This window comes from Nonomuraea sp. NPDC049421, from assembly GCF_040677005.1.
Lineage (GTDB): Bacteria > Actinomycetota > Actinomycetes > Streptosporangiales > Streptosporangiaceae > Nonomuraea > Nonomuraea salmonea.
Window position 1 is genome coordinate 108,531 of sequence record NZ_JBFAQA010000004.1, and the last position, 55,074, is coordinate 163,604.

Below are 55,074 nucleotides of genomic sequence, written 5' to 3' on the forward strand. Positions count from 1 at the left end.
ACGACGGGGCGGAGGTGGACGCCGAGACGGTGTTCACCACGGGCCTGGAGTGGGTGCTCGACGCCGTGGCCGCCAAACTCACCCCGCCCTGAATTGTTGACCTATCGGTAAACAAATACGCTTTGCGGCATGGCCGCCGCCCGCGTCTCTTGCGCCTGCTACTGCCGGGTGAGGTCGCTGCCGGTGGCGGTCCGCCAGCGGCTCATCCGCGGCCCTGCCTGAGCTTGTCGAGACGTGTGGTGATGTACTCCCACTTCGCCCAGAACGTGGCCAGCTCGCGGCGGCCGGCGTCGTTGAGCGCGTAGAACTTGCGCGGCGGGCCGACCCCTGAGGGCCGTTTGGTGACCTGGACCAGGCCGTTCTTCTCCAGCCGCAGCAGGATGGTGTAGACGGTGCCCTCGACGACGTCGGTGAAGCCGAGGTCGTTCAGCCGGCGCGTGATGGCGTAGCCGTAGGTCTCCTCGGTGCCGATGATCTCCAGCACGCAGCCTTCGAGCGTGCCCTTCAGCATCTCCGTGAGGTTGTCCACGTCACCCCGCTCTCCACTACTCGGTGGCACCGAGTACCGCTCCACGGTACCACCGCGGAGCGGGATCACGGGAGCGCCGCCGCCCTCGGGCGGGGAACGGGCTAGCCGGTGGGCGCGGGCGTGGAGCGGGTGGCGAGCCGGTCGAGGGAGATGTCGAGCACGTCGGCCAGCGCCGCGATCGTGAAGAACGCGGGGGTGGCGATGCGCCCCGTCTCGATCTTCCGCAGCGTCTCGGCGGACATGCCCGCGGCGGCGGCGACCTCGACGATGCTGCGGTCACCGCGCGCCTGGCGCAGCACCTGTCCGAGTTGCTCGCCACGCAGCCGATCTTCGGGGGTCAGCGGAGGTCGCACCATGCCGTCCACTCTATACCCCCGGGATACAAATACCGGTCCGTGATCGCGGAGCGGTTCGGCCGGGTAATAAGCGGCCGTCGAGGACCGGGGCGGCGTGGTGGCCGTGCTCGGCCCGTCCCGGGGCGGGGCGGGTGGTGATGGGTTCTGTGCCGGGGCGGCGTGCGGGATCGCAGGGCGCCGGTGCCAGGGCCGTGGCGACGGCTCCCGCGCCTGAGCGGGCAGCCCCTGAGCGTGCGGCTGCTGAGCGTGCGGCTTCGTCCGGGCCGCCGGGGCGCGCTAATAAGGCCGGCGGGCGGTGGGCGGCGCGTCGTGGTCTCGGCCGTGCCGGTGCGAGGCCGGGCGGTGTACGCCGGCCGGGCGGGCGGCGTGCGTCGGCGCGCACCTGGCCGGCGGGCCGGCGACGCGCCCTGCGGCCGGCACCGGGCGTTGCTCGGGTGATGGGCATGCGGCGTAACTCCCGTCGATCGGTGCCCGTGGCGGCGCTGCCCACAGCGGGACGCCGGGCGGGCGGGATGATTCGTCGGGCCGGGCCGGTGGCGAGAGGCCCGGCATCAGGTGAAGGCTGCAAAGGCGTAGCGGGCGCGACCGGCCGGTGCGCTGACACGGTCTTGGCGGCGGGCGTCGACCGCCAGGAGCCCGACGCGGCGGGCGCCACCGGTTGGGGCGCGGGTGCACTCTGCGCGGCGGGCGTCGCCCGCCGCGGTGCGGGCACGGCGGGGATGGCGGGCCGGGGTGGTGCCGGCGCGGCGGGCCTCGCCGCAGGAGGCGATGCGGGCGCGGTCGTCGTGCGCCGGGGCCCGGCGGCCTCGTGCCGGTGCCCGGCGGGATCGGTCACCCGCGCGGACGCGCCGCCTGGGCGGTCGCGGAAGGTGTGGGTCGTCACCGCTGTCATGGTGTCTTGTGGGGTCGCAGGAGGCCGTCCTCCTGGCCGTCGCTCCCAGGCTAAGTCCCGTGGGACGGCCGGGGGCGGGCCCGGCGGCCGGGCGGGCGAAGATTTGACCATGTCATGGTGGTTCGGCGGCCCGTTCTTGACGTGCCGCCGTACCGGTGTCAGCAGGCCTCCACGGGCACGTCGAACCAGACGACCTTGCCGCTGCGCGTGCGGGCGCACCCCCACGCGCGGGCCAGCCCGGCCACCAGGGCCAGGCCGCGGCCCCCTTCGTCCTCGATGCCGACGGGCCGCAGCTTCGGCATGCCGTGCCCCCGGTCGCCCACCTCGCAGCGCAGCAGCAGCCGCTCGCCTGAGACGCGCAGCCTGATCTGCAGCCGTACGGGGCCGCGGCCGTGCCGTACGGCGTTGGTCACCAGCTCGTCGGCCAGCAGCTCGGCCTCGGCGCTGGCCGCGACGCCCCAGCCGGTGAGCGCGGCGCGCAGCAGGTGGCGAGCCTGGGGCACCGACGCCGGCAGGGCGGGCAATGTCCATACGGCCGACAGTGAACCGCCCGCCCCGGTGGAGCCGCCCCGCGTCAGCCGGCAGCCCGTCTCGGCGGGTCCCGCCTGTTGCTGCGGGGCCACCAGGTACGCGGCCTGCGCCGGCGCGCGAGGCGACCGATGATGATCCATGATCGCCGTCCTCGCTTTTTCTTCCCGCTGGCCGGGGAGCGTTTCCCCGCCACCCTCAGCCTGCCCCAAAACCGCCCATAAGCACCCATACAGGCATTTATTCCCTCGCGGGGTCGTCCAGCGGCACCAGCACCTCCGTCACCAGCTCCCCGGGCGCCGTCACCGCCGGATCCGACACGTACACCTCACGCACCGGCCCCCGCACCGCCTGTCCCCGCTCCGCGCACCACGCCAGCAGCCCGTGCACGGTCAGCGACATCTGCTCATACGCCCCCACGTGCGTCGCGCACGCGAACCGCCCGCCCGGCAGCACCACCGCCCCGCCCAGGGTCTCGTCGACGGCCAGGCCCACCGCCACCTCCATCGCCTCGGCCACGTCCAGCGGGAACAACCCGACCAGCCGCACCGGGCCGGCCACCGCGGGACCGGCCAGCAGCTTCGCGACCGCCGCCGACGTCGCCCGTCCCACGTCCTCCATGCCCGCCGCGCGCTCGCGTACCAGCAGCACCCGCAGCGGCTCCTCCGCCACCACCCGCACCGCGGTCTCCGGCAGCCCTTCGGCCATCACCCGCTCCAGCACGCCCAGCGTCCTGCGGCGCCGCGCCAGCTCCTCCTCCAGCGCCCCGCGCACCCCCTCAAGCGCGCCCGCCGAACCCGCCAGCACCTCGCCCACCACCGCCAGCGGCACGTCCAGCGAGCGCAGCAACCCGATCGACAGTGCCTGGCGCGCCTGCGCGGCCCGGTAGTAGCGGTAACCCGTCGCCTCGTCCACGTACGCCGGCCGCAGCAACCCCAGCTCGTCATAGCGCCGCAGCTGCTTCACGCTCAGCCGGGCCAGCCGGGCGAAGCGCCCGATCGGCAGCAACTCCTCATCCACGCCCACCAGCATGACCCGGTTTGACCACCACCCCGTCCCACGCGGCATCGTGGAGGACATGAGCTTCTCCGTGGGACAGGTCGCCCGGCTGGCCGGCATCACCGTACGCACCCTGCACCACTACGACGAGATCGGCCTGCTCACCCCGCGCGAGCGCACCCACGCCGGCTACCGCCGCTACACCGACGACGACATCACCCGCCTGCAGCAGATCCTGCTCTACCGCGAGCTCGGCTTCCCCCTCGACGAGATCGCCGCCATCCTCGACCGGCCCAGCACCGACCACCTCACCCACCTGCGCCGCCAGCACGAGCTGCTCACCCGCAAGGCCCAGCGCATCGGCCAGGTCATCGCCGCCGTCGAGCGCGCCATCAACGCCCGCACCACCGGCATCTCCCTGACCGCCGAGGAACGCCTGGAGGTGTTCGGCTCCTTCCGGCCCGAAGACCACGACGCCGAGGTCGAACGCCGCTGGGGCGGCACCCCGCAGTACGCCGAGAGCCAGGAGCGCATCGCCGCCTACATCAAGGAGGACTGGCTGCAGCTCGGCAAGGAGGCCGCCGCCATCAACGACGACCTGGCCGCCGCGCGCACCTCGGGCGTGCCCGCGGACCACCCCGACGTCATGGACCTGGCCGAACGCCACCGTGCCCACATCAACCGCTGGTTCTACACCTGCGACCACGACCTGCACCGCTGCCTGGGCGACCTCTACGTCGAAGACCCGCGCTTCACCGCCGTCTACGACGCCCTCGCCCCGGGTCTTGCGGCCTACTTCCGTACCGCGATCCACGCCAACGCCCAGCGCTTCCCCGCCCCCTGAACATGCCCTTGCAGGCATATAACTGATGGGGTATGTTCGCGGGCATGCCCTTCGACGTCGTCGCCGAACCCACCCGCCGGCGCATCCTCGACCTCCTCCTGCAACGCCCCCACCAGGTCGGCGAGCTCACCCGGCAGCTCGGCCTCACCCAGCCCGCCACCAGCAAGCACCTGGCCGCGCTGCGCCGCGCCGGCCTCGTCGCCGTCCGCAAGGACGCCCAGCGCCGCTGGTACGAGCTCAACCCCCGCCCCCTCGCCGAGATCGACGTCTGGCTCACCCCCTACCGGCGGCTGTGGAACGACACCCTCGACCGGCTCGAAGACCACCTCGACACCATGCCCAACCCCGCGCCCGACCCCGCGCGCGACACTGCAAGCGACACCGGAAGCGACACCCTGGAGGAGCCGAACCCGTGAACGAGACCCTGACCCTGCACCCCGACGGCCGCACCACCCTGCGCCTGCAGCGCCGCCTGCCCCACCCGCCGGAGAAGGTGTGGGCCGCCGTCACCCGCCCCGAGCACATGTCGGCCTGGTTCCCCGCCGAGGTCACCGTCGACGGCGACCGCATCGGCTACGGTTTCGGCCCCGACGGCCGCATCACCGACAACGACCCGCCCCGCCTGTTCGCCCACACCTGGGGCGACGACCACCTGCGCTGGGAGCTCACCCCCGACGGCGACGGCACCCTGCTCACCTTCACCCACACCTTCACCGACCACCACGGCTCGGCCAGCTTCGCCGCCGGCTGGCACACCTGCCTGACCGAGCTGCACGCCCACCTCGACGGACGCCCGCCCGTACCGCCCGGCGACACCGCCCGCCTGCACGAGGACTTCGTCGCCATCCTCGGCCTGCATCCGGCCGCCGTCACCGAGGACGGCGGTGTCCGCGCCGAGCGCCAGCTCACCCGCCCCGCCGACGACGTCTGGCGGCTGCTCGACGGGCCCGCCGCCACCGTCGGCGCGCCGCCGCCCGCGCCGTTCACCGTCCCCTCCGTCCCGGCCGGTCCGGTGACGCGGGCCGAGGCGGGCAAGCTGCTGGAGTACGAGACGGCGAGCGGACCGGTGCGCTGGGAGTTCGGCGAGGGCACCGGTCACGGCGCGCGCCTGGTCATCACCCACGCCGGGGATCCGTCCACGGTGGACGCCTGGCGCGTCCGCGTCGAAGACCTCGCGGTCTCCCTCCTCGCCTGAGGGGGTTTTGGGGCTTCATAGGGGGCGCGAACCAACCCGGCGCCTTTACAGCGTAGATCATGAAATATCGGACAGGTCGGATATGTGCGAGGGCTCGATCGACCACCGCACCCCGTACGCGCCGAGAAAGTCCAGGAACCCCTCCGGCGGCAGAGCCTGGCCGGGCGCCAGCACCCCCGCCCCCGCGTGCCCGGCCGCGAGCCGGCGGGCGCTCTCCACGGCGATCACCGCCGTCGTGCCGTAGGTGTCGCTCCCCCGCACGACGCCGCGGGCCCGCCGCCCGTCCGCAGCCGTGGCGTCCAGCACGTAGGTGAAGCGCTGGGCGCGGCGGCTCGCCGCGTCGGGCCCGTCCGGCAGGCCGTCGATCATCTCGGGGGTGAGCGGGCTGTTCAGCCGCTCCCCCAGCGCCGCCTCGGTCATCCCCGCCACGCGCCCGACGGGGACGTGCCGGGGTATGGTCACCACCTCCGGCACCGGGAACGCCGCCACCGCCGTCGCCTCCGCCCGCCCGGGCAGGCGGACCTCGCCGCGGGCGGGCCCGCCGGCGTGCCAGGCGCCGCCGGAGTAGATCAGGCCGCCGGCCCTGATGGCGTCGATCGTCTCGGCCACCGACCGCAGCGACCCGCGCGACATGCCGCCGCCGCCGGTGACGACGTGCACGGTGACGATGCCGGCGAGCGGCCCGAGACGGTCGGCCAGCAGGCGGGCCATCAGGTCGACCGGGACGCACCCGTCGGTGGCGGCGGGCAGCACGCTCACCCCGGCCTCGCGCGCCTGCGTCGCGAAGGTGTCGAAGACGTGCTTGACGTGCAGTTGCTCGCCGGAGGTGTCGGCGTAGTGGCAGCCCGCGGCGATCGCGGCGCGCACCACGGCCGCGCCCGTGACGGTGAACGGGCCCGCGCAGCTGACGACGGCGTCGCAGCCGGCGAACGCGCTCACCAGCCCTTCGTGGTCGCCTGCCGCGGCGACGCGCCAGGGCGCGCCGGTCTTCTCCAGGCGGGCGGCGTCCCGCCCGGCCGCGACGGGCTCGATGCCGCGCCGTGCCAGCTCGGCGAGCACGAGCCCGCCCTGGTAGCCGGTCGCGCCATAGACAGCGATCTTCATGTACGTCTCCTTCTCGGTGATCCGCTCAGCCACGCTAGGGCTCCACCACGAGACGCTGGAATAACTCAGCCGCGCCCCCATTTGCGTCATCGTCTCTAAGCTGGGGGTGTGGACGTACTGTCTGATGTGGTGAACGCGGCCCGCACCGGGCGGCCCCATTCACGGCGGGTGGCCAGGTCCGCCCCGTTCTGCGAGCATTTCGCGGCGGTCCCGGCCGCCGGGTTCCACGTCGTGCTGGAGGGGACGTGCCGGCTGATCCCGGCGCAGGGTGAGCCGGTGACGCTGGGGCCGGGCGATGTGGCGTTCCTGCCGCGCGGATCGGCGCACGCCCTGGCCGACTGCGACGGGGCGCCGGCGGTGGTGATGCTGTGCGGGGCGTACCTGCTCGACGGGTCGGCCGCGCACCCGCTCCTGGACGACCTGCCCGACGTCGTCCACCTGCCGGCCCGGGTGGGCCGGCACGGGCAGCTGCGCGCCGCGCTCGAGCTGCTCGGCGCGGAGCTGGACGACGACGACCGGCCGGGGTCGCAGGCCGTCCTGCTCACCCTGCTCGACCTGCTGCTGCTCTACATCCTGCGCGCCTGGTTCGAGGAACGCCACGCCGGCGGCCACTCCCCTTCCGGGTGGGCGGCGGCCCTGCACGACCCCGCCGTGGCCGCCGCCCTGCGGGCCGTGCACGCCGACCCGGCCCATCCGTGGACGGTCGAGGAGCTGGGGGCGCGGGCGAGCCTGTCGCGGGCCGCGTTCGCCCGCCGCTTCACCGCCCTGACCGGGCGGCCGCCGCTGGCGTACCTGACGTGGTGGCGGATGGCGACCGCCGCCCGGCTGCTGCGCGGCGGCGACGCGCCCGTCCACGTCATCGCCCGCCAGGTCGGCTACAGCTCGCAGTACACCTTCACCCACGCCTTCAAACGCCAGTACGGCCTCCCGCCCGCCACCTACCGCCGGCACGCCCCCGCACTGCATCCGGCCGCCGGGTAGCCGGCGCCGTGTCAGCCGGCGCCGTGTCAGTCGTCGCCGTGTCAGTCGTCGATGGCCTGGTAGAGGCTGGTCCAGAAGTCGCTCATGAGGTGGGCCGGGCTGGGCACGGTGTAGCCGAGCTGGCAGAGCAGGATGCCGGTGAGCTGGTTGGCGGGCACGTGGAAGGCGGTGTCGCGCATGCCGAGCGGCTCGAAGACGCGCTCGTGCAGGAAGTCGCCGAACGTCTGGCCGCTCACGCGGGAGGCGAGCACGCCGACCAGGTCGCTGCTGATCTGGTACTGCCACTGCGCGCCGGGCTGGTGCATGAGCGGCAGCTCCCCGAGGTCCGCGCGCCGGCCGGCATCATCCGCGACCTGGGCCCCTGCCCTGAGCTCCGGGTCAGTCCTGGGCGGTGGAACGGATCACCACCTCGCCGACGTCGATCCCGTCGGGCTGCTCGATGGCGAACCCGATCGCCGCCGCCACCGCCGAGGGCGGCATCGCGATCTCCTCGCTTCGGCGCACCAACGCCGCCGCCACCTCCGGGCTGCCGCCCTTGCCGACGCCCTCGGTGTCGGTGAAGCCCGGGGAGACGAGGGTGACGCGCAGATGCGGCCCCGCCTCCTGGCGCAGCGCCTCGGTCAGCACCTTCACCGCCGTCTTGGTGGCGGCGTAGACGCCCAGGGGCGGCTTGATGACGTAGGCGGCGGTGGAGGCGACGTTGACGAACTGGCCGGAGTGCTGGCGGCGGAAGACGGGCAACGCGGCGCCGATGCCGTTGAGCAGGCCGGTGATGTGGGTGGCGACCATGGCGTCCCAGTCGTCCTGGCGCAGCTCGTCGAACGGCGAGACGGCCATGGTGCCGGCGTTGGAGACCAGCACGTCGAGCCGGCCGTGCAGGTCGAGCGCGGTGTCGGTGAGCGTGCGCAGGTCGGCGCGGCGGGTCACGTCGGTCACGGCTCCGGTGGCGGTGCCGCCGGCCGCGGTGATGCGCTCGACGACGGCCTCCAGCCGCTCCTTCCTGCGGGCGCCGAGCACGAGCCTGGCGCCTCTCTCGGCCAGGTACATGGCCGTGGCCTCGCCGATCCCGCTGCTGGCTCCGGTGATCGCGACGACCTTCCCGGCGATTCCTGTCATGATCGGCTGTCCTTCCCGATGGGTGTGCGCAGGCCGCGGATGACCTACGATGAAGAAGTGGAGGCGCCACCACTTAGCTCGACCATAAGTGGGCGCGCCTCCGTTTAGCAAACGGAGAGGAGCCGGGCACCGCCATGAGCGACGACGCAGCACGCCCGTTGCGCGCCGACGCGCGCCGCAACCGCGACAAGATCATCCAGGCGGCGGCACGCGTCTTCGCCGGCGAGGGCCTGGACGCCCACCTCGAACGCATCGCCAAGGAGGCCGGCGTCGGCACCGCCACCCTCTACCGCAACTTCCCCACCCGCCAGGCCCTCATCGAGGCGGTCTACCGCAACGAGGTCGCCCAGCTGTGCGACGCCGTGCCCGGCCTGCTCGACGAACACCCGCCCCTGGCCGCGCTGCGCGCCTGGACCCGCCTGTTCCTCGACTACGTCACCACCAAATACGGCATGGCCGACGCCCTGCAGGCCATCGCCGCCACCGGCGACAACCCCTACGGCAACAGCCGCGCCATGATCCAGGCCGCCGTCACCACCCTCATGGAGGCCTGCGCGGCGGCCGGCGCGATCCGCGGCGACATCACCTCCGCCGACCTCACCGCGGCGCTGACCGGCATCGCCCACACCTGCCCCCGCGCCGACCAGCGCGCCCAGGCCGAACGCCTGCTCGACCTCACCCTCGACGGCCTGCGCATCCAGCCCGCCCGGTAGGCACCCCCTTACGCGGCGAGGCCCCGGGCGGCGCGGGCGAAGGAGCGGATCAGGTCGGTCTCCGCCGCCGTACGCCACAGCAGCGCCCACCGCGCCGGCGGCGCGTCCCGCACCGGCACATAGGCGATGTCGGGCCGGGCGTGGTAGCGGGCGGCGTGGGAGTGCACCAGCGCGACCGCCTCGCCGTTGGACAGGATGGGCAGCAGCTCGCTCTCGGCGGTCACGACCGGCCCGATCCGGATCGGCCGCCCGCTCGGAGTGCAGGCCGGCACCAGGGCCTGGCGCCAGTAGCCGGGCCTGGCCCCGCCGATCACGACCTCCTCCGCCAGATCCTCGTACGACACCGTCTCCCGTCCCGCCAGCCGGTGACCGGCCCCGACCGCGAGCACGACCGGCTCGACCCGCACCACCGGCCCCACCGTCAGGTCCGCCTCCCTGACCGGCAGCCACGCGATCTGCACGTCCACCTCGCCCTCGCGCAGCGGCCCGAACGGATCACCGAACCCGACGTACCGGATGCGCGCCTCGCAGACGGGATGCCGGGCGTGGAAGGCGTCCAGCAGCGGCCGGAAGTCCTGCACGTTGCTCGACAGCATGCCCAGCCGCAGCACCCCGCTCTTGCCGCCCGCCGCCCGGATCGCCCGCTCCATCCCCTCATGCAGCCCCCGGTAGGCGGGCGCGAGGTCGGCGAACAACTGGCGGCCGATGGGCGTCAGCGCCACCGCCCGGCTGCCGCGCTCGAACAACGCGGCCCCGATGCGCCGCTCCTGCTTCTTGATCACCTGGCTGACACGGGCCGGCGTCACGTGCAACCGCTCGGCGGTACGGCCGAAGTGCAGCTCCTCGGCCAGCGTCAGGAAGATCTCGATGTCCCGCAGCTCCACGCGCGCTCTTTCATCGTTAAGCGAGAGGTTAACGCACATTATCGGACCTGGCGTTGCCGCCCGCACCTGCCCGCGGCCAGGCTTGGGCCGTCCGCTCCGCGGACGCCATCCCCTCGTGAACGGAAAAGCGGTACGCGATATGACTCTGCACGTCACCGACTCACCGCGCCCCGAGCGCGCCAAGCCCCGCAAAGGCGGGGTGAAGGTCACCTTCAACGGCGTCCTGTGGGCGCTGCAGGCGGTGTTCGGCTTCTTCTTCGCCGGCAGCGGCTTCGGCAAGGTGCTCATGTGGGACGCCGCCCTGTACGCGGCCGCACCCGACGCCGTCGCCTGGTACGCCGCCGTCCCCCAGCCGTTGATCGTCTTCATCGGCGCCGCCGAGGTGCTCGGCGGGATCGGCCTGCTGCTGCCCGCGATGACCAGGGTCGCGCCCGCGCTGACCCCGCTGGCCGCCGCCGGCCTGACCCTGACCATGATCCTCGCCGCCGCCTTCCACATCGTGCGCGGCGAGCTCGCGCTGGTGCCCGCCAACCTCCTGCTCGGCGCCCCCCCCGCCGTCGTGGCGGCCGGCCGGTGGCGGTCGCGGCCCCTCACCCCCGCGAGCCTGACCAGGCCGCGCCTGCTCGGCGCGGTCGCGGTACTCGCCGCGGTGGTCGTGCTGACCTTCCTGCCCACCTGGTACACCATGACCACCACCCAGCTCTGACCCCTGCCGGTCGCGGGGGCCGGTTGCGGGGGCCGGTCGCGGGTCAGGTGGTCAGGCCGAGCGCCGCGGCCGTCACCGCGCGGGCGCGGTCCGGCCGGGTCAGCACGTCCACCGCGTCCGCCACCTGATCCACGCACCCGGCGACCGGCAGCCCCCGCACCACCGGGTCCGACACCGCCGCCATCAGCGCCTCGGCGAACCGGTCGCCGCCGATCACCCGGAACGGCCGGTCGTGAAAGCCGCGTACCCGCTCGTCCAGCCGTTCGGCCAGCGCCATGCGGTTCTGCAGCGCCGCCACCCGCCCGTACGCGGCGGCCAGTCCGTCCTCACGCTCCCGCCACGACCGCGCCGCCAGCGCCGCCCCCAGCGACTCGCCCAGCTCGGCCGAGCCGGGCAGCCGGGCCAGCGCGCTGCCCAGCCATTTCGCGTACGGGGGATAGCGCCGGCGCAGCAGCAGCGCCAGCCGCATCACCTCCCGCGCCAGCCGCGCCCCCACCACGGCCGAGCCCAGCTCGTCGCCCACCTCGCCGCACCGGCCGGGGAACGGCTCCTCCTGCGCGATGCGCCGCCACTGACAGGCCAGCACATACCGCCACACATCCGCCGGATACCAGCGCAACGCCTGCCTGACCGCCTCAAGGCCCGGCTCGGCCAGCCCGTCGTGGAACACCTCCCCGCCCGTCACCTCCGCCAGGCTCTGCCACGGCGACGACAGCCAGTCCACCAGCCCCACCCCCGAACGCGGGTCGAAGCCGAGCCGCTCCACCAGCCACCGCCCCAGCTCCGTCACCGTCACCCCGGGCCGCACCCGCCCGTGGTAGCCGAACACGGTGGGAAAGCCGCGAAACCGCTCCGGCAGCCCGGCCGCCACCCGCTCCTCCACCTCCGCCACCCGGCCAGCCGCCACGAACACCAGCACCCGGGGGCCCCAGTCGTGGTCGGCGGAGCGGGCCGTGTCGAACGCCAGCACCTCCGACCCCGGCCCGATCAACGCCGCCGCGTGCGGCACGCCCGACACCAGCGGAGCCACGACCTCACCATAGAAGGAACGCGACAATTCGATACCAGGTACGAAATCCGTCATCACGCCGTCAACTTTGCCCCAGCGCCCGCCGAACCTCACCCGGTTTTTCCACAGGCCCGAACACCCCGGAAGCCGCGCGCGAACCGGCACGGGTCAGCGCGGGGCGGCGGGGGGCGGCGGGGGGCGGCGGGGGGCGGTCGGGGGGCCGGGCGGTCGGGGGGCCGGGCGGTCGGGGGGCCGGGCGGTCGGGGGGCCGGCAAGGGACAACGCTGGCCGACGCGGGCCGAGGCAGCCCGGCAGGAGCCGACGCGGGCCGGTGAGAAACGGTGGGTCGCGGCGGGGCGTCGTGATTCAGGGGGTGACGCGTGCGGCCATGACCCGGCGGCGGCCGTAGCCGAGCCGTTCGTACACGGCGATCGCGGCGGCGTTGTCATCGTCCACCATGAGCGTGGCCCGCCCGTGGGCCGCCACCAGCTCCCGCGTCACCCACCCGCACACCAGCCGGGCCAGCCCCCGCCCGCGAAAGCGCGCCCTGGTCGCCACCCCGGCGAGGAAACCGACCGTGGGGGCGGGCCAGGCGTCGGCCGCGACCGCCGCCAGCTCGCCGTCCACCCGGATCCCGGCCCAGCGGCGAATCCCCGCCATACCGGGCACGGCGTAGGAGTGCGGCGCGTCGGCGGCCAGCAGCGCCCCCACCTCCGCCACCACCTCCGCCTCATCCTCCAGCCACACCACCGCGCCGCCTGCACCATCCTCGGCAGTGCGGGCGGCGGAAGGCCGGCTCACCCCATCGGCGGGACGGCTGACCGCGAAGGGCGGGTTCATCCCGTCGTCCGGACGGCTGACCGCGAAGGGCGGGTTCATCCCGTCGTCCGGACGACCCGCCGCGGAAGGCGGGGTCATCTCAGCGTCGGGCCGGCCGGGCGCAGCAGGTGCGCTCATCCGAGCGTCCGCGGGTGGCAGGCTCATCCAGGAGAAGCGGCCGCCCTCGCGCAGCACGTCGACCTTCGCCGTGACGTCGACCAGCAGCTCCAGCTCACCCCACGGCCGGTACGTCGGCCCCACCTCGGCCAGCGCATGCTCCACCAGCTCTGCAGCGGCGGACGTGTCGCCCCAGACGGCTAACCGGTCATGACGCGAGATGGCCGGGCAACTCGCCACCACCGCGTCCCCCAACGCCCAGGCCCGCGCGCCGCCGCGCAGGCCCTGCGCCGTCCACATCACCAGGTCGTCGTCACCGCAGGCGGCGGCCAGCTCCGCCTCCGACCGCAGCCGCCTGATCACAAGATCGCCCCTGGCCGGTACGCGGCCGCCTCCGGGTGCTCGGCCACGACCGCGCCGACGGCCTGCGCCACGGCCTGCACCTGGTCGGCCGCCGCGCCGGTGAACGACACCCGGTCGGCCAGCAGGCTCTCCAGCTCGGCCCGGCCGAGGGGGAAGCGTTCGTCGGCGGCGAGCCGGTCCAGCAGCTCGTTGGAGGCGCCGCGCGAGCGCATCGCCAGTGCCGAGGCCACCGCGTGCTCCTTGATCAGCTCGTGCGCCTGCTCGCGGCCCACCCCGGCCCGCACCGCCGCCATCAGCATCTTCGTGGTGGCCAGGAACGGCAGGTAGCGGCCCAGCTCAGCGGTGATGACCGCGGGGAACGCGCCGAACTCGTCCAGCACCGTCAGCATCGTCTCCACCAGCCCGTCGAAGGCGAAGAACGCGTCAGGCAGCGCCACCCTGCGCACCACCGAGCACGACACGTCGCCCTCGTTCCACTGGTCGCCCGCCAGCTCACCCACCATCGAGGCGTGGCCGCGCAGGATCACGGCCAGGCCGTTGACGCGCTCGCAGGAGCGGGTGTTCATCTTGTGCGGCATCGCCGAGGAGCCGACCTGCCCCTCCTTGAACCCCTCGGTGACCAGCTCGTGCCCGGCCATCAGCCGGATCGTCTTGGCCAGCGACGACGGCGCGGCGGCCAGCTGCACCAGCGCGGTGACCACCTCGAAGTCGAGCGAGCGGGGGTAGACCTGCCCGACGCTGGTGAAGCGGTGCTCGAACCCCAGGTGGGCGGCCACCCGCTCCTCCAGCGCGGCCAGCTTGCCCTGGTCGCCGCCCAGCAGGTCGAGCATGTCCTGGGCGGTGCCGACCGGCCCCTTGACGCCGCGCAGCGGGTAGCGGGCGATCAGCTCCTCCAGGCGACGGTAGCCGACCAGCAGCTCGTCGGCCGCCGTCGCGAACCGCTTGCCGAGCGTCGTGGCCTGCGCCGCCACATTGTGCGAGCGCCCGGCCATCACCGTCGCCTCGTGCTCCTGCGCCAGCTGCGCCAGGCGGGCCAGCAGCGCCACCACCCGGTCGCGGACCAGCAGCAGGCTGTCGCGCACCTGCAGCTGCTCGACGTTCTCGGTCAGGTCACGCGAGGTCATGCCCTTGTGCACCTGCTCGTGCCCGGCCAGCGCGTTGAACTCCTCGATGCGCGCCTTCACGTCGTGCCGCGTCACCCGCTCACGCGCCGCGATCGAGTCGAGATCGACCTGCTCGACCACCTTGTCGTAGTCGGCGATCGCGGTCTCGGGCACCGCCACGCCCAGCTCGGCCTGCGCCCGCAGCACCGCCAGCCACAACCGCCGCTCAGCGATGATCTTGTATTCGGGCGACCACAGACGGGCCAGCTCCGCCGAGGCGTAGCGGCCGGCCAGGACATTGGGGATACGCGGCTTGGAAGTCACGTTGGACAAGTCTATTCACACCGCCCCCGGCGGCGTGCAGGTCAGGGGTCCCCGCCCGCACTCCCCGCCCGCGCTCCCTGCCCGCGCTCCCTGCCCGCACCAAGACTTGAACCGGCCCCTGGTTAACCCGCACCCGCCCCGGACAGCTGACGTCCAGCCGACACCGGAGCAGAACGGGGACAGCCATCATGAACCGATCCCACCCCGCCCGCGGCCTCCTGGCGGCCACGGCGGTGACCGGCCTGCTGACCGCCACCTCCTGCGCCCCCTCCCACCAGCACGCCACCGGCGCCGCGGGCCGCGCCCCCGCCGTCGCCACCACGGCCGAGCCGCCCGAGGAGACCCTCGAACCGCTGCTGGAGCAGGCGCTGCCCGGCGTCAAGGGCAAGACGTTCACCTCGGCCCTGGTGACGTTCCCGCCCGGCGGCCGCGCGGCGCCGCACCGCCACGGCACCGCCTTCGTCTACGCCTACGTCCTGGAGGGCAGCTTCCGCAGCCGGCTCGCCGGGGAGCCCGTCCGCACCTACCGGCGAGGGGACAGCTGGACCGAGCAGCCCGGCGCCCACCACGTCCTCACCGAGAACACCAGCGGCACCCAGCCGGGCAGGCTGCTGGTCATCTTCATCAGCGACACCGGCTCCCAGCTGAAGACCGAGGATTAGCCGTGGGGGGCGGTCAGGGCCGCACCCGGCGCGCCTCGTCCTGCCCCCTTCGTGCGCCCGCGACGACGAGCAGCCCCGCCAGCATGAGACCGCCCGCGTGCAGGCAGAGCGTCGGGATGATGCCCATGCGCCCGCCCAGCACGCCCGCCAGCGCCGTCCCGATGAGCGACGTGCCGGCCTGGGCGCTGACGATCAGCCCGAACACCATGCCCGCCCGATCGGCGCCCGCCACCGTCTGCGCGAACGTCGTCAGCCCCGCCATCGACGCCGCCGCGGGGAACCCGGCCAGCGCGATCAGCACCATCGCCGGCCACACCTGCGGCGTCAGCAGCGGATAGGTGAACAGCGCCAGATCCGCCAGCCCGAACACCACCGTCCCCCACCCGAACAACGCCCGCGGCGTCAGACGGCCCGGCCTGGCGGCCAGGGCCAGCCCGCCCGCGATCCCGCCGACCGCCTGCGCCGACAGGAACAGCCCGTAGGCGTCGCCGTCCCCGCCCAGCACACCGGCCACGAACGGCGCCGCCAGCGTCGAGAAGATCCCCTCACCCAGCCCGGTGATCATCATGTACGCCAGCAGCAGCCGCACCCCGGGACTCGTCCTGGCCAGCCGCAGCCCCGCCAGCCACTGCCCGCCCACCCCCTCCCGCACCGTCACGGCCGCGCGGGCGGGCGGACGCAGCCCGGCCAGCAGCAGCGCCGATGCCAGGAACCCGGCCGTCCCGATCCCCACGACCGCGCCCAGCCCGCCCGCCCCGACCGCCACCCCACCGGCCAGCGCCCCCAGCAGCCGGGCCGCCTGACCGCTCTGCCCGGTCAGCGCGTTGGCCCTGACCAGCTGGGATCCGGGCACGATCTGCGGCACCAGCGCCTTCTGCGCGGGGAACAGCACCGTGCTCAGCACCCCCGTCCACAGCGCGACCGCGTACACGATCCACACCTGGCCCGGCTCGCGCACCACCACCAGCGGCAGCAACCCCAGCCCGAGCAGCACGTCCGCCACGACCAGCAGCCGCCGCCGGTCCCACCGGTCGGCCAGCACCCCGGCCACCGACCCCAGCAGCACGTCCGGCAGACGGGCGGCCAGCAGCATGGCGGCGCTCGACAGGGTCGAGCCGGTCAGCACGTACACGTGGTAGGCCAGCCCGGTGCTGATCACCCAGTCGCCGGTCTGCGAGATCAGCCCGGCCGACAGCAGCCGCCGATAGTCCCGGTTCGTCCCGAGCAACTCCCGCAGGCCACCGTCCTGCCGCGCCCTCGTCGCGCCGGCCTCAGTCACCGCTACCGGTCTCCGGCAGCGGCACCAGGAGCGTGGTCAGCTGAACGGGCCGCGCCCCCTCAGGCCGCTCGGACGCGCCGACGATGCGTGCCATCAACGGCTCCAGCAGCCGCCCGATCTCCGCGTCCAGCTCGGCCAGCTCCTCAGGAGTCACATACAGGTACGAGGTGCCGATCCCGCCCGCCTGCCGCCACTCCTCCGGCTCACCCCCGCGCCGCTCCTGCCACTCGGCCAGCCGCGCCAGCGCCCGCTCGGCCATCACCTGCTCCAGCAGCCCCCGCGCCGCCGACTTCTCGGGGCTGGTGTCGGCGCCGGACCACTCCTGCGTCAGCGACGTCACCTTCCACGGCCGCTCCCGATCGTCGCGCGCCTCGGCCTGCTCGACGAAGCCGTAGCGGGCCAGCTGCCGCAGATGGTAGGACGCCAGCGCCTGACTGACCCCGACCTCCCGCGCCGCGTCGGCCGCCGTCATGGCCCCCGACCGCATGAGCAGCTCGTGCAGCGCCAGCCGTACGGGATGGGCGAACGCCCGCATCGCGGCCGGATCGTCGAGCGTCTGCCGCGGCCGCTCCCTCCAAGATTCCAAAGACATGCTTGGAATCTTCACCGCACATCACCCACATGTCAAGGAAACCTTTGGAATACGGAGACGGCTCACCTCTCCTCATCCGCGGGCACCAAGCCTGAGCGGTAAGCATGGATCGCGGCCTGGACACGCGTCCGCACACCGATCTTGGACAGGACACGCGACACGTGGATCTTGACCGTGCCCGCGGCGATACGCAGCTCGGCGGCGATCTCGGCGTTGGACCGCCCCAGCGCGACCAGGCGGAGGACCTCTGTCTCCCGGAGCGTCAGCTCCGAGCCTTGACCTCGCACCGGTGGGGTGGCGAAACGCCGCACCAGCCTGCGGGTGACCTGCGGGTCGATCAGGCCCTGACCTCGGTGGGCCGCGCGTATCGCCGCCAGATACAGCTCAGGGTCGCCGTCCTTGAGCAGGAAGCCCACAGCGCCCGCTTCGAGCGCCCCGAAGAGGTATTCGTCGGTGTCGAACGTGGTCAGCGCGATGATCGGACAGTCCGGGGCCCGGGCGGTCAGCCGCCGGATCGCCGTGATCCCGTCCGTGCCCGGCATGCGCAGATCGGTGAGGATCACCTCCGGCCGGTGCTCGCCCGCCATGCTGATCAGCTCATCCCCGTCACGCGCGGCGCCGAGGAAGTCGATGCCGGGCTCGGGGCCGAGCAACTGCCGCAGGCCCTCGCGGGCGAGCCGCTGGTCGTCGGCGATCAGCAACCGGATCACGGGACCACCCGCCGATCCGGACTGGACGCGACGGACATCGTGGCGGAGCCGGGTTCCGCGCCGCCGGCCGTCACCGCCGGCCCGTGCCCGTCACGCGCCTTCGGGGCGAACACGGGCAGGCCGGCGCGCACCCGCCAGCCGGTCCTGCCATGCGGACCGGCGTGGCAGTGCCCTGCGAGCGCCGCCACCCGCTCACGCATGCCCGCCAGGCCCTGCCCTCCGCCGCTGAGGGCACCGCCGGCGACCGGCGGCCGGGACGGGCCCGGGTCGTCGATGGTGACGACGACCCGGCTGCTCACCGCACGGACCGTGACCGAGGCCCGCGCGGCCATGGAGTGCCGCGCCACGTTGGTCAGCGCCTCCTGCACGACCCGATAGACGCAGCCCGCGGTTTCCGGGTGCACAGCCCCCTCAAGACGGGGATCGACCTCCAGCGTGACGGCCAGTTCCGGCCCGCCGCCGCGCTCCACCAGAGCGGGCAGGTCGGCGAGGCCCTTGCCGTGCGCATGGTCCTCGCGGTCCGAGCGCACCAACGTCGCGAGCAGAGCCCGGATCTCGGCCAGCGCCTCGGCCGACAGGCCGGCGATCCCGGCCAGCGCACGGTCGGCCTCGCAGTCGTGACCGGCCAGCGCCCGCCGGGCACCCACCGCCTGCAGCCTGATCGCGCTGAGGTGATGCCCGACGACGTCATGAACCTCCCGGGCGATCCGCGCGGCCTCCTGCGAGCGGGCCTGCTCCTCCCGGGCGCGCCGCAGCCGCGCGGCCTGCACGGCGCGGTCGGCCCGCAACCGCAGCGCGTACCCGGCGGCGACCGGCGCCGCACCGGCCGCCGCGTAGACAGGCACGGTGGCGAGATCCGGCACGGACGCGCCCCCGAGCCCCGCCGCCACCGCCCAGGCGACCGAGCCGATCAGCAGGACCGAACGCAGCCGATGACGGTGATAAGCCGCCGAGGCGACGATCAGGCCCAGGACCCAGATCCCGGCATCGCGCTCCAGCGCGAGACCGAGCACGAGCATCACCGTCGCGGACGCGGCCACCGCCGTCAGCGGCAGCCGCCTGCGCAACGCCAGCGGCGCGCAGACGGCCAGAATCGGCGCCGCCCACGCCACCGCCGCGCCGACATCGGTGATCTCGGCAAGCGAGCCGCGCCGCCACTCGTCCAGCGCCGAGACCGTCAGCGCGAGGATCGCCACGGCGCAGCCGAGCAGGGCGTCACGGCCCATGAGCGGCATACGTCGCCGGACGCCGGCCAGAAAGGGGAGCAAAGCCGCTGGTCGTCTCACTTGATCAGTATCACGCCGGCCAGGCGGGGCACGCGGTGCCAGGAGAGGGCAGCACGCCGTCGATCAGGTACCGGTCCACGTGGCCGATCACGCAAGGGTCTCCGGCGTTGAGGTACCGTCCGTGGCCGACGCCGTCGTACTTGATGGTGACCGAGCCCGGGACCTGGTCGGTGACGGCGCGGACGGAGGGATACTCATAGACCGGGCCGATGCCGAGCAGCGGCGGAAGCGCGCGGGCCGGCAGCGGCGCCGGCGGGTTGGCGGCCTTGGCCGCCCACGGCGAGCAGGCGAGCCAGGCGTTCTCCCGCATGCCGGAAAAGTTCGGCGACAGCTTGGTCGAACGCCGCACCGCGGCACGATAGGCGCGGTAGCCGTCGTAGCGGAACCCGTCGGCGCAGTTGACCGCGAGCACGGCGGTGATCCGCGGGGGCAGGCCGCGGCCCTGGGGGTCGAAGCCGGACGCGTCGCCCTTGGCGGCGCCCGCGATCGCCTTGGCCAGCGCGGGCCACTCCATCGTGCTGTCGACCAGGCCGTAGGCCAGGAACTTCAGGTCGTCTCCGTCGTAGCGGCGCTCACCGGCGGCCGCCGCACCGGACAAGGGACGACGCTCGGCCCGCCGCACGACGGCCTGCCAGGTCTTCTCCACGTTCGTGCCGCGCAGCGCGCAGCCGGAGGAGCCGGCGCACCAGCGGACGAACCGCTGGAACCCGGCCTCCAGGCCCTCATATTGCAGCCGCTCCGACGTCGCGAACGGGTCCACGTGGTCGGGCACGCTGTCCACCGCCATCGCGCGCAGCCGCTTGGGGAACAGCCGCGCATAGGAGGCCCCGAGCACACCGCCGTAGGAGTTACCGAGGAAGGAGATCTTCTCCTCGCCCAGGGCGGCGCGAATGGCCTCCATGTCGCGGGCCTGGGTGGCGGAGTCCAGGTTGGCGAACAGCTCGGGCACAGCGTCCCGGCAGGCAGCGATCCCGGCGGTGTTCGCCCTGAGCACCTGCTCGTACTCGCGCCGGCTGTCCGGAGTGGCGAAGGCGGGACCGGCCGCGCACGAGGCCAGCGGGATGTGCTCACCGCTCACCCCGCCCCGCGGGTTCCAGGTGACGACGTCCATCCTGCTACGCAGGCCGGCGAAGTGGGACAGCCGCCGGGACAACTCCTGAACGCCGGCGCCACCCGGACCTCCGGGGCTGAACAGGACGGTGCCCGCGGCCGCCGCACCGGTCGCCGGCGCCCTGCCCACGGTGAGGGCGATCGTCTCACCGCCGGGTCTCGACCAGTCGACGGGCACACGCAACGTTGCGCACTGCAGCTCGGCCGAGATCTTCCCCTCGCAGGCGGACCAGGTCAGCGGCGGCGCCGACGTTCCGCCGGATGAGGCGGAGGCCGCCGGAGCGTACGCTCCCATCGTCATCACCAGGGGCAAGGCGAGCACGACCGATCGTGGCCAGGTCATCGAATCCTCCAGCAGGATGGTGCGGCGAGCGCCGCGGACGACCTCACACACTAGGCACGCCGAACTCCCGCCACATCTGCCACAAGACATACCGACGACCCGCCACGCACGCGGCATGCGTACAGGTCACTCCGCGCCCCCCGTGCAGACGATTCCCGAGGCCCGACATCCGCAGCCAGGACGACGGCAGATCGGTCAGCACTCTGGCGTGCGCCCGCCCGCGGATCAGCTCTCGTCCAGCACACGCGTCAACCGCACCGCCTCCTCACGGAACCCCAGCGCCGCATAGAAACCCCGCGCGGACGCATTACCCGCCGCCGTCTCCAAAGTCAGGTGACGCACCCCCTGGCCACGCGCCCACTCCTCGGCCGCCGCCACCAACCGGCGCCCCACCCCCACCCGCGCGGCGTGCGCCGCCACCGCCAGCTCCCCGACGTACGCCTCCGGCGTCCCCGTGAAATGGTCCTGCGTGCTGACCGACACCACCCCCACCACCTCAACCCCCGCCACCGCCACGAACACCGCGCCCCGCGCCGCATCACCCGCGCCCAGGAACGCGGCCAGCCACTCACGGGCCGCCGCCACCACCGCCTGAGCATCACGCCACTCGGCCACCCCCTCCGTCAGCCGGCCCGCCAGCGACAACACGGCGTCACGGTCCTCCGCACGCGCGGGCCGCACCCGCACCACGTCCTCGATCCTCATGCACACCAGCATGCACACACGCAAGCGCGCCCGGCGGGGAACGACCCCCACCGGGCGCGCGCGTACAGATCAGGCCGGGTGAGCGGCCAGATCCTCCTTCTTCGCCGCGGGCTCGCCCGCCGCGTGACGCGGGCCGTCGTCGCGGCGGCGCGACACCACCACATACAGCGTCGGCACCAGCACCAGCGTCAGCAGCGTCGACGACACCAGCCCGCCGATCACCACGATCGCCAGCGGCTGCGAGATGAACCCGCCCGACCCCGTCACACCCAGCGCCATCGGCGTCAGCGCACAGATCGTCGCCACCGCGGTCATCAGGATCGGCCGCAACCGCCGCCGGCCACCCTCGATCACCGCCTCCACCACGCCCATACCGCGCTCACGGTACTGATTGATCAGGTCGATCAGCACGATCGCGTTCGTCACCACGATGCCCACCAGCATCAGCATGCCGATCAACGCCGGCACGCCCAGCGCCGTGTCCGTCGCCACCAGCAGCCCGATCGCGCCCGTCGCCGCGAACGGAATCGACACCAGCAAGATCACCGGCTGCACGAAACTCCGGAACGTCGCCACCATGATCATGAACACGATCGCGATCGCCGCCAGAATCGCCATCCCCAGATCCGCGAACGCGTCCGCCTGATCAGCCGACACCCCACCGATCTCGTACGACGCCCCGGCCCCCAGATCCAGCCCGTCCAGCTTCTCCGTCAGCTCCTGCGTCACCGCACCCAGATTCCCCGCATCAGCCGCCCGCGCCGACACCGTCGCAGAACGCTCACCATCGATCCGCGTCACCTGCGTCGGCCCGTCCACCTGCCGCACCGACGCCACCGACGACAGCGACACCAGCCCACCGGCCGTCGGCAACCGCAGATCCTTGACCGCCTCGATGTCCTCAGGCGCATCCGCACCCCGCAGCACCAGGTCACTCGCCCGGCCCTCCAGCGTGATCTGCCCCAGCGGCGCACCACGGAACGCCTGCGCCACCGCCTGACCCACCGCGGCCTCCGACAGGCCACGCGCGGCCGCCTTCTCCCGGTTCACCACGACCTCGACCCGCGGCGCACTCGACTCCAGGTTCGACGACAGATCCTGCAGACCGCCCACACCCTCCATCGCGGTCTTCACCTGGTCCGTCGCCGCACGCAACGCCTCGACGTCCGCCGCGCGCACGATCACCTCGACCGTGTCCGTCGCGAACCCGCCGCCACCGGCGCCGCCGACCGTCACCTCACCCACACCCGACAGGCCGTCGATCTTCTCGCGCAGCTCACGCTCCACCACCGCGGCGTCGGCGTCCTCACCCAGCGTCACCGAGAACGACGCCCGATCCGCACCACCGCCCAGACCACCCGTCATGGCGTTCCCGCCACCGACGTTCACCTGGTACGTCTCCACACCCGCCTGATCGGCGAGCACCTCCTCGACCTTCGCCGCCGCCTTGTCCGTCGTCGCCAGATCCGTGCCCACCGGCATCCGCTGCGACAACGACAACGTGTTCTGCCCGGAGGCATCCAGGAAGTTCGTCCGCAGACCGCCCGCCAGGCCCATCGTCGCGACGAACACCGCCACCCCGATGAGGATCGTCACCAGCTTGAACCGCGTCGCGAACCGCAGCACCGGCAGATACGCCCGCTGCAACGGCGAGCGCAGCTCCTTCGCCTCGGCCTCCTCACGCTGCTTACGCGCCTCCTCAGGCGACAGGTCAGGAGCCCCCAGGAACCAGTACGCCAGCACCGGCACCACCGTCAGCGACACCACCAGCGACGCCAGCAACGCCACCGTCACCGTGATCGCGAACGGGCTGAACAGCTCACCCACCATGCCGCCCACCAGCGCGATCGGCGCGAACACCGCCACCGTCGTCAACGTCGAGGCCGTCACCGCCCCCGACACCTCACGCACCGCCGTCAAGATCGCCTGGAACTTCGCCTCGCCGTAGGCCAGATGCCGCTTGATGTTCTCCAGCACCACGATCGAGTCGTCCACCACCCGGCCCACCGCGATCGTCAGCGCGCCCAGCGTCAGCAGGTTCAGCGAATAGTCACCCGCCCACAGCACCAGCAGCGCGATCACCACCGACAACGGGATCGACACCGCCGTCACCAGCGTCGAGCGCACCGACAGCAGGAACACCAGGATCACCAGCACCGCGAACACCAGGCCCAGCAGGCCCTCCGTCGTCAGGCTCTCGATCGACTGCTCCACATACGGCGCCTGGTCGAACACCACCGACACCGCCGTGTCCGACGAATCCCCCAAAGCCTTCGTCAGCTCCGGCAGCTTCTCACGGATGTCGTGCGAGATCGCCACCGCGTTCCCGTCCGGCACCATCGTCACCGACAGGCCCAGGCTCTGCTTGCCGGCCGTCCTGGTGATCGTCGTCGCGTCCGCCAGGCCCCGCTTGATCTCCGCGACGTCACCCAGCTTCACCGGCTTGAGCGGCCTCGGCCGCGCCGCCTGCTGCTGCGCCTGCTGAGCCTGCTGCGCCTGGGAGGGCTGAGCCTGGCCCGGCTGCGGCCGCGCCTGCTGCGGCTGAGCCTGAGCAGGAGCCTGCGGCTGGGCCGGCGTCAGGTACAGGTTCTTCAGCTTCGTCACCGAGTCGACCCGCGAGCCCACCTGCACCGTCAGCGACTTGCCGTCCGTCGTCAGCGTGCCCGCCGGAATCGGCGTCCCGTTCGCCTTCAGCACCTCAGGGATCTGCGCCGCCGACACCCCCGCCAGCGCCATCTTCTTCGCGTCCGGCTCGATCGTGACGACCTCGTCACGGGTGCCCGTGACCGACGCCTCCCGTACGCCCTCAACGCCCTGCAACTCCGGCACCGCGATCCGCCGCAACTTGTCGGCCATCGCCCGCTCGTCGCCGCCGTCGCCCACCGCCAGCACCATCACCGGAATGTCATCAGTGTTGCCCGCGACCACCTGCGGATCCACCCCGTCAGGCAACGCCGCCCGGTTGATCGCCTGCTGCATCTTGTTCAGCGACGCCTCGACGTCGGTGCCGTACTCGAAGGCCACCTGGATCTGCGCCAGGCCCTCCTTCGACGTCGAGGTCATCTGCTCCATCCCGGCAAGCCCCTGGAAGGAGTCCTCGATCGGAGCCGTCACCTGATCCTCGACGATCTCCGGCGACGCCCCCGGATACGCCGCCACGACGAACGCACCAGGGAACGACAACGACGGCAGCAACTGCTGCTTCAACTGCGGGATCGTGAACACGCCGAAAGCGCTGAGCACGACCGCCATCAAGATCACCAAACTGCGGTTGACCAGGCTCAACCGGGCGAATGCGGTCACAAAGCTCCCCCTCCAAGAGTTCGCCCCAGACTAACACTTCGCCTTGAACGAATATTTAACCGCGTCAAGCTTTCCTGATAAACTTCTCAGGAAGCGAGAGGTGAGCGTGAACAACGAACGCGAAGAACTGATCCACCGGATCAACGAGACACAGCGGGCCCTCGCCCGCCTGTTCGCCCAGCAACACCAATCCCCCCTGTTCACCTCCAACCTCACCCTCAGACAACTCAAAGTCATCATGATCCTGTCCATCAACGGCTCAGCCTCAGGACAGGACCTCGCCCACGACCTCGGCGTCGGCCTCGGCACCGTCACCGGCATCGTCGACCGCCTCGTCGCCCACGGCCTCGTCAGCCGCCACGAAGACCCCCACGACCGCCGCGTACGCCGCGTCGAACTCACCCCCGCCGGCACCGACCTCATCGAAGAGATCAACAACGCCGGCGTCGAACACTACCGACGCCTCATGGCCCACCTCGACACCGAAACCCTCCGCGCCCTCGACCAGGTCACCCGCACCATCCGCGACGTCGCCCACAACCTCGGCCAGGCCACCCGCTAACGCACCTCACCCAGCAACCGCTCCACCACCGCCAACGCCTCAGCATCCGACGCCCCCGCCCGCCGCGCCGCCACCACGAACTCCCGCGCCGCATCCTCCAACCGCACCCGCAACCCATCAGCAGACCCCGAGATCACCGCCGTACGCCCCCGCCGCAACTCCACCAACCCCTCATCACGCAACTGCTGATACCCCCGCAACACCGTGTGCAGATTGATCCCCAGCGACGACGCCACCGTCCTCGCCGACGGCAACCGATCACCCGGCTTCGCCGTCCCATTCGCCACAGCGGCCCGCACCGCACCCGCCACCTGATCCGACAACGGCTGCCCCGCCGCGAAATCCACCGTGATCAGCACGACCGCGACCCCCTCAACCGCTCCACCCACCCATTCACCAACGCCGCCCCCGTCTCCGCCCCCGTCTCCGCCTCCGGCGTCGAGAACACCAACCGCCGCCCATCCGCCAGCCACACCACCAGCACCGGCCCCCTCCCGCCCACCGCACCCCACCCCCAACTACTGTCATCCTACTTATAGCGGCCCTGGGGCACCCGATCCCCCACCTCCGCATACCGAATCCACCCCCACGGCACCGACCTGCGCACCCGCAACCACGGCAACGCCACCGACACCCCACCCGCATCCACCTGCAACCGGCACCACGCCTGCGACGCCTCGAACACCCCCAGCCCCACCAGCACCAGCAACCCCACCGACGGCCAATCCAACCCCCGCGTCCCCAGCCACACCACCCCCGCCAGCATCAACCCACCCACCACCACCCGCCGCCACGACCACAACGACGTCACGAACATCACCCGCTCCGCCGCACCGATCGGCCGCACCCGCACCCACGGCGGCACCGGCCCATCCGCCTCCGGATGCCGCGGCAGCGCACCCGCCAGCCACCACCCCAGCCCGAACGCCGCCCCATACCCCGCCACCTTCACCACCAACGGCAGACCAGGCGCCGCCGCACCCCCGAACGTCGCCGTCAGCCCCAGCACCCACAAACCCCACGCCACCGGGATCACCGAACCCGTCACCACGCCCAGCGCCGCCACCACCCGCTGCCCCCACGGCACATGCCAGGACGACAGGAACGCCAGCACCGACAGCGCCTCCGCCCACACCAGCAGCCCCCACACCGGTTGCGCCGACCACGCCTGCCAGGTGAACTCCACCCGCGTCGCGAACGACCAGCCGTGCACCCGCACCCGCTCAGGCAGCTCATCACCCATGGTCGCGACCAGCAGAACCGGCACCAGGAACATCGGCAGCGGACCGAGCACCGCGATCGCCAGCCGCCGTAACCGGCCCTGGGCGGCGTAGTCCTTCATGAGGACTCCAACTGTTCGACTGTGGCTATAACACTATAAAAGGCGTCGAACGGCGGAGGCGCAAGCCCTCTGCCCCGTCGGTGCGGAATTCTTGAAGGCGCCGGGATGATCAGGACCAGCCCGGCGCCTTTACATTGTAGATTTCTAAGCTAGCCGGGACAGCACCGGCGGCAGCTCGCCCTCGTACACCACCGTCAGCCGCCGCGTCGCCCGCGTCACCGCCACGTACAGGTCCTGGCCGCCCATCGGCGACTGCCCCAGGATGGCCGCGGGGTCGACCACCACGACCGCGTCGAACTCCAGCCCCTTGGCCTGCCCCACCGTCAGCACCGCCACCGGCGCATCGAGCCCGCCCTCGGGGAACAGCGCCGACACCTCCGCGTGCCGCGCGTCAGGGGTCAGCACGCCCAGCCGGCCCTCCCCGACGGCCGCCAGCTCCTCGGCCACCACCCCGGGCAACCCGTCCACGGGCAGCTCCAGGGCACGCGGCTCGGCCTCACCCTCGCGTACGGACTCCGGCGGCTCCTGCTCGGGCGCGAACGCGCGCAGCACGTCGGCCGCCACCCGCATGATCTCCACCGGCGTCCGGTAGTTGACCTCCAGCCGCTCCACCCGCCACCGGCCCTCCAGGTACGGGTCCAGCACCTCGCCCCACGACCGCGCGCCCGCCGCCGAGCCGGTCTGCGCCAGGTCGCCCACCACGGTCAGCGACTTGGCCGGCACCCGCCGCATCACCATCCGCCACGCCATCGGCGACAGCTCCTGCGCCTCGTCCACGATCACATGCCCGTACGCCCACGAGCGGTCCGCCGCCGCCCGGTCCGCCGTCGTCAGCCCGATGCCGTCGTCGGCGTGCCGCTCGGCCAGCACGTCCGCCCGATCCAGGATGCCCTGCTCGGCCACGCCCGTGACCTGGAGCACCTCGGCCGCGTACCGCTCCTGCCCGGCCTGCTCCTCCCGCTCCAGCCGGCCCGCCGCCCGCCGCGCCGAGTCGTCCTCACCCAGCAGCTCGGCCGCCTCGTCCAGCAGCGGCACGTCGCCCGCCGTCCACGGCGACTCCAGCGGCCGCACCAGCGCGCGCCACGCCAGCCCCGCAGGAGCGGCCGCCTCAAGCTCGTCCGGGGACGACAGCAGCTCGGCGACGAACCGCCGCGGCGTCAGCTCAGGCCACAGCTCCTCCACCGCCGCCCGCACCTCCGGCTCGCCCCACAGGCGCTGCGAGGCCAGCTCGATGTCCAGCTCGTCCAGGTCGCCCTCCAGATCCAGCGGCTCGCTCAGCTCGGGCTCGCCCTCGATCTGCAGGTCCTCGATGTGCAGCGACTCCTCAAGCGCCCGCGCCTCGGCCCTGGCCAGCTCCTTCAGCAGCTCGGTGACGTACAGCTTGCGCGCCATGTTGTGCGGCAGCCGCACCGCGCGCGCCCGCTCGCGCAGCCGCAGGCACGTCTCGTGCGGCACCCGCAGCCGCAACCCGTCGAGCTCCACCACCAGCTCGCCGTCCGGCACCCGCTGCCGCCGCCGCAGCGCCTCGGCGACCAGCCCGGCCATCCGCAGGTCGCCCTTGACCACCGCCGGCGCCGGCGCGTCCACCGCCGCCGCCCGCACCCCGGGGAACATCTCCCCGACCGTGGTCATCACCACCTGCGTCTCCCCCAGCGCCGGCAGCACCTGGCTGATGTAGCGCAGGAACATCGGGTTGGGGCCCACCACCAGCACGCCGCGCCGCTCCAGCGTGTCGCGGTGCGTGTAGAGCAGGTACGCCGCCCGGTGCAGCGCCGCCACCGTCTTGCCGGTGCCAGGGCCGCCCTGCACGACCAGCGCCCCCTGCAGCCCGGCCCTGATCACCCGGTCCTGCTCGGTCTGGATGGTGGCCACCACGTCGCCCATCCGCCCCGTACGGCCCCGGCGCAGCGCCGCCAGCAGCGCCGCCTCGCCCACCAGCGTGCGGCGCTCGCCCTCGGCCATGCCCTCCAGGTCGAACACCTCGTCGTCGATGCCGACCACCACGCGGTCCTTCAGATGCAGGTGCCGCCGCCGCACCAGCCCGCCGGGATCGGTGGCGGTCGCGACGTAGAACGGCCGCGCCGCCGGCGCCCGCCAGTCGATGAGCACCGACTCGTGACTCTCGTCGCGCAGCCCGATCCTGCCGATGTACGTGCTGCGGCCCTCGCCGTCGTCGATGCGGCCGAAGCACAGGCCCCGTTCGACCGCGTCGAGCTGCGCCAGCCGCCGCGCCTGCTCCGCGGCCATCGTCTCGCGCTCCACCATCGCCTGGCGGGTGCCGACCGCGCCGCCCCTGGCGTACACCTCACGCAGCGTCGCCCGCGCCCGCTCCCTGGTGGCGTCGAGCCGGCCGTACAGCCACGACACGGTGCGCTGCTCGGTGTCAAGGGCTTCGGCGAGACCATCTTGACGATTAGTCATTCGCTGATATACTCCTAACAGGAGGGCTGTAACAGCTCCGTCTTGATGTGATGGACGTACGAGCTTAACGCCCGCGCCTGCCCGCGCGCAATCACCCCCCTCTCCTTCCTCCACATCGCAGGTGCTAGCTTCCCTGTCCATGTCGGACTATCTGCGGGAACTCTTCTCTCTCCACGGCCGGCGCGCCCTGGTCACCGGCGGCAGCTCCGGGATCGGGTACGCCATGGCCGAGGCCATCGGCCGCGCCGGAGCCGAAGTCGTCATCGTCGCCCGGACGCAGAGCGCGCTCGACCAGGCCGTCACCCGCATGCGCGAGCACGGCGTCACCGCCTCCGCCATCGCCGCCGACCTCGGCGAACGCGACGACGTCGAACGCGTCCTGGCCACCGCGGGCGACATCGACATCCTCGTCAACGACGCCGGCAACAACATCCGCAAGCCCATGGGCGACCTCACCCAGGACGACTACGAGCGCACCCTGGCCGTCAACTTCACCGCCCCCTACCTCTTCGGCCAGCACTACGGACCCAAGATGGCCGCCCGCGGCTGGGGCCGCATCATCAACGTCGGCTCCCAGCAGTCGGTCCGCGCCTTCGGCAACAGCGGCATCTACGGCGCCTTCAAGGCCGCGCTCGCCGGGCTCACCCGCTCCCAGGCCGAGGCGTGGTCCACCGACGGCGTGTGCGTCAACACGATCATCCCCGGCTTCGTCCTCACCCCGCTCACCGCCGAGGCCCAGGCCATCCCCGGCCGCGTCGAGGCCCTCGCCGCCCGCCACATGGTGGGCCGCAACGGGCTGCCGCAGGACTTCGGCGGCGCCGCGGTGTTCCTCGCGAGCGAGGCCTGCTCGTTCATCACCGGCCAGATGCTCTTCGTGGACGGCGGCTTCGCCGTCCACTGACGCCTCAAGCCGAGGAGGGGCTGATGCGGCTGGGCGAGAACGACGTACGCCACCGCTTCGTGCTGGAGCTGTCCGACCTAAGCCAGGTGGCGGGCGAAGAAGCGCGCCTCATCGTCCACCTCGAACGCCGGCACGTCGCCGTGCCCGCCGGGGTTGGCGTGCAGCGTCTTGTCAGGCGTGCCCAGGGCGTCGAACAGGGCCAGGCCCCGCTCGCGCGGCACCAGCCGGTCGTCCCACTGCAACAGGAAGCGCACCGGCACCTTGACCTGGGCGGCCTCCCCCGTCAGGCCGTCGGCGCCGAGCAGGCCCAGGACCGCCGCGCCGATCCTGGGCTCCGCCGCGATGAGCGGGATGCCCAGCCCGCACCCCATCGACAGGCCGCAGTAACCTGCCGGGCCGTCGCCGACCTCGTCGAGGTGTTGCACGGCGGTCAGCACCGCCCGCCACTCGGCGACGGCCTGACCGGCCAGGTGTGCGTGCATGGCGGCGACCAGCGCACCCGTGTCGCCGCCCCCGCGCAGCCCGGCCACGATCCGGCCGAACTCCGCGTCCTTGGGCCGGTCGCCGTGGTTCGGCGCGTCGATCGCGACCACCGCGAACCCCGCGGCGGCGTAACAGTGGGCGCGGGCGACGACGCCGGGCGCGATCTTGTGCTGACCGCCGCCGTGGCCCAGCAGGATCAGCGGGTGCGGTCCGGCGGCCTGCGGTGTCCACAGGACGCCGGGGACGTCGTCGAGGGTGAAGAACTGCTCGGTGACGCCGTCGGACGACGTCAGGGAGGTGAAGCGCATCAGCGTTCCACGCCTTTCGGGAGGACCTTACGCGGGCGCTCCCCAAGCCACGTGAACGAGGGAGCCCCGACCTGTCTCAGCGTTGATCGGTCTCACCTCCTCTGGCCACAGTGGCGTCCGGCGACCCTATCACGGTCAGCTGAGGAGCACCTGCCCGAGTACGTGCCCGCCGATGGCCGCCATGCCGGGATGGTCGGCCGAGTTCGCGGCCAGCGCCGTGCCCATGCACAGCGCCCAGCCGCGGGCGCGTTCCCACGTGACCGCGTCGGCGTCCACGTGCGCGCGGAACACCTCGCGCGCGTCCTCGTCGAACACCAGCCACGCCGCGGCCAGGTCGGTGGCGGGGTCGCCGCTGGTGAGGTCGCCGAAGTCCAGCACGGCCGCCAGCCCGCCCTCGTCGGCCAGGAGGTTCGCGGGGTGCGGGTCGCCGTGCAGCCACAGGGCGGGGCCCTGCCAGTGCGGCAGCGCGACCAGCTTCTCCCACAGCGCGAGCAGCTCGGCCGAGCGGGGGATCGACGGCAGCCGCCGCCGTACGGCGTCGTCGCGGGCGGCCAGCGGCACGCCGCGCACGGGGTTGGGGGGCGCCTCCGGCGGCGCCGGCCGGTGCAGGCCCGTCATGAACGCGGCCAGCGGCACGGCCAGCCCGGCGCGATCGGGCGGCGGGACGGTGGCGACCGTACGGCCCTCGAACCAGGGCACGATCGTCCACGGCCACGGATACCCCTCGCCCGGCACCCCGGCCCTGACCGGCACGGGCAGCGCGACCTCGACGTACGCGGCCAGGACCGGCAGCCAGCGCTGCTCGTTGACGATGAGATCGACGGCCACCTGGCGGCGCGGCAGGCGTACTGACAGGTCACGGCCGAGGCGGTAGATGACGTTGTCCCAGCCGCTGGCGACGAGGGTGAGCGGGCCCGCCAGGTCCGGGTGCTGCGTTCTGACGAGGCGGTCGACGAGGGTCTCGTCGATGTCGAACTCGGCAGCGGGGGTGTTCATGGGTTGCGCCTTTACATTGTAGATCCGGGCAGGTCGATGACGCCGAGGACGGAGAGCAGGGCCACCACGGCGATGACGGCCACGATCGCCCATGCGACCGGGTTGCCGAGGTTGAGGGTCCAGCGGCCGCCCACGCGCTGGTGGACGAGGATCGCCGGGTCCATGCGGTTGGCGTACAGCATGCCCGCGAGGTGCCAGTGGCGGTCGTCGTCGCGCTGGACGTAGCCGGACTCCTGCTCCTCCCCTGGCAGCGGGGGCAGGCGGTGGCCGGCCTCGCCGACGCGGACCGCGAAGACCAGGCCGGCGAGCGCCACCGCGGCCACCGGCAGCCACGTGAGCACCGTCACGAGCGTGCCGGACGGCACAGTCTCCCACAACTGCAGGGCGAGGAGCAGCAAGGTCAGGTTCGCGCAGGCCACGCCGGCCAGCAGGAGGCGGGACAGGCCGCGCAGGTAGACGCGGTAGCGGCGGGCCGACCCTTGGGGGCGGGCCGCGTCGAGGTCGGGGCGGGCCCGCAGCAGGGCGGCGACCAGGAGCGGGGTGAGGAGGGTGAGGGCGAGCTGCGACAGGACGGGGGCGAAGGCGGTGGCGAGGGTCGTGGGCACGCGGGTCACCGCGTCGACGCCCCAGCCGCGCAGCGTGGCCAGCGTCTCCGGCAGGGCGGCATAGCGCGTCGACCCGACGGCCGCGGTGATGAGCAGCAGCAGGACGGACGGGATGAGCAGCCGCAACGGTACGCGCTCCGGGTCGGTGCGCAGCGTGGTGTCGGCGGCCGTCGCCTGCCGCGCCCCCTCGTACCACTTGCCGCGTCGTTTGGCCCCCGTCACCGCGCGGTGAGCGGCGTAGAAGAGACCGATCTGGGCGGCGCCCAGGACCACGACGACGGCCTGCAGCACGTCCGCCGTGCCGAGGAGGACCGCCGCGGACGGCGCGAGCAGCGCCGCGACACCGCCGAGGAGCAGGACGGAACGGGTGTAGCGGCGGCGCTGGGCGGTGACGGCCGGGTCGGCCGCGTGGGAGCCGGGCACCCGCACGCCGAACGGCAGCGTCGGGCGGCCCAGCACCGGCACCGCCCACGCCACCGCCGTCAGCAGCGCGACCAGGGACAGACAGGTCAAGGCGATCATCATCATGCCGGTGTTCTCCCTTTCCTGGCTCCGAACGAGTCGAGCACCTCACCGCACCGCCGCAACGCCTCCTGCTCGCCGAGGCCGTGCACCACCGCCTCGGCGAGCAGCGTCCGCAGCCGGGTCTCCCACTCCTCGGCGAAGCCCGCCTCGGCGGGCCCCGAGCCGGCGTCGCGGCGCACCACCGCACCGCTCTTGCGGTTGATCCGGATGACTCCCTGCCTGCGCAGCAGGTCGTAGGCCTTGTTCACGGTGTGGAAGTTGATCGCCAGGTCGGCGGCCAACTGCCGGGTGGACGGCAGCGCCGATCCCTCCGCCAGATCGGCGTCGGCGATGGCCTCCACCACCCGGTCGCGGATCTGCTGGTAAATCGGAACCTCGCTGTCGAGGTCGATCGTCAGAAGCACACTTGCAGTCTATCTGATATATCTGAACTATAACAGATAGAGAAGGCGCGCTTCTAGAGCGGGGGCGCCGGGCAAGCGAGAGGAACGATCTCCATGACCATCCAGCGATCCGCATCGAGCGCACCGTCAGTCGCGTTCGCGCAGGCAGGCGACGCGTCCGTCGGCTCACCCGGAAAGGGATCCCCCTATGCGATCGACCGCTGAACTCCACCTCGTCAGCCCACCAGGTGGCCCCGTCGGTGGGCGGGGGCGCGAGCTGGCCGTCTTCGTGCTCATCGGCTTCGGCGTCCCGTGGCTGCTCTGGCTGCTGCGGGTGCGTACCGGCATCGACGTGGTCGCGCCGGGAGGGATGGTCGCGGTAGGGCTGGCCACGTTCGCGGCCCTGCGCGTGGGCGGGCGGACGGGCGGGCGGACGGGCGGGCGGACGGGCACCGTCGCGCGCGACACCGCGCTCGTCCCGATCCGCCCGGTCCGCCGGCTCGTCCGCTTCTGCGCGATCGCGCTCGGGGCCACGCTCGCCTTCGGCTTCCTCGCCGTCGCGATCGGCGCGTGGGCGGGACAGTATCCGACCGACCTGGAGAACCTCTCCGGGCTGCGCGCCGCGTACGGCATGGCGGGCGAGCCCCTCCAGCTGATCCTGTCCGCGCTGGCGGTCAACATCGGGCTGCTCGTGGTGGTGCTGCCGCTGGCGTTCTGCGAGGAGTGGGCCTGGCGGGGTTTCCTGCTCCCCCGGCTCCGGCCGCTCGGCCTGTGGCCGGCGCTGCTGGTCAGCGGGCTGGTCTGGGGGGTGTGGCACCTGCCCGGGTACGTCGGCGCGGGCGCTTCGCCGGGGTTCGTCCCCTTCCTGGTCTTCACGGTGTTCTTCGGCGTCCTGCTCGGATGGCTTCGCCTGACGTCCGGGCTGATCTGGCCCGGCGTGCTCGCCCACGCGGCCAACAACACGCTGGTGACGGCGTTCGTGAACGTCGTGTTCAGCGCCGATGACGAGCGGGCGCTGAGCAACCCGTGGACCGTCGGCCTCAGCGGCTGGCCCGGCTGGCTGGTCATGCTCGCCGTCGTCCTCGTGGGGGCGCGCGCGATCCGGCGGGCCGCCGATCGCGACCCCGCCTTCGGCGGCCTCCCCCGTCGGCGGCCGCGCCCCCTGCGGCGGATCCTGGCCGCCTCACTCGGCCTGGTCATCGTGGCCGCGCTCGCCGGGACGGCCGTCGAGCAGTCCATGGCCCGCACGGACGCGCGGCGCTTCCCCGCGCCCGGCCGGCTCGTCAGCGTCGGCACGCACCAGCTGCACCTGCGCTGCCTGGGCAGCGGGAGCCCGGCGGTCGTGTTCGAGTCGGGATGGGGTGACTCGTCCACGACCTGGGACGGTCTGCAGCGGCAGCTGGCCGCTGCCGGGCAACGGTCCTGCGCCTATGACCGGGCGGGTTACGCCTGGAGCGAGCCGGGCGCCGGCGTGCGGGACGCCTCCGCCGAGGCGGCGGAACTCGTGACGTTGCTGGCGAACGCGGGCGAGCGGGGGCCGTTCGTGTTCGTCGGGCACTCCTGGGGCGGGCACGTCCTGCGGCTGCTGCGCGCGCAGCGGCCCGAGCAGGTCGCCGGGCTGGTGCTGCTCGACATCGCGGACGAGCGGAACACCGGCCTGGCGACCCCGGCCACGATCCAGGCGCACGTGTGGTCCTTGGCGGCCGGCGCGGGGCTGCTGCGTACCGGATCCTGGATGGTCGATTCCCGTGAACCGCGTCTCACCCGCGACAACGCGCCCGTCGTCTTCGGCCCGGCCACCTGGGCCGCCGCCGCTGCCGAGATGCGCGCGTACGACGCCACCGTCCGCGCCGTCCGCAGCCTGCCCCGCGAGCCGCGGTCATGGGGCGGCCTGCCTGTCACGGTCATCAGCGCCCAGGACACCGGCGAACAAATAGCGCGGCTCTCCACGCGCGGACGGCACGTCGTCGCCGACACGCGGGACCACTACGTGCACCTCGCCGAGCCCGCGCTCGTCCTGCGGGAGATCCACCGGGTGGTCGAGCAGGCCGCCTTTACAAAGTAGATCACTTGCGGCGGAACTCCCGTTCCCCCACCCCTTCATGCCAGGACCGGATGATCAGCTCATCGTCCTCGACCCGGGTCCACACCACCTCGCCCACATCGACGCGGAACAGATGGGAGCCGGGCTCGGTCTGCCCGGCCGCCGCGAGCTCGTCAGGGTCGGTGATCTCCACCGCCCGGCCGGCCAGCTTCACATCGCCCTCCCACGCGGCGGGATCGTCGTTGAACGCGGACGTGACGTGAACCGCCATCCGCGGATCCCGCCGCAGGTCGTGCGCCTTGACCGCGCCGCCCATCGAGCCCAGCCACAGCTCGCCGTCCTTGCGCTCGACCTCGGTGCCGCTGACCCGCGGCGACCCGTCCTTGCGCAGGGTGGCGAGAACCTTGTGCTTGTACCCGTCCATGACCCGCTGAGCCGCCTCGGCCAGCTCGGGCGCCTGACGCTGGAACTCCTGCCAAGAAGCCATGCCCCCCATCATGGACCGCCGCGCCCCGCCATTGCCTGGTAAATACTGGTGCGGGCGCTGGACGAGCGCGGGGCCAAGAGCGTCTATGTGGACGGCGGGCAGGTCATCCGTACGTTCCTGCGGGCCGGGCTGATCGACGAGCTGACGATCACCACGGTACCGGTGCTGATCGGGACGGGGGTGCCGCTGTTCGGGCCACTCGGGCGGGACGTGCCGCTGCGGCACCTGTCGACACACGTGCTCGGGGCGGGGGTGGTGCAGTCCGCGTACGCCGTCGAAGGGGGGAGGGTTACGCTGAGGCCGCCATGCGCTGAGCGAGGAGGAACCATGCCGCGTACCTGGCTGACCGAGCGGTTCGAGTTGCAGGTGCCCCTGGTAGGGGCGCCGATGGCGGGGGTGAGCGACGGGCGGCTCGCGGGGGCCGTGTCGGCGGCGGGGGCGCTCGGCATGTTCGGGGTGCCGCCGTCGGTGCCGGTGTCGTGGATCGAGGAGCAGGCCGGGATCGCCGCCGCGAGCGGGCGGCCGTACGGCATCGGGCTGCTGGCCTGGGGACTGTCCGACGAGCACCTGAAGGCGGTGCTGCGGGTGCGGCCCGCCCTGGTGTCGGTGAGTTTCGGCGACTACGCCCCGTACGTCGAGCCGCTGCGCGCGGCCGGCATCACCGTGGCCGTCCAGGCGGGCACCACCGAGGAGGCCGTGCAGGCCGAGCGGGCCGGCGTGGACGTCGTGGTGGCCAGGGGCGGCGAGGGCGGCGGGCACGGCCGCGACGACGTGGCCACGCTGCCGCTGCTGCAGACCGTGCTCGACGCGGTCCAGGTCCCGGTGCTGGCCGCCGGCGGCATCGCCACCGCGCGCGGGCTGGCCGCCGTGCTGGCCGCGGGCGCCGAGGGCGGCTGGGCCGGCACCGCGTTCCTCGGCTGCACCGAGACGACGCTCCCGCCCGAGGGGCTGCGGCGGGTGCTCGACGCCGGGGAGACCGGCACCGCGTACGGGCGGGTCTTCGACGTCGCCCAGGGGCTGCCGTGGCCGCCCGAGTACGGCGGCCGGGCGCTGCGCAACACGTTCTACGACCGGTGGCGGGGCCGCGAGGACGAGCTGGCCCGCGACGAGCAGGCCCGCGCCGGGCTTGAGGCGGCACGGCAGGGCCGCGACTTCGACACCGCCTACGTCTACGCGGGCCAGGCCGTGGGGACGGTGACGCGCGAGCGTGACGCCGCCGACGTCGTCGCCGGCTTCGCCGCCGCGGACAAGCTGCTGTCCCGCTTCGCCGCCCCCTGATCGAGCGCGGCCCGCGCGGGTAGGGGCCCGGGGGAAAGGACCGCGTGGAGGGGGACGGCGTTGCGGAGCGAGGGTGAGCGGGCGCTGCACGACGTGCCGAGCGAGGGCGAGCGGACACTCGACGGCCTCCTGGACGCCATGCACCTGGCCGGCATGGAGGAGATGCCCGCACTGGTCTGCGAGCACGCGCGGCTCGAGGGTTTCTCCGACGTCTCGATCTACGTGACCGACCTGCAGCAGCTGATCCTCGTCCCGCTACCGAACCAGCGGGACGCGGCGGGCGGCCCGCTGCCCACGATCAGGATCGACGGGACGCTGGCGGGGCGGGCGTTCCGGTCGGTGTCGCTGGTGCGGTCCCAGGCGGGCGGCGAGGGGCCGTACCGGGTGTGGGCGCCGCTGCTCGACGGCACCGAGCGGATCGGCCTGCTCGGCGTGACCGTGCCGCACGGCGGCGAGGTGGTGGAGCGGCGGATCAAGACGCTCGCGTCGCTGGTGGCGCTCCTGGTGATAAGCAAGCGCCCGCAGAGCGACTCGTGCGCCCGGCTGGTACGCGCCCGCCCCATGGCGCTGTCGGCCGAGGTGCTGTGGAACCTGCTGCCGCCCGGCACGTTCGCCAACGACGACGTGGTGGTCAGCGCGGCGCTGGAGCCCGCGTACGAGATGGGCGGCGACACCTACGACTACGCGCTCGACGGCCACACCCTGCACCTGTCGATGTACGACGCGATGGGCCACGACACCTCCGCCGGGCTGACCGCCACGCTCGCCATGGGGGCCGGCCGCAACCGCCGCAGGCAGGGCATGAGCCTGGCCGAGACCGCGCAGGCGGTGGACGAGGCGATCATGAGCGAGTTCGAGGGCCGCTTCGCCACCGGGGTGCTGGCCTCGCTCGACCTGCGTACCGGGCTGCTGACCTGGGTCAACCGCGGCCATCACCCGCCGCTGGTGCTGCGCGACGGACGGCTGGTGGCGACGCTGTCGGGCATCCCCGACCCACCGATGGGGTTCGGGCTGAGCGTCTCGACCGGGGAGCTGCACTTCCAGCTGCAGCCCGGCGACCGGCTGCTGTTCTACACCGACGGCGTCATCGAGGCGCAGAGCCCGGACGGTGAGCGGTTCGGGCTTGAGCGGTTCATCGGGTTCGTCACCAAGCGGGAGGCCGACGGGCTCCCGATCCCGGAGACGCTGCGGCGCCTCATCCAGGCGATCCTGGCCCATCAGCGGGGGCGGCTGCAGGACGACGCGACCGTGATGAGCGTGGAGTGGAAGCCCCGCCATCCCCGCCACCAGCTCGTCCTCTGACCTCACGCCCCCGTCGCCACGTACACCGCCCAGCCGATGTATCCCGCGTTCACCACCAGCCTCGCCGCGACCGTCCCCGGGCGGAGCAGGACGCTCGTGTGGCGGGGCCTGGCGTGCCGTACGGCGTCGAGGTGGGAGAGCAGGTACGCCCCGATGAGCGCGGAGGCGGCCCAGGCACCGGCCGCGCGCGTGGCCGGCACCGCGATGAACACGCCCACCACCACCTCCGCCACCCCGCTCACCACCACCAGCAGCCCTGCCGGGCCGAGCCACGACGGCACCAGCGACCGGAAATATCCGGGGAACACGAAATGCGCCACCCCCGTCACGCCCAGGAAGACCGCCAGGGCGGCCGCGATAACATCCATGCCGCGATGCTCCCTCCCCTCCGTACGCCGGCGCTTGAACGAAACGATCGCGCTCCCGACGGCGGGGTGACGGTCTTCGGCGAGCCGGCCCCGTTCCAGGTCGGCCGCCACCGCCACCCGGTCTGGAAGGTGGTGCTCCCCCTCGGCGGACATGCCTGGCTACGCCCGGACGCCGGCGCCTGCGTCACGGCGGCGGGTCTCGTCGTGCCGCCGGAATTCGCCCATACGTGCGGAGTGACGTCCGGCTACGTCGCCCTGTTCATCGACCCGACACTCATCCGGCCCGGCCTGGGCCCGGTGGCTCTGGACACCGCGACCGTCCGCAGCCTGCACGCAGCCCTGTCCTCGGCCCTGTCCTCGGCCCCGTCCTCGGCCGACGACCGCGCCGAGCGGGCCACCACCGGCCTGCCGGCCGGGCCGGTCGCGCTTGGCGACGCCGGCTCAGACTTCCTCGCCGAACTGGCCGCGCGCGCCGGCGCCAGCGTCCCCACCCTCGACTCACGGGTCGCGCATGCCGTGCGGCGAGGGCTGCTGGGCGAGGCGCCGGCCGCCATCGCGGCCGACGTCGGGTTGTCGATGCCGCGGCTGCGGGCCCTGGTCCGGGCGGCGGTGGGGGTGCCGCTCGTCCGGCTGCGGCGGTGGGGGCGGTTGCGGGCGGCGGTCTCCGCGCTGCCGGGCACGTCGGTGGCGTCGGCGGCCGCCGAGGCGGGTTTCGCCGATCAGGCCCACCTGGCCAGAACAGCGCGTGAGCTGCTGGGCCGTACGCCCGCCTCCTTGCGGAAATTCGGGTGCGGTGCGGGCTCCGGCGGTGTTTCATGCATCGGATGATCGACGATCCGCTGGAGCGCCTGCGCGCCGCCGTCCGCCGTACCCAGGAGACCTGTCGCACGAGCACCGGGCTCGGCCATGAGGACGCCGACGACGACGTCGGCACGATCGGCACCGACGGCGCGCTCGGCTTCGACCCGTTCCCGCTGCTCGAAGCCCTGCACCGGCACGGAGTCAGGGCCGTGGTGATCGGGCAGGTGGCGGGCATCATGCACGGGTCCGAGGAACTGACCGGCGACCTCGACCTGCTCTGGGACGGCGACCCCGCGAACGCCCCGGCCCTGGCGAAGGCGTTCGCCTCGGCCGGCGGGCCGCCCATGGAGCCGGAATCGTTCCTGCGACCGAAGGTGCCGTTCACCGCGCGGGGAGCGGGCGGCGACTGCTGCACGCCGGCGCTGCCGTGGGGCGACCTGCACGTGCCCGGTTTCCTCGACCGCGCGCTCACGGTCACCGGCCGGGACGGTCTCCAGGTGCATCACGCGTGCCTCGACGACCTGATCCTGATGCGCCGCGCGCTGGGCCGTCCCAAGGATCTGCGGCGCGCGGCCGAACTGGAACGCCTGCGCTGAGGCGGCGTCACCACCGCCCGCGCAGCCAGTCGAGCGACGCCCGCCCGAGCGCCGTCGCCATCTCCAAGAGAGCCCGGTCCGCACCGGGCCCCGCCGTCACGGCCAGCCTGAGCAGGAACCCGGCGTGCAGCACGAGCAGGTCGTCGATCTGCGCGGCGGCGAGGTGGCGGGTGAGCGGGTGGGCCTCGGCGAGCGGCTGGGGGTCGACGCCGCTCAGCCGGGCGCTGGACAGCAGCGTGACGAGGTCGGCGTACGGCGCCCCTGCCCAGGCGTGCGGCCAGTCCACCACGACGACCCGACCGGGGCAGATCAGCACGTTGAAGGGGTAGAGGTCGCCGTGCAGCAGCGTGTCCCCCTGGTACGGCGACGCCGCCCCCGCCTCGGCCCCGGCCAGGTCGTCGAGCCGGTCCGCGGCCCACGGCGCCAGCACGGCCAGCGCCTGGCGCGCCTCGGGTGAGGTCAGCGCCGCCCAGCCGCCCAGCCGGGGCCGGGCGAGCAGGCTTTCCTCGACCGGGGACGGCGTGAGCAGCACCGCCAGCTCGCCGGCCGTCTCCAGCACCCGCTCCAGCTCGTCCCGCCGCCACGGTTGGGCGGGCAGCCGGCCGTCGATCTCCTCGAAGGCCAGGGCGACCCAGTCGCCGTCGTCGTACGTGCCCAGCAGGCGAGGCACCGGCGCCAGTCCCGCGAGCCGTTCCGAGATCGCCGCCTCCCGCCGGTGGAACCCGGCCGCCGCGGGCGCCCGCGCGGTCTGCGCGGCCTTGACGAAGGCCCGCGTGCCGTCGGCCAGCCGGACCCGGGCGGCCACCCCTTCCGAGAAGCCGCCCGGCTGGTCGGCGGCGCCGGTCACCCGGGCGCCGAGCAGCCGCTCGATCCCTTCGACGACGGGCGCGGGCAGGGTCGTCCATGGTCGTCGCTGCCCGCCGGTGTGCTGGGGTATCGTCACCATGAGGCCATCCCGATCTTTCATTTCGTCGGCAATCCGAGTCCGGTGCGAGGGGTGACGGTCTACGATCGGCGAATGGCCGTACCCGAGCTCATCCGCATCACCACCCGATCGTCACCCATGGCGCTGGCCCAGGTCGAACGCGTCCGCGCCGAGCTCGCGGCGCTGCACCCCGGCATCCGCACCGAGGTCGTGCCGGTGACGACGTCAGGCGATCGGTGGCAGGGGGCGCTGTCGGCGCTGGGCGGCAAGGGCGCGTTCACCAAGGAGGTGGACGAGGCGCTGCTGACCGGCCGGGCGGACCTGGCGGTGCACTGCATGAAGGACATCCCGGCCGACCGGCCGCTCCCGGCGGGCACGGTGTTCGCCGCCCACCTCAAGCGCGACGACCTGCGCGACGCACTCGTCCACCCGGGCGGCCTCACCCTGGACGAGCTGCCCGACGGCACCCGCATCGGCACCTCGTCGGTACGCCGCGTCGCCCAGCTCGCCTCCTCCCACCCGCACCTGCGCTGCGTGCCGATCCGCGGCAACGCCAACAGCCGCCTGGCCAAGCTCGACGCGGGCGAGGCCGACGCCCTCATTCTCGCGGTGTCCGGTCTCGAGCGCATCGGCCTGAGCGAGCGCATCAGCGAGACGCTGTCGCTGGAGACGATGTGCCCGCCGATCGGCGCCGGCGTGCTCGCGCTGCAGTGCCGCGAGGACGACTCGGCGACCATCGACGCCGTCGCCGGCCTCAACCACCAGCCCACCTGGCGCGAGATCTCCGCCGAGCGCATGCTGCTCCATGTCCTGCAGGGCCACTGCAACAGCCCCATCGCCGGGTACGCCCGCGCCGAGCGCGACGGCCGCCTGTCGCTGCGGGCGCGGGTGTTCTCCCCCGACGGCAAGACGGTCCTCGACGCCCACGAGTGGGCCGGTCCGCTCGACCCGGCCACCCTCGGCACCTCGGTCGCCGTCGCCCTGCTCCGTCAGGGCGCGCGCGAGGTCATCGACAACATCCCGCACTGAGCGGGTATCTCTGCTCTCGGCCGGCCAGGAGGGGCCGCGCCGGGGGCCGCTCGGCCGTGGGCGGCGTCGCTGCGGCAGGGGCCGTGGGGCTGTCTCGGCCGTAGCGCTCGTAGAGCGCGCCGGCGATCAGGATGAGGTGGTCCCGCACGCCAGGTGGGCCGGTCACTTCGAGCCATTCGACGAATCCGGCGAGTTCGCCCGCGAGCGCGTACTCGTTGTGGCCGCGGATCACTACCTCGGTACGCCCGTCGAGCGTGGTACCTCCGACCTCGAGCCGGTCCCCCACGGTCATGCGGAGCTTGCTGATCCCTTCGGCGGCGCACACGGCCTGGACCTTGAGGGGGGTTCGCCGTCGGTCGACTTCGTCGGCGATCTCCCGCCAGCTCTCGGCGAGGTCGAACCCCTCGGGGCGGCGCGCGGGATCGCCGGTCGGCTCGACGGATGACACGCGGTCGATCCGGAACGTCCGCCGACCGGCGTCAGTGGTGGCGACGAGGTACCACGTCGGTCCTTTGGCGACGATGCCCAGCGGGTGGACGGTTCTCTCGGTTTCGGCGCCTTCGCGGTCGACGTAGCCGAGCCGCACCTGGACGCCGCGGATCACCGCGTCCTGGAGGTCGTCGAGGAGGCGAGGCGGGCGGCGCTCGACCCGGCTCGACCCCCATCGTTGCGGGTCGATGACCAGCGACGCCGCCGCCGCCTCGGCCTGCGCCCGGAAGGGCTCCGGCAGGGCGTGGACGAGCTTGCGCAGAGCCGCTCTCACGGCCGGCGTCGCAGCCGATGCCTGGCCGGCGACCAGGAACAGGGCGCGGGCCTCACCCGCGGTCAACCCGGACAGGTCGGTGCGGGCGCCACCCACGAGGCGCCAGCCGCCGCTTCGGCCTCGCATGGAGTACACGGGCACCCCGGCCATGGCCAGGGCGTCGAGGTCGCGGCGGGCGGTGCGCTCGGAGACCTCCAGCTCCCTGGCGACTTCTGCTGCCGTCACCTGCCCGCGCCGTTGCAGCAGAAGGAGGATGGCCACCAGCCGGTCGGTTCGCACGCCGACAACACTCGCACATGAAACCGGTCATGAGGTGACCGGTTTCGGTGGGCAGGATGACCGACATCACCTCACCTACGAGGCCGACCGGCCCATCAGGGCCCACGACTCTTTCGTCGCCCGATCACCCCGGAAATACGGAGAGAAACGCCATGCTCGACGCAGCCGATTTTCCCGAGCCCACCCTCATCCCGGTCAACGGTGTGGAACTCGAAGTGTTCGAAGCGGGCAGCGAGAATGCGGGGAAACCCATCGTGCTCTGCCACGGCTGGCCGGAGCACGCCTTCGCCTGGCGCCACCAGATGCCCGCCCTCGCCGCGGCCGGCTATCACGTCATCGCACCGAACCAGCGTGGTTACGGCAACTCGTCCCGCCCGGCGGAAGTGACGGACTACGACATCGAACACCTGTCAGGCGACCTCGTCGCGCTCCTCGACCACTATGGATACGAAGACGCCACCTTCGTCGGCCATGACTGGGGGGCGTTCGTCGTGTGGGGACTGGCCCTGTTGCACCCCGGCCGGGTGAACAAGGTGATCAACCTGAGCCTGCCCTACCAGGAGCGTGGCGAGCAGCCCTGGGTCGAGCTCATGGAAGACCTGCTCGGTGGCGACTTCTATGTCGTCCACTTCAATCGGCGGCCGGGCGTCGCGGACGCCGTCTTCGACGAGGACACCTTCCGGTTCCTCCGCAACCTGTACCGGAAGAACGTGCCGCCCAGGGAGCCCCGGCCAGGCATGGCGCTGATCGATCTCGCCCGAGCGGAAACACCCCTCGGTGAGCCCATCATGAGCGACGGCGAGCTGGCCGTCCTCGTCTCCGCCTTCGAGTCATCAGGGTTCACGGGCGGCATCAACTGGTACCGGAACCTCGACCGCAACTGGCACCTGCTGGCGGACGTGGACCCGGTCATCCGGCAGCCCGCACTCATGATCTACGGCGACAGGGATGTGATCGCACGGGCTGAGAACCTGGCAGAGTTCGTGCCCGACGTGGACGTGGTCAGCCTTGATTGCGGTCACTGGATCCAGCAGGAGAAGCCGGAGGAAACGAACCAGGCGATGGTGAAGTGGCTGGAACAGCAGGAGGCCGCCTCCGGCGGTCCGTTGTGATGGGGCAGACGCCCTGGCCGGCCGCCACGTGACCGGCCTGCCGGAGCGGCTTCACGCAGTGCTCAGCACGCGGAACTCGCCGGGGTTCGCCGGGTTCCGGTCGACGATCTGGATGGGGGGCCAGGTCCACTGCCAGACGCCGATGCCCGGCTCGCGGGAGAAGCGGATCAGGCCGCGCGTGCCTTCGGCCCGTACGTGCGGCCAGGATGCGGCGATGTGCTCGCGTTCGGTGCCGTGCCGGAGGATTTCGGCGAGGACCGTGATGGTGTCGTAGCCCTCGAAGGCGACGAAGGACGGCGTCTCGCCCAGCCGTTCGCGCAGGGCGTGCTCGACCCGGGCGCCCAGCGGGCTCAGGCGTTCCGGGAGGTAGCGCAGGAACGGGATCGCGGCGCCGGCTTCACCGAGCGCGGCCCATTCGGGAAGTTCGGGCTGGCCGGCGGGGGCGCCGAGCGTCAGGCCGGTGAGGCGTGGGTCGTCACGGACCGCTCGGACGATCGGCATCGCCGGCTCCGGGTGGCCGGTCAGGAGCAGCAGGGCGGTCGCGGAGTGCTGCACGAGGGCGTCGCACAGCGTCTCGGGCGGGAGCGGGTCGAGCTCGATGACGGTGCCGCCGTGCCGGGCCAGGTGGTCGCGCAGGATGCGGGTGCCCGTCGCCCAGTAGACGCTGGGCTGTGCCGCCACGGCGACGCGGCGGTGGCCCGCGCCGAGGAGGTGGTCGGCGTAGAGGCGCCAGCCGCGCGACTGGGCCGGGGCGATGCGGGCCACCCACGGCGTCGGTTCGTCGGTGAGCGCGTCGAGCACGGCGGACGAGCACAGGTACGGCACCGCGAGGGCGTCGGCCCTGGTGGCGACCGCGCGGGCGACGACGCTGTGGTACTCCCCCGCCAGCGCGGCCACGCCCAGCCCGGCCAGCTCGTCCACGGCCGCCGTGGCCCTGGCGGGGTCGGCGGCGGTGTCGCGTACGAGGAGTTCGAGGGGCAGCCCGGCGGCGTCGGCCTCGGCTGCGGCGAGTTCGAGGCCGGCGAGCAGGTGCCGGCCCGCCTCGGCCCAGCCGGGCGGGGTCAGCGGGGCCAGCGCGCCGATCCGGACGGGTGACGTGCTCATCGGGCCGGGCGGTGGGGGTCGGCGTGGATGTGGGTGCGCATGCCCTGCGGGTCGAACAGGATGAGCAGCTCCACCGCCTTGCCGTCGGCGCTGCCCAGCCAGTGGGGCGAGGACGTGTCGAACTCGGCGGCCTCGCCGGGCGGCAGCGTCAGGTCGCGCTCGCCGACGATGAGACGCAGGCGGCCGGTGAGGACGTACAGCCACTCGAAGCCGTCGTGCGTCTTCGGGGACGGGACGAGCGGCTCCTGCGGCGCGGGGATGATCATCTTGAACGCCTGGATGCCGCCGGGACGGCGGGACAGCGGCACGAACGTCATCCCGAACCGGTGGATCGGCGTCAGGTGGATGCGGGGGTCGCCGGTGCGCGGGGCGCCGACCAGGTCGTCGAGCGGGACGTTGTAGGTGCGGGCGAGCGGCAGCAGCAGCTCCAGGGTGGCCCGGCGCTGCCCGCTCTCCAGCCGGGACAGCGTGCTCTCGGACACGCCGGTGGTGGTGGCGAGGTCGGCGAGGGTGATGCCGCGGTGGCGGCGCAGCGCGCGCAGCCGCGGCCCGACGCCTTCGATCACCTCATCGGTTTCCAGGTCCATGCCGGCCATCTTGCCATAACCGCAACTTTTCGTGCCATGCCTGACATGTCCCATGAGACTGGGCGTCCCACGCGAAAGGAAAGCCATGATCACCCTGACCCGGCCGTCGCCGCGCCGCCTCCTCCGGCGGGCGCGGGTGGCGACGGCCCCCGTTCTCACCGGCCTGCTCACCGTCCTGCTCACCGCGTGCTCGTCCCCGGCCGCCGGCGACGTCCCGCCGCACGCCGCCGCCACCCATGATGATCCGGCGTTCGAGAGCACCTTCCGGCACGCGTTCGCCGACGTGGACGGCGTCCGGATGCACTACGTGACCGGCGGCAGCGGCTCGCCCGTCGTGCTGCTCCACGGCTGGCCCCAGACCTGGTACGGCTGGTGGCCCATCATGCCGGCGCTCGCGGAGCATCACACCGTCTACGCCGTGGACCTGCCGGGCCTGGGTGACAGCACCGGCACGCCGAAGGGGTACGACAAGGCGACGCTGGCCCGGTACGTGCACACGCTGATCGCCGACCGGCTGAAGATCAGGAACGCCGCCGTCGTCGGCCATGACCTCGGAGCGGCGGTGGCCTTCCAGTACGCCGCCCAGTTCCCCGGGCACACCACCCGCCTCGGCTACCTGGACCTGCCGCTGCCGGGGCCGGGCATCGACGCGGCCACGTACCGGTCGCTGAGCTGGCACATCGCCTTCCACTCCCAGCGGCGGGTGCCCGAGACGGTGGTGGACGACGACGTACGTGAGTATCTGGCGCTGTTCTACCCGCAGGTCGCCTACGGCGGGACGGCGTTCGGCGGCACCTCCGTGCGGTCCCCCTTCACCGACGCCGAGATCGACGAGTACGCCCGCACGTACCGCCGCCCCTCGGCCCTGTCAGGCGGTTTCGAGCTCTACCGCGCACTCGACCAGGACGTCCGCGACACCACGGCGGCGGCGCCGGTACGGGTGCCGGCTCTGCTCATGACCGCCCAGGGCCAGCTCGACGCGGTCCACGCCACGGTCGAGCCGCGCGTGCGCACGATCGTCAGGGCCGTGGACGTGCCGAAGGCCGGTCACTGGCTGGTCGAGGAGAACCCCCGGTTCGTCACGGCGGAGCTGCTGCGCTTCCTCGCCGGATGATTCACCCGGTCGCGTCGTCGCCGTCCTCCACCGGCGTGGGACGTGGCCAGGTGACGGCGGCGAAGACCACCGAGCAGGCCAGGAACCCGGCGCACATGGCGGCCAAGCCCGCCCAGAACGAGCTGTAGGACTGGCCGAGGTCGATGCCCAGGAGCAGGGCCACGACCAGGCCCGCCACGAGACCACCGGCCAGGGCGGGGACGTAGCGGGGCGGCCGGTGCGCCAGGGCGCCGGTGAGCGGGAGCACCAGCGGGAACAGCGCCACCGCCCAGCCCGCCGTCGGCTCACCGAACAGGGCCAGCCGCACGGCCGAGACGACGGCCGAGACGCCGATCGCCACCACCGTCCAGATGACGAGCTTGACGGGGTGGTAGCGGACGTTGTGCTCGGAGGCGTGGGCCTCGGGGCCGAACGTCCAGAAAGAGAGCAGCTCCCCGATCATGTCGCCGAGATCGGCCCTGCCGTCCCCGGGGCTCCTGTCAGAACTCATGGCGGCCATGATCCCACACGTCACGAGCCTGGCCGCTCGTCGATGAGGCCGAGGAAGGCGGCGGCGGCAGGGGACGGGCGGTCCTGCCAGATCAGGTGCTCGACGCGGGTGGGGGCGCCACGCAGGCGGATGACGCGCAGGTCGGGGAAGCGGGTGGCGTACGCGGCGGGGAGCATGCCGACGCCGAGTCCCTGGCGGACCAGGTCCACCATGAAGTCGGCGGACGACACCTCGAAGGGCACCTCGCGCCGCACCCCCGCCGCCGCGAACGCCTCGTCCGACTGCACGCGCCCGGCCACGCCCGCCCTGAAGTCGATGAACGGCTCGTCCGCCAGGCCCGCCAGGTCCGACTCCGGCTCCGTACGGGGATGGTCGGGGGCCACCACGGCGACCAGCTCGCCGCCGCCGAGCCTGCGGCTGCGCACGCCCTTGGGTTCGGCGCGCGGCGGCAGGCCGAGGAAGGCGACGTCGGCGCCGCCCTGGCGGACCCGTTCGATGAGGTGGTCGCTGCCCGCCGAGGTGAGCGTGATGCCGACCTTGGGATGGCGGCGGCGGTAGTCGCGCAGCAGGACCGGCAGGTCGAGCGCGGTCACGGTGGGGATGGCGCCGACGGCGAGCCGGCCGCGCAGCTCGCCGCCGGCCGCCGCCACGTCGGCCCGCGCCCGGTCGGCGGCCTCCAGGCAGGCGCGGGCCTCCGGCAGGAACGCCTCACCTGCCGGTGTCAGCCGGACCCTGCGGCTGGTGCGCTCGAACAGCCGGGCGCCGAGCTCGCGTTCGAGCGCGGCGATCTGGTGGCTGAGCGCCGACTGGACGACGCGGCAGCGCTCGGCGGCGCGGGTGAAGTTCAGCGTCTCGGCGACCGCGACGACGTACCTCAGCTGTTGCAGCTCCATCCATCCATCGTGCCCCACGATCGATCACGATGACAAAGATGTGTTGGACTCATTGATCCTCCCTCCACCACCCTGGAACACATGACATTGCAGCAAGAGGTGCGGCATGAGTCCGCTGTCCGGCCGTGGCTCGGGGTCGCGGCGATCACCGCCAGCCTGTTCGTCTTCCTCACCACCGAGCTGATGCCCGTCGGCCTGCTCACCCCCATCAGCGCCGGCCTGGACATCTCGGTCGGCGCCGCCGGGCTGATGGTGACGTTGATGGGGGTCTCGGCCGGATTGGGAGTGCCGTTCATCGTGGCGTGGACCAGGCGGGTCAACCGGCGCGTGCTGCTGGCGACGCTGCTCGCGGTGCTGACCCTGGGCAACCTGATCACCGCCGTGTCGCCCAGTTATCCGCTGCTGCTGGGCACCCGGCTGGTGATGGGGTTCGCCAGCGGCGTGTTCTGGGGGATCGGCGTGGCCATGGCGATGCGGCTGGTGCCCGAGCGGCACGCGAGCCGGGCGGCGTCGGTGGTCATGTCGGGCATCTCGATCGGCGCGGTGGCCGGCATCCCCTTGGGCACGACCTTGGAGAGCCTGACCGACTGGCGGACCACCTTTCTCATCTGGAGCGGGCTGAGCGCGCTGGTGTTCGTCGCGGTCGCCGTGCTCGTCCCCTCACTGCCGTCGGCGAACGCGGTGTCGGTGCGGGAGGTGTTCCTGCTGCCGCTGCGCAACGGGCCGCTGCGGCTGGTGCTGACGGCCGTGGTGCTGTTCGTGCTCGGGCACTTCGGGGCGTACACGTTCGTGCGTCCGTTCCTGGAGGAGCACGCCGGCGCGACGCCGCTGTTCGTGACGGTCACCCTGATGGCGTACGGGGTCGGCGGCGCGATCGGGAACCTCGTCGCCGGGCCCGTCGTGGCCAGGAACGCCAGGGGCGGCTTCCTCGCCGGGAGCGCCGGGCTGGTGGCGTCGCTGCTGGCGCTGCTCTTCCTCGGCCAGAGCGCGGCCGGGGCGGTCGTCACGCTGGTGGTGTGGGGGGTGGCGTTCGGCGTGGTGCAGCTGAGCCAGGTCACCATGACGCAGGCGGCCGCTCCCGAGACGTTCGAGGCCGCGATGTCGCTCAACACGATGGCGTACAACACCTCCATCGCGCTGGGGGCGCTGGTGGGCGGGGTGTTCGCCGACCGGCTGGGGGTGTCCAGCGTCGTCTGGTTCGGGATCGGGCTCACCGCGGCCGCGCTGCTGCTCGTCCTCGGCGCTCAGACGAGCAGGACGCGGCGGCCCCTCGTGTGACCCGCCTGGCTGTCGATGTGCGCCTGCGCGGCGTCGGCCAGCGCGTACGCCTTCTCGACCGGGATGTGCAGCCTGCCGAGGCCGATGAGGCGGACGGTCTCGGCGAGCGCGTCCGGCATGCTGCCCGCCACGCCGGAGAAGCGGACGCCGAACTCGGGGGCGTCCAGGCCGGCGATGGAGACCACCCGGCGCGGGTCACCGGTGAGCTCGACCAGCTCGCCGACGACGCCCGCGCCGGCCACGTCGATGGCGGCGTCCACCGGGCCGAGCTCGCGCACCCGGCCGGGCCAGCCCGCGTCGTAGGTGGTGGCGCGGGCGCCCAGGCCGCGTACGTAGTCCTGGTTCGCGGCCCCCGCGGTGCCGATCACCGCGATGCCGCGGTCGCGGGCCACCTGCAGCACCGCCGACCCCACTCCCCCGGCCGCGCCGCTGACCAGCAGCGTCTGCCCGGGCCGCACGCCGGTCTCGCGGATGACGCGCAGCGCGGTCTCCATCACCGACGGGTAGCCGGCCGCCTCCTCGAACGTCAGGCCGTCGGGCATGCGGGTCCATGCGTCCAGGACGGCGAACTCGGCGTAGGTCTCGTGGCCCTCGCCGAAGACCCGGTCGCCGATCTCCACGCCTTCGACGCCGGGGCCGATCTCGTCCACCACCCCGGCGGCGTCGAGGCCGATGCCGGCGGGCAACTCGACCTCGCCCATGCCTTCGCGGACCCGCCAGTCGTAGGGGTTGACGCCGGCCGCGCGTACCGCGATGCGGATCCGGCCGGGGCCCGGGTGGGGCTCCTCGGCGTCGATGAGGTGCAGGACGTCGGGGCCGCCGTACGCGGCGAAGCTCACTTTCTTCATGCCGCCGACCGTAACACTAACCGTTAGTGTTTCAAAACGGTTGTTGTTTCGTAGCTGGTAGCATCAGCGCATGACCATGCCCACCGGACGTCGCGAACGCAAGAAGGCGGCGACCCGTCAGAAGATCGCCGACGCCGCGCTGCGGCTCTTCATGGAGCGGGGTTACGACGCGGTGGGCATCCGCGACGTGGCCGCCGAGGCCGACGTGGCGGTCACCACGGTCTTCGCGCACTTCGCCGGGAAAGAGGCGCTGGTGTTCGACCAGGACGAGAACTTCGAGCAGCGCCTCGTCCAGGCCGTGCGCGGCCGGGCGCCACACGAGCCGCTCATGCCCGCACTCCGGCGGGAGATCCACGCCCTCGTACGCCACTGCACGAGCGAGGACGCCGCCCCGCTGTGGCGCATGATCGACGAGGTGCCTGCGCTGCGGGCGTACGAGGAGTCCATGCGGCTGCGCCACGCACGCGCGCTGGCCACGGCCCTCACCGCCCATTTCGGGCTGCCGCCGGAGACGACGGCCTGCCGGGCGATCGCCAGGTTCGCGATCGACGCCTTCTCCCTGGCCCGCGAGTCCACCGACCCGGAGGCGACCGTGGACGAGGTCTTCGAGATGATCGAGGCCGCCTGGGAAACGGCGGCCCCCGCGCTCGTGCGACCGGCGGCCGGTGGGCGACGAGGCTCGGCGCTTCAGACCCCCAGCCGTTGAGGTCAGGGCCGCTCGCGCAGGAGCCGGTCGTAGGGGACGGCGTAGCTGGTGTGGCCTTGACCTGTGGTGGTCGTCGCCTTGAAAAGGGAGTTGAGCAGGGCTTCCTCGACCGCGTCCATGACGGCCGTGAAGAGCGGGCTGAGCGTCTCGTCGGGCAGGAGCGGCGACGACGCAGGGGCGGTGCTGAAGGCGATGGCGTAGTCGCCGCTGCCGTTCGAGTACGACGCCCCGACCCGGCCCATCGCGAAGATCGCGCGGCGGGCGAGACGGCCCAGCCTGCGGGCGTCGAGCGGGGCGTCGGTGGCGACCACGATCATGCAGGAGTTGCCCGGCGGCTCCGCACCGTCGGCTCCCGGCACCAGCTCGGCCGCCGGCATCGGGACGCCCTGGACGGTCAGCACGCCGCCGAAGTTCGCCTGGACGAGCGCTCCCGCCGTGACCGGGACACCCTCGATCACCAGTCGCCTGGACGAGGTGCCGATGCCGGCCTTGAAGCCCAGCGCCGTCGTGCCGGTGCCCGCGCCCACGCAGCCCTCGCCGGGCAGGTCGGCGGTCGCGCCTTCGAGCGCGTCGAGCACGTGCCGCTCGGTGATCGGGCGGCGCCTGATGTCGGACAGGAACCCGTCGTTGGTCTCTCCCGCCACGCAGTTGAACGACAGGCCGTCGGGGCGAAGGCGCATCACGTACGACAGCAGCGCGTCGGCCGCCCGATAGACCGACAGCGTGCCGGTCAGCACGATCGGCGACTCGAGGACGCCGAGCTCGTCGATCTGGGTGGAGCCGACGAGCTTGCCGTAGCCGTTGCCGACCTCGACGGCCGCCGGGAGCCGCCAGGTGGCGAACAGCTGCTCGGGGACGATCGCGGTGACGCCGGTGTGCAGGCCGGCCCCGTCGTCGAGCGTGGTGTGGCCGACCAGGACCCCTTCGACGTCGGTGATCGCGTTGCGCGGCCCGGTCGGCAGTCCTCCGACCACCACCCCCAGTTCCCGCGCCCGCACCCGCCCGCTCGGAACGCCGTGATCGTCGTCTGGTCGTCTCACATCGAGCAGTATCGCCGGGCCGTCCCGCCCCCGCCGCGCCGGGGTGCCGTGAGGTCAGGGGCGGGTGCCGCGTCAGGGGGTGAAGTCGAGCTTGAAGACGAAGCCCGCGGCGCGGTGGCCGCCGCCGGCGCCGCACACTCCCTTGTCGGCCTCGCCGTTCCAGAACATCACCCGGCACTTGTCGCAGAAGCGCCACTCGGTCTGCCCGGGGCCGTTGTGGTCGTGCGGCAGGAAGAACATGTAGCCCTGCCTGTTGTGAGCGCCGCCCGCCGGGCAGCGCCCCTGGTTGGCGGGGTCGCCGCTCCAGAACATGGTGAAGCACCTGTCGCAGAACCGCCACTGGTCCTGCCCGCCCAGCGGCCCGGGCCGGTCGTGCGGCAGGAAGAAGATCCACCCGGCGGCGGCGTGACCGCCGCCCGCCGGGCAGACGCCCTTGGTGGGGTAGCCGTCGAAGAACAGGCCGCGGCAGCGCACGCAGAACCGCCAGGCGGCCTGACCGCGGTTGATCGCCTTGAACGTCACCGTGTAGTCGCCGCCGTCCCCCTGGACGCGCAGCGACTGCCGGGCCGGGTTGCCCGTCTCGGCCAGCGCGATGTCGCCGGAGGTGAAGCGCACCTCGCGGGGCGGGCCGACCTGGTCGTCGAAGTTCGGGGCTCCGGTGACGGTCTTGAGCGCGGAGTTGATGTCCTCGAGCAGCCGGCCGACGATGGTCGGGCGGGGCGTGCCCAGGGTGGCGCCGATGGTGCCGGAGACGGTGGCGGCGACGATGCCGCGCAGGTTCTCGGGGTCGCCGTTGTCGTTCTCCATGATGCCGACGATGAAGATGGCGTCGTCCGGGTCGGGCAGCGCCCGCTCCTCGCCCGCCAGGCCCCAGAACGACTGGAACGGCACCTGGTGCGTCTCCTGGCCGTCCACGTCGCCGAACGGGCCGTACCGGTAGACGCGCGACCTGGGCACGGCCGAGTTCGGCGGCCTGAGGTCGACCGCGGCGACGATCATGTACGGTTCGTCCGAGCCGACCTCGCTGGTCTCGCTGTGACAGCGGAAACTCTCCAGAGTGATGTAGATCACGGCCATCCCCTCCCGTTGTGCTCTGCGGAGCCGTTCTCATCAGGGTGGGTGCGGCCGCCCGGATCCACATGAGTAACGCCTACTCAAGCGCCGGTCTCGGCGGCGCTGCTCCTGCACGCCCAGCCCGGCATCCACTCGGCCCGTGCTCCGGCCGAGCTGAACGCCCGCCACGCGTCCCGCAGCAAGATCGACGATCCGTGACATCACCGTCTCCCGCGACGCCGGCCGGCTCTGAGCAGGCACAGCCAAGAGGTCTGATGGCCGCCAGCGGAGATCGTCCCGGTCGGCGATGCTGGCGCCATGACTACAGCGAATACGGCAAAAGACCAGGCCGGCGCCTGGACGGTGATGCAGAAGATCTACCAGGCCGAGGCCGCGTACGTGGCCGCGGGTGGATTCGGCAAGGCGAGCTACGACGACGTCGCCGCCTACCTCGATCCGGAGGTGACCCTGCATCAGGCTCCCGGGCTGCCCTTCACCGGTTCTGGAACCTGGCGCGGCCACGACGGCATGGAGCGGTTCCTGGCCCGGTTCAGTGCGGTCTGGGAGTCGATGGAGTTCCTGGAGCAGGAGCATTGGGGCGAGGGGGACACCGTGGTCGTGCGGAACCGGGTGCGCTTCCGCGCCCGTGCCACCGGCCGGGAGGTCGACACCTTGATCGTGCAGCTGATCACCGTCAGGGACGGCCGCATGCTCGAATGCCGCCCCTTCTATTGGGACCCGGGAGCGATCGCCGACGCCTGCCGACCGGACACGGCCGGCTGAGCAGGGGTTTCACGGCGGCGCGGGCTCGTGAAACCCGGTCGAGGGCGCGGTGAAACCCGGGCCGCCGAGAGTGCGGTCATGAGCATGACCGACATTCCACCCGGCGTGGCCGTCCGTGCCGAGGGGCTGGCGAAGACGTTCGGGACGCACCGCGCGGTCGACGGCGTCGACCTCGACGTGCGGACCGGCGAGATCTTCGGCATCCTCGGCCCGAACGGCGCCGGTAAGACCACCATGTTGCGGATGCTGGCCACGTTGCTGGCGATCGACGGGGGCCGGGCCGAGATCTTCGGGGTCGACGTGGCCCGCGACCCGCACGTCATCCGCCAGCTCGTCGGCGTCACCGGCCAGTACGCCTCCGTCGACGAGCACCTGACCGCCCGCGAGAACCTCTGGCTCTTCGGCCGCCTCCAGGGCCTGCCCGGCGCCCGCGCCCGCAGCGTCGGCGACGACCTGCTGGGCCGCTTCGGGCTGCTGGACGCCGCCGACAAGCCGATCGCGCAGTTCTCCGGCGGCATGCGGCGCCGCCTCGACCTGGCGGCCAGCCTCATCACCAGGCCGCCGCTGATCTTCCTGGACGAGCCGACCACCGGCCTCGACCCGCGCACCCGCGGCCAGATGTGGGAGACGATCCGCGGCCTGGTCGCCGACGGCTGCACGGTGCTGCTGACCACCCAGTATCTGGACGAGGCCGACCAGCTGTCCGACCGCGTCGCGGTCATCGACCACGGCCGCAAGGTCGCCGAGGGCACCCCCGACGAGCTGAAGACCACGGTCGGCGACTCCACGCTGCAGCTGCTGCTCGCCGACCCGGCCGACGTGCCCGCCGCCGTCGGGGTGGTGCGGCGCGTGCTCGGCACCGACCCGGTGCTGAGCCCCGAGCAGGGCCGGCTGAACGTCGCGCTCGACCAGGCCGACCTGGCCGGGGAGGTGCTGATCGCGCTGCGCACGGCCGGTCTGCCGATCGCGTCGGTCAGCGTCGCCAAGCCCAGCCTGGACGAGGTGTTCCTCGCCCTCACCGGCCACGAGACGGACGGCGACGACAACGAGGAGGACCGATGACCACCACGATCGCACCCGCCCGCGAGACGGTCGA

At 72.9% G+C, this 55,074-nt stretch carries 58 protein-coding genes and 1 pseudogene (2 of these 59 running past the window's edge); 23 read left to right on the forward strand and 36 right to left on the reverse strand.

Annotation, left to right across the window (positions count from 1 at the left end; genetic code table 11):
* Window positions 1-92 carry the 3' end of a TetR/AcrR family transcriptional regulator C-terminal domain-containing protein gene (locus tag AB0K18_RS08705; protein ID WP_364911887.1) on the forward strand. Its footprint begins 595 nt before the window's first position, so 92 of the gene's 687 nt are visible here — the last part of the coding sequence; its start codon lies beyond the left edge, outside the window; its stop codon occupies window positions 90-92.
* Window positions 93-202: 110 nt separating this feature from the next.
* On the opposite strand, the gene AB0K18_RS08710 is transcribed toward AB0K18_RS08705, so the two are convergent.
* The 4 genes from AB0K18_RS08710 to AB0K18_RS08725 all read right to left on the reverse strand — a co-directional run bounded on the left by AB0K18_RS08710 (window position 203) and on the right by AB0K18_RS08725 (window position 3,325).
* Entirely contained in the window at window positions 203-529 is a 327-nt protein-coding gene (locus AB0K18_RS08710) for a PadR family transcriptional regulator (RefSeq protein ID WP_364911889.1), read from the reverse strand.
* A gap of 101 nt (window positions 530-630) precedes the next feature.
* A complete protein-coding gene (locus tag AB0K18_RS08715; RefSeq protein ID WP_364373016.1) occupies window positions 631-885 on the reverse strand; it encodes a helix-turn-helix transcriptional regulator in 255 nt (84 codons plus the stop codon).
* Between the two features lie 1,050 nt (window positions 886-1,935).
* Window positions 1,936-2,448, reverse strand: coding sequence for an ATP-binding protein (locus tag AB0K18_RS08720; protein WP_364911893.1), 513 nt, complete (start codon window positions 2,446-2,448; stop codon window positions 1,936-1,938).
* 97 nt (window positions 2,449-2,545) lie between these two features.
* Window positions 2,546-3,325, reverse strand: a complete 780-nt coding sequence (locus tag AB0K18_RS08725) for a MerR family transcriptional regulator (protein WP_364911896.1) — start codon at window positions 3,323-3,325, stop codon at window positions 2,546-2,548.
* Window positions 3,326-3,335: 10 nt separating this feature from the next.
* Between AB0K18_RS08725 and AB0K18_RS08730 the strand changes: the two genes are divergently transcribed.
* The 3 genes from AB0K18_RS08730 to AB0K18_RS08740 are packed head-to-tail and all read left to right on the forward strand — an operon-like array spanning window position 3,336 to window position 5,343.
* The gene (locus AB0K18_RS08730; RefSeq protein ID WP_364911898.1) at window positions 3,336-4,148 is read left to right on the forward strand and encodes a MerR family transcriptional regulator; all 813 of its coding nucleotides are present in this window, start codon (window positions 3,336-3,338) and stop codon (window positions 4,146-4,148) included.
* Window positions 4,149-4,192: 44 nt separating this feature from the next.
* Entirely contained in the window at window positions 4,193-4,564 is a 372-nt protein-coding gene (locus AB0K18_RS08735; RefSeq protein ID WP_364911901.1) for a metalloregulator ArsR/SmtB family transcription factor, read from the forward strand.
* Window positions 4,561-5,343, forward strand: coding sequence for an SRPBCC domain-containing protein (locus tag AB0K18_RS08740; protein ID WP_364911904.1), 783 nt, complete (start codon window positions 4,561-4,563; stop codon window positions 5,341-5,343). The genes AB0K18_RS08735 and AB0K18_RS08740 overlap by 4 nt, the downstream gene beginning before the upstream one ends.
* A 57-nt stretch (window positions 5,344-5,400) precedes the next feature.
* Here the strand turns inward: AB0K18_RS08740 and AB0K18_RS08745 are convergent, their stop codons facing one another.
* The gene (locus AB0K18_RS08745; RefSeq protein ID WP_364911907.1) at window positions 5,401-6,480 is read right to left on the reverse strand and encodes a saccharopine dehydrogenase NADP-binding domain-containing protein; all 1,080 of its coding nucleotides are present in this window, start codon (window positions 6,478-6,480) and stop codon (window positions 5,401-5,403) included.
* Window positions 6,481-6,555: 75 nt separating this feature from the next.
* On the opposite strand from AB0K18_RS08745, the gene AB0K18_RS08750 reads away from it, so the two are divergent.
* Entirely contained in the window at window positions 6,556-7,428 is an 873-nt protein-coding gene (locus tag AB0K18_RS08750) for an AraC family transcriptional regulator (RefSeq protein ID WP_364911909.1), read from the forward strand.
* Between the two features lie 41 nt (window positions 7,429-7,469).
* On the opposite strand, the pseudogene AB0K18_RS08755 reads toward AB0K18_RS08750, so the two are convergent.
* Window positions 7,470-7,766 (reverse strand): annotated as a pseudogene (locus tag AB0K18_RS08755) (serine hydrolase domain-containing protein); the annotation flags it as partial.
* 40 nt (window positions 7,767-7,806) lie between these two features.
* Window positions 7,807-8,544 (reverse strand): SDR family oxidoreductase, encoded by a 738-nt coding sequence (locus AB0K18_RS08760; protein ID WP_364911912.1) that lies wholly within the window; start codon window positions 8,542-8,544, stop codon window positions 7,807-7,809.
* 134 nt (window positions 8,545-8,678) lie between these two features.
* On the opposite strand from AB0K18_RS08760, the gene AB0K18_RS08765 reads away from it, so the two are divergent.
* Window positions 8,679-9,257, forward strand: a complete 579-nt coding sequence (locus AB0K18_RS08765) for a TetR/AcrR family transcriptional regulator (protein WP_364911915.1) — start codon at window positions 8,679-8,681, stop codon at window positions 9,255-9,257.
* Between the two features lie 8 nt (window positions 9,258-9,265).
* Here AB0K18_RS08765 and AB0K18_RS08770 read toward each other — a convergent pair whose 3' ends face one another.
* On the reverse strand, window positions 9,266-10,141 hold the full coding sequence (locus AB0K18_RS08770; RefSeq protein WP_364911917.1) for a LysR family transcriptional regulator: 876 nt from the start codon (window positions 10,139-10,141) through the stop codon (window positions 9,266-9,268).
* 139 nt (window positions 10,142-10,280) lie between these two features.
* On the opposite strand from AB0K18_RS08770, the gene AB0K18_RS08775 reads away from it, so the two are divergent.
* A complete protein-coding gene (locus AB0K18_RS08775) occupies window positions 10,281-10,847 on the forward strand; it encodes a DoxX family protein (RefSeq protein WP_364911920.1) in 567 nt (188 codons plus the stop codon).
* A gap of 43 nt (window positions 10,848-10,890) precedes the next feature.
* Here the strand turns inward: AB0K18_RS08775 and AB0K18_RS08780 are convergent, their stop codons facing one another.
* The 3 genes from AB0K18_RS08780 to purB form a co-directional block, all read right to left on the reverse strand.
* Window positions 10,891-11,877, reverse strand: coding sequence for a DUF4037 domain-containing protein (locus tag AB0K18_RS08780; RefSeq protein WP_364911923.1), 987 nt, complete (start codon window positions 11,875-11,877; stop codon window positions 10,891-10,893).
* A gap of 345 nt (window positions 11,878-12,222) precedes the next feature.
* A complete protein-coding gene (locus AB0K18_RS08785) occupies window positions 12,223-13,155 on the reverse strand; it encodes a GNAT family N-acetyltransferase (protein ID WP_364911925.1) in 933 nt (310 codons plus the stop codon).
* On the reverse strand, window positions 13,152-14,582 hold the full coding sequence (gene purB / locus AB0K18_RS08790; RefSeq protein ID WP_364911927.1) for an adenylosuccinate lyase: 1,431 nt from the start codon (window positions 14,580-14,582) through the stop codon (window positions 13,152-13,154). The genes AB0K18_RS08785 and purB overlap by 4 nt, the downstream gene beginning before the upstream one ends.
* A 188-nt stretch (window positions 14,583-14,770) precedes the next feature.
* Here purB and AB0K18_RS08795 point away from each other — a divergent pair, with 188 nt between their 5' ends.
* Window positions 14,771-15,244 (forward strand): cupin domain-containing protein, encoded by a 474-nt coding sequence (locus AB0K18_RS08795; protein ID WP_364911930.1) that lies wholly within the window; start codon window positions 14,771-14,773, stop codon window positions 15,242-15,244.
* Between the two features lie 13 nt (window positions 15,245-15,257).
* Here the strand turns inward: AB0K18_RS08795 and AB0K18_RS08800 are convergent, their stop codons facing one another.
* The 7 genes from AB0K18_RS08800 to AB0K18_RS08830 all read right to left on the reverse strand — a co-directional run bounded on the left by AB0K18_RS08800 (window position 15,258) and on the right by AB0K18_RS08830 (window position 24,572).
* A complete protein-coding gene (locus tag AB0K18_RS08800; RefSeq protein ID WP_364911932.1) occupies window positions 15,258-16,523 on the reverse strand; it encodes an MFS transporter in 1,266 nt (421 codons plus the stop codon).
* Window positions 16,516-17,115, reverse strand: coding sequence for a helix-turn-helix domain-containing protein (locus AB0K18_RS08805; RefSeq protein WP_364911935.1), 600 nt, complete (start codon window positions 17,113-17,115; stop codon window positions 16,516-16,518). The genes AB0K18_RS08800 and AB0K18_RS08805 overlap by 8 nt, the downstream gene beginning before the upstream one ends.
* Before the next feature lie 62 nt (window positions 17,116-17,177).
* Entirely contained in the window at window positions 17,178-17,825 is a 648-nt protein-coding gene (locus AB0K18_RS08810; RefSeq protein WP_364911937.1) for a response regulator transcription factor, read from the reverse strand.
* A complete protein-coding gene (locus AB0K18_RS08815) occupies window positions 17,822-19,111 on the reverse strand; it encodes a histidine kinase (RefSeq protein WP_364911940.1) in 1,290 nt (429 codons plus the stop codon). Before AB0K18_RS08815 ends, AB0K18_RS08810 begins: the two co-directional genes overlap by 4 nt.
* 10 nt (window positions 19,112-19,121) lie before the next feature.
* Complete coding sequence (locus AB0K18_RS08820; RefSeq protein ID WP_364911942.1) at window positions 19,122-20,564, reverse strand: alpha/beta fold hydrolase; 1,443 nt, start codon at window positions 20,562-20,564, stop codon at window positions 19,122-19,124.
* Between the two features lie 225 nt (window positions 20,565-20,789).
* Entirely contained in the window at window positions 20,790-21,269 is a 480-nt protein-coding gene (locus AB0K18_RS08825) for a GNAT family N-acetyltransferase (RefSeq protein ID WP_364911944.1), read from the reverse strand.
* 69 nt (window positions 21,270-21,338) lie between these two features.
* Window positions 21,339-24,572, reverse strand: a complete 3,234-nt coding sequence (locus AB0K18_RS08830) for an efflux RND transporter permease subunit (RefSeq protein ID WP_364911946.1) — start codon at window positions 24,570-24,572, stop codon at window positions 21,339-21,341.
* Window positions 24,573-24,672: 100 nt separating this feature from the next.
* Between AB0K18_RS08830 and AB0K18_RS08835 the strand changes: the two genes are divergently transcribed.
* Entirely contained in the window at window positions 24,673-25,134 is a 462-nt protein-coding gene (locus tag AB0K18_RS08835) for a MarR family transcriptional regulator (RefSeq protein WP_364911949.1), read from the forward strand.
* On the opposite strand, the gene AB0K18_RS08840 is transcribed toward AB0K18_RS08835, so the two are convergent.
* The 3 genes from AB0K18_RS08840 to AB0K18_RS08850 form a co-directional block, all read right to left on the reverse strand.
* A complete protein-coding gene (locus AB0K18_RS08840; RefSeq protein WP_364911951.1) occupies window positions 25,131-25,493 on the reverse strand; it encodes a GntR family transcriptional regulator in 363 nt (120 codons plus the stop codon). The two genes, AB0K18_RS08835 and AB0K18_RS08840, sit on opposite strands and share 4 nt — an antisense overlap.
* 170 nt (window positions 25,494-25,663) lie before the next feature.
* Window positions 25,664-26,476, reverse strand: a complete 813-nt coding sequence (locus AB0K18_RS08845; protein ID WP_364911954.1) for a hypothetical protein — start codon at window positions 26,474-26,476, stop codon at window positions 25,664-25,666.
* A 144-nt stretch (window positions 26,477-26,620) separates the two neighbouring features.
* A complete protein-coding gene (locus tag AB0K18_RS08850; protein WP_364911956.1) occupies window positions 26,621-28,897 on the reverse strand; it encodes an ATP-binding domain-containing protein in 2,277 nt (758 codons plus the stop codon).
* A gap of 139 nt (window positions 28,898-29,036) precedes the next feature.
* On the opposite strand from AB0K18_RS08850, the gene AB0K18_RS08855 reads away from it, so the two are divergent.
* A complete protein-coding gene (locus tag AB0K18_RS08855) occupies window positions 29,037-29,798 on the forward strand; it encodes an SDR family oxidoreductase (RefSeq protein WP_364911957.1) in 762 nt (253 codons plus the stop codon).
* Between the two features lie 77 nt (window positions 29,799-29,875).
* Here the strand turns inward: AB0K18_RS08855 and AB0K18_RS08860 are convergent, their stop codons facing one another.
* The 4 genes from AB0K18_RS08860 to AB0K18_RS08875 form a co-directional block, all read right to left on the reverse strand.
* A complete protein-coding gene (locus AB0K18_RS08860) occupies window positions 29,876-30,589 on the reverse strand; it encodes an alpha/beta hydrolase (RefSeq protein ID WP_364911960.1) in 714 nt (237 codons plus the stop codon).
* 135 nt (window positions 30,590-30,724) lie between these two features.
* Entirely contained in the window at window positions 30,725-31,585 is an 861-nt protein-coding gene (locus AB0K18_RS08865; RefSeq protein WP_364911962.1) for an aminoglycoside phosphotransferase family protein, read from the reverse strand.
* Between the two features lie 11 nt (window positions 31,586-31,596).
* A complete protein-coding gene (locus AB0K18_RS08870; protein WP_364911965.1) occupies window positions 31,597-32,718 on the reverse strand; it encodes a hypothetical protein in 1,122 nt (373 codons plus the stop codon).
* Complete coding sequence (locus tag AB0K18_RS08875; protein ID WP_364911967.1) at window positions 32,715-33,119, reverse strand: GntR family transcriptional regulator; 405 nt, start codon at window positions 33,117-33,119, stop codon at window positions 32,715-32,717. The genes AB0K18_RS08870 and AB0K18_RS08875 overlap by 4 nt, the downstream gene beginning before the upstream one ends.
* A 187-nt stretch (window positions 33,120-33,306) precedes the next feature.
* Between AB0K18_RS08875 and AB0K18_RS08880 the strand changes: the two genes are divergently transcribed.
* The gene (locus AB0K18_RS08880) at window positions 33,307-35,163 is read left to right on the forward strand and encodes an alpha/beta fold hydrolase (RefSeq protein ID WP_364911970.1); all 1,857 of its coding nucleotides are present in this window, start codon (window positions 33,307-33,309) and stop codon (window positions 35,161-35,163) included.
* Between the two features lies 1 nt (window position 35,164).
* Here the strand turns inward: AB0K18_RS08880 and AB0K18_RS08885 are convergent, their stop codons facing one another.
* Entirely contained in the window at window positions 35,165-35,629 is a 465-nt protein-coding gene (locus AB0K18_RS08885) for a pyridoxamine 5'-phosphate oxidase family protein (RefSeq protein WP_364911973.1), read from the reverse strand.
* Between the two features lie 48 nt (window positions 35,630-35,677).
* Between AB0K18_RS08885 and AB0K18_RS08890 the strand changes: the two genes are divergently transcribed.
* Window positions 35,678-36,907 carry a nitronate monooxygenase gene (locus tag AB0K18_RS08890; RefSeq protein WP_364911976.1) on the forward strand — a complete coding sequence of 410 codons (1,230 nt, stop codon included), beginning with the start codon at window positions 35,678-35,680 and terminating at the stop codon, window positions 36,905-36,907.
* A 60-nt stretch (window positions 36,908-36,967) separates the two neighbouring features.
* The gene (locus AB0K18_RS08895; protein WP_364911977.1) at window positions 36,968-38,209 is read left to right on the forward strand and encodes a PP2C family protein-serine/threonine phosphatase; all 1,242 of its coding nucleotides are present in this window, start codon (window positions 36,968-36,970) and stop codon (window positions 38,207-38,209) included.
* 2 nt (window positions 38,210-38,211) lie between these two features.
* On the opposite strand, the gene AB0K18_RS08900 is transcribed toward AB0K18_RS08895, so the two are convergent.
* Entirely contained in the window at window positions 38,212-38,577 is a 366-nt protein-coding gene (locus AB0K18_RS08900; RefSeq protein ID WP_364911980.1) for a hypothetical protein, read from the reverse strand.
* Window positions 38,578-38,583: 6 nt separating this feature from the next.
* On the opposite strand from AB0K18_RS08900, the gene AB0K18_RS08905 reads away from it, so the two are divergent.
* Window positions 38,584-39,405: a helix-turn-helix domain-containing protein gene (locus AB0K18_RS08905; RefSeq protein WP_364911983.1), complete on the forward strand. Its 822-nt coding sequence runs from the start codon at window positions 38,584-38,586 to the stop codon at window positions 39,403-39,405.
* Complete coding sequence (locus tag AB0K18_RS08910) at window positions 39,402-39,974, forward strand: hypothetical protein (RefSeq protein ID WP_364911985.1); 573 nt, start codon at window positions 39,402-39,404, stop codon at window positions 39,972-39,974. The genes AB0K18_RS08905 and AB0K18_RS08910 overlap by 4 nt, the downstream gene beginning before the upstream one ends.
* 7 nt (window positions 39,975-39,981) lie before the next feature.
* Here the strand turns inward: AB0K18_RS08910 and AB0K18_RS08915 are convergent, their stop codons facing one another.
* A complete protein-coding gene (locus AB0K18_RS08915) occupies window positions 39,982-40,920 on the reverse strand; it encodes an aminoglycoside phosphotransferase family protein (RefSeq protein WP_364911988.1) in 939 nt (312 codons plus the stop codon).
* Between the two features lie 72 nt (window positions 40,921-40,992).
* Here AB0K18_RS08915 and hemC point away from each other — a divergent pair, with 72 nt between their 5' ends.
* Window positions 40,993-41,928: a hydroxymethylbilane synthase gene (hemC, locus tag AB0K18_RS08920; RefSeq protein ID WP_364911990.1), complete on the forward strand. Its 936-nt coding sequence runs from the start codon at window positions 40,993-40,995 to the stop codon at window positions 41,926-41,928.
* On the opposite strand, the gene AB0K18_RS08925 is transcribed toward hemC, so the two are convergent.
* Entirely contained in the window at window positions 41,906-42,970 is a 1,065-nt protein-coding gene (locus AB0K18_RS08925; protein ID WP_364911992.1) for a WYL domain-containing protein, read from the reverse strand. The genes hemC and AB0K18_RS08925 overlap by 23 nt on opposite strands.
* A gap of 152 nt (window positions 42,971-43,122) precedes the next feature.
* Here AB0K18_RS08925 and AB0K18_RS08930 point away from each other — a divergent pair, with 152 nt between their 5' ends.
* Window positions 43,123-44,082, forward strand: coding sequence for an alpha/beta hydrolase (locus AB0K18_RS08930; RefSeq protein WP_364911994.1), 960 nt, complete (start codon window positions 43,123-43,125; stop codon window positions 44,080-44,082).
* A gap of 51 nt (window positions 44,083-44,133) precedes the next feature.
* Here AB0K18_RS08930 and AB0K18_RS08935 read toward each other — a convergent pair whose 3' ends face one another.
* Together AB0K18_RS08935 and AB0K18_RS08940 are read right to left on the reverse strand one after the other, a co-directional pair.
* Window positions 44,134-45,186, reverse strand: a complete 1,053-nt coding sequence (locus AB0K18_RS08935) for an ABC transporter substrate-binding protein (RefSeq protein WP_364911997.1) — start codon at window positions 45,184-45,186, stop codon at window positions 44,134-44,136.
* Complete coding sequence (locus tag AB0K18_RS08940) at window positions 45,183-45,773, reverse strand: XRE family transcriptional regulator (protein WP_364912000.1); 591 nt, start codon at window positions 45,771-45,773, stop codon at window positions 45,183-45,185. Before AB0K18_RS08940 ends, AB0K18_RS08935 begins: the two co-directional genes overlap by 4 nt.
* An 85-nt stretch (window positions 45,774-45,858) precedes the next feature.
* Here AB0K18_RS08940 and AB0K18_RS08945 point away from each other — a divergent pair, with 85 nt between their 5' ends.
* Window positions 45,859-46,887 (forward strand): alpha/beta hydrolase, encoded by a 1,029-nt coding sequence (locus AB0K18_RS08945; RefSeq protein WP_364912002.1) that lies wholly within the window; start codon window positions 45,859-45,861, stop codon window positions 46,885-46,887.
* 1 nt (window position 46,888) lies between these two features.
* On the opposite strand, the gene AB0K18_RS08950 is transcribed toward AB0K18_RS08945, so the two are convergent.
* Together AB0K18_RS08950 and AB0K18_RS08955 are read right to left on the reverse strand one after the other, a co-directional pair.
* Window positions 46,889-47,377 (reverse strand): hypothetical protein, encoded by a 489-nt coding sequence (locus tag AB0K18_RS08950; protein WP_364912003.1) that lies wholly within the window; start codon window positions 47,375-47,377, stop codon window positions 46,889-46,891.
* Between the two features lie 20 nt (window positions 47,378-47,397).
* A complete protein-coding gene (locus tag AB0K18_RS08955; protein WP_364912006.1) occupies window positions 47,398-48,270 on the reverse strand; it encodes a LysR family transcriptional regulator in 873 nt (290 codons plus the stop codon).
* Window positions 48,271-48,351: 81 nt separating this feature from the next.
* Here AB0K18_RS08955 and AB0K18_RS08960 point away from each other — a divergent pair, with 81 nt between their 5' ends.
* Window positions 48,352-49,548: an MFS transporter gene (locus AB0K18_RS08960; protein WP_364912008.1), complete on the forward strand. Its 1,197-nt coding sequence runs from the start codon at window positions 48,352-48,354 to the stop codon at window positions 49,546-49,548.
* Here AB0K18_RS08960 and AB0K18_RS08965 read toward each other — a convergent pair.
* Window positions 49,515-50,396 carry an NADP-dependent oxidoreductase gene (locus AB0K18_RS08965; protein WP_364912011.1) on the reverse strand — a complete coding sequence of 294 codons (882 nt, stop codon included), beginning with the start codon at window positions 50,394-50,396 and terminating at the stop codon, window positions 49,515-49,517. The genes AB0K18_RS08960 and AB0K18_RS08965 overlap by 34 nt on opposite strands.
* A gap of 70 nt (window positions 50,397-50,466) precedes the next feature.
* Between AB0K18_RS08965 and AB0K18_RS08970 the strand changes: the two genes are divergently transcribed.
* Window positions 50,467-51,102 (forward strand): helix-turn-helix domain-containing protein, encoded by a 636-nt coding sequence (locus AB0K18_RS08970; protein ID WP_364912014.1) that lies wholly within the window; start codon window positions 50,467-50,469, stop codon window positions 51,100-51,102.
* Between the two features lie 2 nt (window positions 51,103-51,104).
* Here the strand turns inward: AB0K18_RS08970 and AB0K18_RS08975 are convergent, their stop codons facing one another.
* Window positions 51,105-52,142, reverse strand: coding sequence for a P1 family peptidase (locus AB0K18_RS08975; RefSeq protein ID WP_364912016.1), 1,038 nt, complete (start codon window positions 52,140-52,142; stop codon window positions 51,105-51,107).
* Window positions 52,143-52,214: 72 nt separating this feature from the next.
* A complete protein-coding gene (locus AB0K18_RS08980; RefSeq protein ID WP_364912019.1) occupies window positions 52,215-53,213 on the reverse strand; it encodes a hypothetical protein in 999 nt (332 codons plus the stop codon).
* 300 nt (window positions 53,214-53,513) lie between these two features.
* Between AB0K18_RS08980 and AB0K18_RS08985 the strand changes: the two genes are divergently transcribed.
* The 3 genes from AB0K18_RS08985 to AB0K18_RS08995 all read left to right on the forward strand — a co-directional run.
* Window positions 53,514-53,978, forward strand: coding sequence for a nuclear transport factor 2 family protein (locus tag AB0K18_RS08985; RefSeq protein WP_364912022.1), 465 nt, complete (start codon window positions 53,514-53,516; stop codon window positions 53,976-53,978).
* Window positions 53,979-54,062: 84 nt separating this feature from the next.
* Entirely contained in the window at window positions 54,063-55,040 is a 978-nt protein-coding gene (locus tag AB0K18_RS08990; RefSeq protein WP_364912733.1) for an ATP-binding cassette domain-containing protein, read from the forward strand.
* Window positions 55,037-55,074, forward strand: partial view of an ABC transporter permease gene (locus AB0K18_RS08995; protein ID WP_364912025.1) — the 5' portion only. Its footprint extends 799 nt past the window's final position; the window shows 38 of its 837 coding nt (coding positions 1-38); its start codon is at window positions 55,037-55,039; the stop codon falls past the right edge of the window. The genes AB0K18_RS08990 and AB0K18_RS08995 overlap by 4 nt, the downstream gene beginning before the upstream one ends.

Excerpts from the sequence above, each read along its gene's own strand:
- AB0K18_RS08720 (WP_364911893.1), bottom strand. The coding sequence starts at position 2,448 with ATGGATCATCATCGGTCGCCTCGCGCGCCGGCGCAGGCCGCGTACCTG.
- AB0K18_RS08985 (WP_364912022.1), top strand. The coding sequence starts at position 53,514 with ATGACTACAGCGAATACGGCAAAAGACCAGGCCGGCGCCTGGACGGTG.
- AB0K18_RS08820 (WP_364911942.1), bottom strand. The coding sequence starts at position 20,564 with ATGACCTGGCCACGATCGGTCGTGCTCGCCTTGCCCCTGGTGATGACG.
- AB0K18_RS08945 (WP_364912002.1), top strand. The coding sequence starts at position 45,859 with ATGATCACCCTGACCCGGCCGTCGCCGCGCCGCCTCCTCCGGCGGGCG.
- AB0K18_RS08795 (WP_364911930.1), top strand. The coding sequence starts at position 14,771 with ATGAACCGATCCCACCCCGCCCGCGGCCTCCTGGCGGCCACGGCGGTG.
- AB0K18_RS08865 (WP_364911962.1), bottom strand. The coding sequence starts at position 31,585 with ATGAACACCCCCGCTGCCGAGTTCGACATCGACGAGACCCTCGTCGAC.
- AB0K18_RS08905 (WP_364911983.1), top strand. The coding sequence starts at position 38,584 with ATGCTCCCTCCCCTCCGTACGCCGGCGCTTGAACGAAACGATCGCGCT.
- AB0K18_RS08900 (WP_364911980.1), bottom strand. The coding sequence starts at position 38,577 with ATGGATGTTATCGCGGCCGCCCTGGCGGTCTTCCTGGGCGTGACGGGG.
- AB0K18_RS08990 (WP_364912733.1), top strand. The coding sequence starts at position 54,063 with ATGACCGACATTCCACCCGGCGTGGCCGTCCGTGCCGAGGGGCTGGCG.
- AB0K18_RS08915 (WP_364911988.1), bottom strand. The coding sequence starts at position 40,920 with ATGGTGACGATACCCCAGCACACCGGCGGGCAGCGACGACCATGGACG.
- AB0K18_RS08715 (WP_364373016.1), bottom strand. The coding sequence starts at position 885 with ATGGTGCGACCTCCGCTGACCCCCGAAGATCGGCTGCGTGGCGAGCAA.
- AB0K18_RS08775 (WP_364911920.1), top strand. The coding sequence starts at position 10,281 with ATGACTCTGCACGTCACCGACTCACCGCGCCCCGAGCGCGCCAAGCCC.
- AB0K18_RS08880 (WP_364911970.1), top strand. The coding sequence starts at position 33,307 with ATGCGATCGACCGCTGAACTCCACCTCGTCAGCCCACCAGGTGGCCCC.
- AB0K18_RS08860 (WP_364911960.1), bottom strand. The coding sequence starts at position 30,589 with ATGCGCTTCACCTCCCTGACGTCGTCCGACGGCGTCACCGAGCAGTTC.
- AB0K18_RS08970 (WP_364912014.1), top strand. The coding sequence starts at position 50,467 with ATGACCATGCCCACCGGACGTCGCGAACGCAAGAAGGCGGCGACCCGT.
- AB0K18_RS08950 (WP_364912003.1), bottom strand. The coding sequence starts at position 47,377 with ATGAGTTCTGACAGGAGCCCCGGGGACGGCAGGGCCGATCTCGGCGAC.
- AB0K18_RS08930 (WP_364911994.1), top strand. The coding sequence starts at position 43,123 with ATGCTCGACGCAGCCGATTTTCCCGAGCCCACCCTCATCCCGGTCAAC.
- AB0K18_RS08910 (WP_364911985.1), top strand. The coding sequence starts at position 39,402 with ATGATCGACGATCCGCTGGAGCGCCTGCGCGCCGCCGTCCGCCGTACC.
- AB0K18_RS08885 (WP_364911973.1), bottom strand. The coding sequence starts at position 35,629 with ATGGCTTCTTGGCAGGAGTTCCAGCGTCAGGCGCCCGAGCTGGCCGAG.
- AB0K18_RS08765 (WP_364911915.1), top strand. The coding sequence starts at position 8,679 with ATGAGCGACGACGCAGCACGCCCGTTGCGCGCCGACGCGCGCCGCAAC.
- AB0K18_RS08940 (WP_364912000.1), bottom strand. The coding sequence starts at position 45,773 with ATGGACCTGGAAACCGATGAGGTGATCGAAGGCGTCGGGCCGCGGCTG.
- hemC (WP_364911990.1), top strand. The coding sequence starts at position 40,993 with ATGGCCGTACCCGAGCTCATCCGCATCACCACCCGATCGTCACCCATG.
- AB0K18_RS08935 (WP_364911997.1), bottom strand. The coding sequence starts at position 45,186 with ATGAGCACGTCACCCGTCCGGATCGGCGCGCTGGCCCCGCTGACCCCG.
- AB0K18_RS08845 (WP_364911954.1), bottom strand. The coding sequence starts at position 26,476 with ATGAAGGACTACGCCGCCCAGGGCCGGTTACGGCGGCTGGCGATCGCG.
- AB0K18_RS08735 (WP_364911901.1), top strand. The coding sequence starts at position 4,193 with ATGCCCTTCGACGTCGTCGCCGAACCCACCCGCCGGCGCATCCTCGAC.
- AB0K18_RS08825 (WP_364911944.1), bottom strand. The coding sequence starts at position 21,269 with ATGAGGATCGAGGACGTGGTGCGGGTGCGGCCCGCGCGTGCGGAGGAC.
- AB0K18_RS08955 (WP_364912006.1), bottom strand. The coding sequence starts at position 48,270 with ATGGAGCTGCAACAGCTGAGGTACGTCGTCGCGGTCGCCGAGACGCTG.
- AB0K18_RS08965 (WP_364912011.1), bottom strand. The coding sequence starts at position 50,396 with ATGAAGAAAGTGAGCTTCGCCGCGTACGGCGGCCCCGACGTCCTGCAC.
- AB0K18_RS08855 (WP_364911957.1), top strand. The coding sequence starts at position 29,037 with ATGTCGGACTATCTGCGGGAACTCTTCTCTCTCCACGGCCGGCGCGCC.
- AB0K18_RS08850 (WP_364911956.1), bottom strand. The coding sequence starts at position 28,897 with ATGACTAATCGTCAAGATGGTCTCGCCGAAGCCCTTGACACCGAGCAG.
- AB0K18_RS08760 (WP_364911912.1), bottom strand. The coding sequence starts at position 8,544 with ATGACAGGAATCGCCGGGAAGGTCGTCGCGATCACCGGAGCCAGCAGC.
- AB0K18_RS08870 (WP_364911965.1), bottom strand. The coding sequence starts at position 32,718 with ATGATGATGATCGCCTTGACCTGTCTGTCCCTGGTCGCGCTGCTGACG.
- AB0K18_RS08805 (WP_364911935.1), bottom strand. The coding sequence starts at position 17,115 with ATGTCTTTGGAATCTTGGAGGGAGCGGCCGCGGCAGACGCTCGACGAT.
- AB0K18_RS08960 (WP_364912008.1), top strand. The coding sequence starts at position 48,352 with ATGACATTGCAGCAAGAGGTGCGGCATGAGTCCGCTGTCCGGCCGTGG.
- AB0K18_RS08730 (WP_364911898.1), top strand. The coding sequence starts at position 3,336 with ATGACCCGGTTTGACCACCACCCCGTCCCACGCGGCATCGTGGAGGAC.